This window comes from Stenotrophomonas sp. (genome assembly GCF_032103445.1).
Taxonomy (GTDB): domain Bacteria; phylum Pseudomonadota; class Gammaproteobacteria; order Xanthomonadales; family Xanthomonadaceae; genus Stenotrophomonas.
Window position 1 is genome coordinate 1 of record NZ_DAMDFR010000015.1, and the last position, 57,671, is coordinate 57,671.

46 protein-coding genes (1 of these 46 running past the window's edge) are annotated in these 57,671 nt (G+C 62.9%); 17 read left to right on the forward strand and 29 right to left on the reverse strand.

Features of this window, described 5'->3' with window-relative positions:
• Positions 1 to 288 precede the first annotated feature (288 nt).
• The 7 genes from RT551_RS07760 to RT551_RS07790 form a co-directional block, all read right to left on the reverse strand.
• Positions 289 to 606, reverse strand: a complete 318-nt coding sequence (locus RT551_RS07760) for a hypothetical protein (protein WP_313457126.1) — start codon at positions 604 to 606, stop codon at positions 289 to 291.
• Entirely contained in the window at positions 603 to 5,369 is a 4,767-nt protein-coding gene (locus RT551_RS07765; RefSeq protein WP_313457128.1) for an RHS repeat-associated core domain-containing protein, read from the reverse strand. The genes RT551_RS07760 and RT551_RS07765 overlap by 4 nt, the downstream gene beginning before the upstream one ends.
• Positions 5,370 to 5,845: 476 nt before the next feature.
• Positions 5,846 to 6,250 (reverse strand): hypothetical protein, encoded by a 405-nt coding sequence (locus tag RT551_RS07770; protein WP_313457131.1) that lies wholly within the window; start codon positions 6,248 to 6,250, stop codon positions 5,846 to 5,848.
• On the reverse strand, positions 6,250 to 6,621 hold the full coding sequence (locus RT551_RS07775; RefSeq protein WP_313457133.1) for a HigA family addiction module antitoxin: 372 nt from the start codon (positions 6,619 to 6,621) through the stop codon (positions 6,250 to 6,252). Before RT551_RS07775 ends, RT551_RS07770 begins: the two co-directional genes overlap by 1 nt.
• Positions 6,584 to 6,883, reverse strand: coding sequence for a hypothetical protein (locus RT551_RS07780; protein ID WP_313457135.1), 300 nt, complete (start codon positions 6,881 to 6,883; stop codon positions 6,584 to 6,586). The genes RT551_RS07775 and RT551_RS07780 overlap by 38 nt, the downstream gene beginning before the upstream one ends.
• Before the next feature lie 63 nt (positions 6,884 to 6,946).
• Positions 6,947 to 7,264: a hypothetical protein gene (locus tag RT551_RS07785; protein WP_313457137.1), complete on the reverse strand. Its 318-nt coding sequence runs from the start codon at positions 7,262 to 7,264 to the stop codon at positions 6,947 to 6,949.
• Positions 7,261 to 7,644 carry a hypothetical protein gene (locus tag RT551_RS07790; RefSeq protein WP_313457139.1) on the reverse strand — a complete coding sequence of 128 codons (384 nt, stop codon included), beginning with the start codon at positions 7,642 to 7,644 and terminating at the stop codon, positions 7,261 to 7,263. The genes RT551_RS07785 and RT551_RS07790 overlap by 4 nt, the downstream gene beginning before the upstream one ends.
• 624 nt (positions 7,645 to 8,268) lie before the next feature.
• On the opposite strand from RT551_RS07790, the gene RT551_RS07795 reads away from it, so the two are divergent.
• Complete coding sequence (locus tag RT551_RS07795) at positions 8,269 to 9,393, forward strand: DUF3578 domain-containing protein (protein WP_313457141.1); 1,125 nt, start codon at positions 8,269 to 8,271, stop codon at positions 9,391 to 9,393.
• A gap of 94 nt (positions 9,394 to 9,487) precedes the next feature.
• Here RT551_RS07795 and RT551_RS07800 read toward each other — a convergent pair whose 3' ends face one another.
• Both RT551_RS07800 and tmk read right to left on the reverse strand, forming a co-directional pair.
• Positions 9,488 to 12,214: a hypothetical protein gene (locus tag RT551_RS07800; protein WP_313457142.1), complete on the reverse strand. Its 2,727-nt coding sequence runs from the start codon at positions 12,212 to 12,214 to the stop codon at positions 9,488 to 9,490.
• Positions 12,215 to 12,267: 53 nt separating this feature from the next.
• The gene (tmk, locus tag RT551_RS07805) at positions 12,268 to 12,888 is read right to left on the reverse strand and encodes a dTMP kinase (protein WP_313457143.1); all 621 of its coding nucleotides are present in this window, start codon (positions 12,886 to 12,888) and stop codon (positions 12,268 to 12,270) included.
• A gap of 40 nt (positions 12,889 to 12,928) precedes the next feature.
• On the opposite strand from tmk, the gene RT551_RS07810 reads away from it, so the two are divergent.
• Positions 12,929 to 14,326 carry a radical SAM protein gene (locus RT551_RS07810; protein ID WP_313457144.1) on the forward strand — a complete coding sequence of 466 codons (1,398 nt, stop codon included), beginning with the start codon at positions 12,929 to 12,931 and terminating at the stop codon, positions 14,324 to 14,326.
• Between the two features lie 509 nt (positions 14,327 to 14,835).
• Here the strand turns inward: RT551_RS07810 and RT551_RS07815 are convergent.
• From RT551_RS07815 to aceE, 5 genes are all read right to left on the reverse strand, one after another.
• On the reverse strand, positions 14,836 to 15,825 hold the full coding sequence (locus RT551_RS07815) for a type II toxin-antitoxin system PemK/MazF family toxin (protein WP_313457145.1): 990 nt from the start codon (positions 15,823 to 15,825) through the stop codon (positions 14,836 to 14,838).
• A gap of 575 nt (positions 15,826 to 16,400) precedes the next feature.
• Positions 16,401 to 17,345: a hypothetical protein gene (locus RT551_RS07820; protein ID WP_313457147.1), complete on the reverse strand. Its 945-nt coding sequence runs from the start codon at positions 17,343 to 17,345 to the stop codon at positions 16,401 to 16,403.
• The gene (locus RT551_RS07825; protein WP_313457149.1) at positions 17,342 to 19,276 is read right to left on the reverse strand and encodes a hypothetical protein; all 1,935 of its coding nucleotides are present in this window, start codon (positions 19,274 to 19,276) and stop codon (positions 17,342 to 17,344) included. Before RT551_RS07825 ends, RT551_RS07820 begins: the two co-directional genes overlap by 4 nt.
• On the reverse strand, positions 19,273 to 20,541 hold the full coding sequence (locus RT551_RS07830) for a metallophosphoesterase (protein WP_313457151.1): 1,269 nt from the start codon (positions 20,539 to 20,541) through the stop codon (positions 19,273 to 19,275). Before RT551_RS07830 ends, RT551_RS07825 begins: the two co-directional genes overlap by 4 nt.
• Before the next feature lie 926 nt (positions 20,542 to 21,467).
• Positions 21,468 to 24,155 (reverse strand): pyruvate dehydrogenase (acetyl-transferring), homodimeric type, encoded by a 2,688-nt coding sequence (gene aceE, locus RT551_RS07835; protein WP_313457153.1) that lies wholly within the window; start codon positions 24,153 to 24,155, stop codon positions 21,468 to 21,470.
• Between the two features lie 278 nt (positions 24,156 to 24,433).
• On the opposite strand from aceE, the gene RT551_RS07840 reads away from it, so the two are divergent.
• The 3 genes from RT551_RS07840 (at position 24,434) to RT551_RS07850 (ending at position 26,498) form a co-directional block, all read left to right on the forward strand.
• Complete coding sequence (locus RT551_RS07840) at positions 24,434 to 24,934, forward strand: PadR family transcriptional regulator (RefSeq protein ID WP_313457156.1); 501 nt, start codon at positions 24,434 to 24,436, stop codon at positions 24,932 to 24,934.
• Positions 24,935 to 25,045: 111 nt separating this feature from the next.
• Complete coding sequence (locus RT551_RS07845; RefSeq protein WP_313457159.1) at positions 25,046 to 25,843, forward strand: siderophore-interacting protein; 798 nt, start codon at positions 25,046 to 25,048, stop codon at positions 25,841 to 25,843.
• Between the two features lie 241 nt (positions 25,844 to 26,084).
• On the forward strand, positions 26,085 to 26,498 hold the full coding sequence (locus RT551_RS07850) for a hypothetical protein (RefSeq protein WP_313457161.1): 414 nt from the start codon (positions 26,085 to 26,087) through the stop codon (positions 26,496 to 26,498).
• A 318-nt stretch (positions 26,499 to 26,816) separates the two neighbouring features.
• Here the strand turns inward: RT551_RS07850 and RT551_RS07855 are convergent, their stop codons facing one another.
• Both RT551_RS07855 and RT551_RS07860 read right to left on the reverse strand, forming a co-directional pair.
• The gene (locus RT551_RS07855; RefSeq protein ID WP_313457163.1) at positions 26,817 to 27,527 is read right to left on the reverse strand and encodes a YceI family protein; all 711 of its coding nucleotides are present in this window, start codon (positions 27,525 to 27,527) and stop codon (positions 26,817 to 26,819) included.
• Between the two features lie 85 nt (positions 27,528 to 27,612).
• Positions 27,613 to 28,203 carry a malonic semialdehyde reductase gene (locus RT551_RS07860; protein ID WP_311193572.1) on the reverse strand — a complete coding sequence of 197 codons (591 nt, stop codon included), beginning with the start codon at positions 28,201 to 28,203 and terminating at the stop codon, positions 27,613 to 27,615.
• A gap of 79 nt (positions 28,204 to 28,282) precedes the next feature.
• Between RT551_RS07860 and RT551_RS07865 the strand changes: the two genes are divergently transcribed.
• The 4 genes from RT551_RS07865 (at position 28,283) to RT551_RS07880 (ending at position 31,617) form a co-directional block, all read left to right on the forward strand.
• On the forward strand, positions 28,283 to 29,248 hold the full coding sequence (locus tag RT551_RS07865) for a mitochondrial fission ELM1 family protein (RefSeq protein ID WP_313457168.1): 966 nt from the start codon (positions 28,283 to 28,285) through the stop codon (positions 29,246 to 29,248).
• A 157-nt stretch (positions 29,249 to 29,405) separates the two neighbouring features.
• Entirely contained in the window at positions 29,406 to 30,197 is a 792-nt protein-coding gene (locus RT551_RS07870) for a DUF2145 domain-containing protein (RefSeq protein ID WP_313457275.1), read from the forward strand.
• 25 nt (positions 30,198 to 30,222) lie between these two features.
• Entirely contained in the window at positions 30,223 to 30,738 is a 516-nt protein-coding gene (locus RT551_RS07875) for a hypothetical protein (protein ID WP_313457170.1), read from the forward strand.
• Between the two features lie 324 nt (positions 30,739 to 31,062).
• Complete coding sequence (locus tag RT551_RS07880; RefSeq protein ID WP_313457277.1) at positions 31,063 to 31,617, forward strand: queuosine precursor transporter; 555 nt, start codon at positions 31,063 to 31,065, stop codon at positions 31,615 to 31,617.
• Between the two features lie 445 nt (positions 31,618 to 32,062).
• Here RT551_RS07880 and glnE read toward each other — a convergent pair whose 3' ends face one another.
• A complete protein-coding gene (glnE, locus tag RT551_RS07885) occupies positions 32,063 to 34,888 on the reverse strand; it encodes a bifunctional [glutamate--ammonia ligase]-adenylyl-L-tyrosine phosphorylase/[glutamate--ammonia-ligase] adenylyltransferase (protein ID WP_313457172.1) in 2,826 nt (941 codons plus the stop codon).
• A 466-nt stretch (positions 34,889 to 35,354) separates the two neighbouring features.
• Here glnE and RT551_RS07890 point away from each other — a divergent pair, with 466 nt between their 5' ends.
• Positions 35,355 to 36,869, forward strand: coding sequence for an acetyl-CoA hydrolase/transferase family protein (locus tag RT551_RS07890; RefSeq protein WP_313457175.1), 1,515 nt, complete (start codon positions 35,355 to 35,357; stop codon positions 36,867 to 36,869).
• A gap of 125 nt (positions 36,870 to 36,994) precedes the next feature.
• Here RT551_RS07890 and RT551_RS07895 read toward each other — a convergent pair whose 3' ends face one another.
• The 9 genes from RT551_RS07895 to RT551_RS07935 all read right to left on the reverse strand — a co-directional run bounded on the left by RT551_RS07895 (position 36,995) and on the right by RT551_RS07935 (position 47,916).
• Positions 36,995 to 38,359 carry a VOC family protein gene (locus RT551_RS07895; RefSeq protein ID WP_313457178.1) on the reverse strand — a complete coding sequence of 455 codons (1,365 nt, stop codon included), beginning with the start codon at positions 38,357 to 38,359 and terminating at the stop codon, positions 36,995 to 36,997.
• Positions 38,360 to 38,558: 199 nt separating this feature from the next.
• Entirely contained in the window at positions 38,559 to 39,098 is a 540-nt protein-coding gene (locus tag RT551_RS07900) for a hypothetical protein (protein ID WP_313457180.1), read from the reverse strand.
• 4 nt (positions 39,099 to 39,102) lie between these two features.
• Positions 39,103 to 39,852 (reverse strand): HAD family hydrolase, encoded by a 750-nt coding sequence (locus RT551_RS07905; RefSeq protein WP_313457182.1) that lies wholly within the window; start codon positions 39,850 to 39,852, stop codon positions 39,103 to 39,105.
• A 171-nt stretch (positions 39,853 to 40,023) separates the two neighbouring features.
• Positions 40,024 to 40,443, reverse strand: a complete 420-nt coding sequence (locus tag RT551_RS07910) for an EF-hand domain-containing protein (RefSeq protein WP_313457185.1) — start codon at positions 40,441 to 40,443, stop codon at positions 40,024 to 40,026.
• Positions 40,444 to 40,665: 222 nt separating this feature from the next.
• A complete protein-coding gene (locus RT551_RS07915) occupies positions 40,666 to 41,043 on the reverse strand; it encodes a hypothetical protein (RefSeq protein ID WP_313457188.1) in 378 nt (125 codons plus the stop codon).
• Between the two features lie 46 nt (positions 41,044 to 41,089).
• The gene (locus RT551_RS07920) at positions 41,090 to 41,722 is read right to left on the reverse strand and encodes a M15 family metallopeptidase (protein WP_313457280.1); all 633 of its coding nucleotides are present in this window, start codon (positions 41,720 to 41,722) and stop codon (positions 41,090 to 41,092) included.
• Between the two features lie 94 nt (positions 41,723 to 41,816).
• Positions 41,817 to 43,430, reverse strand: coding sequence for a serine hydrolase domain-containing protein (locus RT551_RS07925; protein ID WP_313457190.1), 1,614 nt, complete (start codon positions 43,428 to 43,430; stop codon positions 41,817 to 41,819).
• Complete coding sequence (locus RT551_RS07930; RefSeq protein ID WP_313457191.1) at positions 43,430 to 46,456, reverse strand: TonB-dependent receptor; 3,027 nt, start codon at positions 46,454 to 46,456, stop codon at positions 43,430 to 43,432. The genes RT551_RS07925 and RT551_RS07930 overlap by 1 nt, the downstream gene beginning before the upstream one ends.
• A gap of 41 nt (positions 46,457 to 46,497) precedes the next feature.
• Entirely contained in the window at positions 46,498 to 47,916 is a 1,419-nt protein-coding gene (locus tag RT551_RS07935; RefSeq protein WP_313457283.1) for a transglutaminase-like domain-containing protein, read from the reverse strand.
• A gap of 362 nt (positions 47,917 to 48,278) precedes the next feature.
• On the opposite strand from RT551_RS07935, the gene RT551_RS07940 reads away from it, so the two are divergent.
• The 6 genes from RT551_RS07940 (at position 48,279) to RT551_RS07965 (ending at position 54,427) form a co-directional block, all read left to right on the forward strand.
• Positions 48,279 to 49,700, forward strand: a complete 1,422-nt coding sequence (locus RT551_RS07940) for an SH3 domain-containing protein (protein ID WP_313457194.1) — start codon at positions 48,279 to 48,281, stop codon at positions 49,698 to 49,700.
• Complete coding sequence (locus RT551_RS07945) at positions 49,700 to 50,806, forward strand: dipeptide epimerase (protein ID WP_313457197.1); 1,107 nt, start codon at positions 49,700 to 49,702, stop codon at positions 50,804 to 50,806. Before RT551_RS07940 ends, RT551_RS07945 begins: the two co-directional genes overlap by 1 nt.
• 87 nt (positions 50,807 to 50,893) lie before the next feature.
• Positions 50,894 to 51,742 (forward strand): MurR/RpiR family transcriptional regulator, encoded by an 849-nt coding sequence (locus RT551_RS07950; protein ID WP_313457199.1) that lies wholly within the window; start codon positions 50,894 to 50,896, stop codon positions 51,740 to 51,742.
• A gap of 15 nt (positions 51,743 to 51,757) precedes the next feature.
• Positions 51,758 to 52,513, forward strand: a complete 756-nt coding sequence (locus tag RT551_RS07955; RefSeq protein ID WP_313457201.1) for a L,D-transpeptidase family protein — start codon at positions 51,758 to 51,760, stop codon at positions 52,511 to 52,513.
• A complete protein-coding gene (locus RT551_RS07960) occupies positions 52,510 to 53,802 on the forward strand; it encodes an amino acid permease (RefSeq protein WP_313457204.1) in 1,293 nt (430 codons plus the stop codon). Before RT551_RS07955 ends, RT551_RS07960 begins: the two co-directional genes overlap by 4 nt.
• A gap of 256 nt (positions 53,803 to 54,058) precedes the next feature.
• Entirely contained in the window at positions 54,059 to 54,427 is a 369-nt protein-coding gene (locus tag RT551_RS07965; RefSeq protein ID WP_313457207.1) for a hypothetical protein, read from the forward strand.
• Positions 54,428 to 54,431: 4 nt separating this feature from the next.
• On the opposite strand, the gene yiaA is transcribed toward RT551_RS07965, so the two are convergent.
• A complete protein-coding gene (gene yiaA, locus RT551_RS07970; RefSeq protein WP_313457209.1) occupies positions 54,432 to 54,878 on the reverse strand; it encodes an inner membrane protein YiaA in 447 nt (148 codons plus the stop codon).
• Positions 54,879 to 55,031: 153 nt separating this feature from the next.
• Between yiaA and RT551_RS07975 the strand changes: the two genes are divergently transcribed.
• A complete protein-coding gene (locus tag RT551_RS07975; protein ID WP_313457212.1) occupies positions 55,032 to 56,186 on the forward strand; it encodes a PQQ-dependent sugar dehydrogenase in 1,155 nt (384 codons plus the stop codon).
• A 289-nt stretch (positions 56,187 to 56,475) separates the two neighbouring features.
• Here RT551_RS07975 and RT551_RS07980 read toward each other — a convergent pair whose 3' ends face one another.
• Together RT551_RS07980 and RT551_RS07985 are read right to left on the reverse strand one after the other, a co-directional pair.
• The gene (locus RT551_RS07980) at positions 56,476 to 57,108 is read right to left on the reverse strand and encodes a hypothetical protein (RefSeq protein WP_313457214.1); all 633 of its coding nucleotides are present in this window, start codon (positions 57,106 to 57,108) and stop codon (positions 56,476 to 56,478) included.
• 212 nt (positions 57,109 to 57,320) lie between these two features.
• A protein-coding gene (locus tag RT551_RS07985; protein WP_313457217.1) for a glycoside hydrolase family 3 N-terminal domain-containing protein crosses the window boundary here: on the reverse strand, positions 57,321 to 57,671 show its end. Its footprint extends 1,821 nt past the window's final position; only the last 351 of its 2,172 coding nucleotides appear in the window; its start codon lies beyond the right edge, outside the window; it ends in the stop codon at positions 57,321 to 57,323.

Sequence of the window (57,671 nt, forward strand, 5' to 3'; positions counted from 1 at the left end):
GCATTGGCGGCCTAGTTCCACTTTTGGCGACAGCTAGAAGTGGGGGGATTACCGATGTAGTCCACGTCCGGCACATCCGCTACCGGTGCGTTGATCACCGCCACCCGGTAGTTGTCCAGCCAGATCGCCCACTGTAGAGCCTGCCCGGTGCTGCTGTAGTTTCCCAGCACCGGCCGGCTTCGACTTACACGGTGAGCTGATCGCTTACGCCGTTGTGCTCGCCCTGGACACGCTCGCAGCCGTGGTTGTAGCGCGAAGTTTTCGCGCCCACACGGCCCCGCATGTGAATCAACGCGCCTTCGACCGGAAGACGCGGTAGTACCAATATTTCTCCCGATTGCGAAACCACCCGGAAAATTCCGGACAGTCGAAGACCTTCAGTTGGGGCATTGAGATTCCATATCTGTAGAAGAACCCAATGAGATCCTCCAGATCCCCCTTGGTCATTGAACTCCTATCCACCGAAAGAAGAAGCGTATCTCCCTTGCCGTGAAACTCCTTCACGAAGCGCATCTTATTGAGCCAATCAAAGAAGCAGCTTTCGTCGTGCGGCGAGTAGTAGGTCACACGCGTCACCCGCAACTCAACCATATCCTTGCCGATCATCTTCTGCGTCCCCCTGGATAGACATTGATATAGCCGCCCTTCTTCCTCTGTACATCCCAATGCGGCCCACCATGAGCGCCACCACCCCAGCCGCTAGGAATCCAGACATCTCCGGCCGCGTCTTCCCATCCGTACCCCCGGCCGTTTGGGGACTGAACCCATTTCGGACCATCTTTTCCAGGCACGTAACCATCATCTTCGCATGGCAATCCAGGTGCCTTCGCTCCATTTGGATCGCGAGCATCTTTGGGTTCAGGCAATGCCTTGGCTAGAACAGCCAGGATCTCCCATGATTGCGTATTGGTCACCAAGAGTCCCAGCGCATCCAGCGCGGCTTGACCCGGATATATGACTGGCCCCATCGGCTCGCTACCAAGCCCGGGGTAATCAGGATTTACACCGCCAGATGGCACAGGAAGGTATGGCGAAGGCTTGACCCCCCGAAGTGCGGGATTCAATCCCAAGAAATCGTACTTCAAGAGCGGGCTTGCCTCGGCATACCAGTACGTGCTGATACCACCCGCCAACCCAATCGGATCACTCTGCGAGTACCTACCTACCGCCGGGTCATACTCTCGCTGGTAGTTATAGAACAACCCACTAGCATCCGTCGCCTGCTGCCCCGGGAACCGCAGCGCCAGCTCAAACGCCACACCATCCCCATCCGGATCACCATTCGGAGCCTGGTTCCCAAACACCTCGCTCTTACTGCTCCACTCCCAGATGCTCAGATTGCGCACCGGGTCGATCACCACTCGCGGGGTGCCCAGGTGGTCGGGCTGGATGTAGGCCACCTCCGGCACGCCCACTGCCGGCGCGTTGATCAATGCCACCGGATAGTTGTCCAGCCAGATCGCCTGCTGCAGCGCCTGCCCGGTGCTGCTGTAGTTACCCAGCCACTGACCCGCTTCGTCATACACGGTGAGCTGCGCACTGCCGCCGCTGGGTTCGCGCTGGATGCGCTCGCCACGGTGGTTGTACAGGTAGCTTTCCAGCACCGCCCCATCCTGCTTGGCCTGACGCAGGCGGTTGGCGTCGCTGTACACGTACTCGCGGCTGCCAATGCTGGTGGTGTTACCCGCCGCATCGTGGTCGCGAATTTCGCCATCCACACTGGTCAGGCGGTGGCTACCCGAGGCGTAGGTGTACACCTGGGTGCCGGCGTTGCTGGTCATCCCCATGCGATTACCGGTCGGGTCGTAGTCGTACGCCTCGATCACCGTCCCGCTGGGGCCGTCCTTGGTCTGGGTGAGCCGGCCCATGCCGTCGTAGCCGAACTGCGCCAGCGACTGGCTGCCGTCAGCGGTCTTGAGCTCGGTGATGGCTCCCACCGGGTCATAGGTGAACCCCAACGACAGGCCATCCTGGCCCACGTCCCAGATCCGCTCGGGACGGTAGTTATGGTCCACCGGACGAATCAACTGGCGGCCGTCACCGTAGCTCCAGCCGGTGGCCGGCCCAAACGGGGCATACATCAGGTTGTTCACCACCACCTGCCGGGATTGCCCCGGACGGGTCAGGCCGATCTCGCTGATCCGGCCCAGACTGTCGCGCACGTAGTCGGCCACGCTGCCGTCCGGATAGATCAGCTGCTGCAGGCGGCCGCCGATGGTGTAGGCGTAGCGCACGGCGCTGGCCACGCCGTTGACGGTCTGCACCTTGCGGGTCATCTGGCCGAAGCGGTCGTAACAATAGGTAGTGCTGCCGCCGGCATGCTGCACCTGGGCCACGCGGCCCTTGTGGAAGCGCTCGTTGGTGGTGCACACGGCCGGGGCGGTGTCGTAGGCGTAGCCGACGTTGAGGTTCGGGTCGGGGTAGCTGATGCCGATCAGGCGGTTGAGGGCGTCGTAGTGGTGCAGCACCTGCACGCCGCGCGCATCGGTGCGCACGGTGAGGTTGCCGGCCGCATCGCGGGCCATGGCGGTGTTGCCGCTGTCCGGGCTGTTCTGCGCGATGAGGTCGCCGAAGCCGTTGTAGGTGTAGGTGGTGTTCAGGCCCTTGGGGTCGGTGACCTGGGTGACCTGGTCCAGCGCGTTGTAGGTGTTCTTGATTTCCGCATTGATGCCGGTGGCGTCCTGCAGTGTGCGGGCCAACCGGTTGAGCCGGTCGTACCGGTGGGTGGTACTGCGCTGAAGCGCGTCCACCACGGCTTCCGGGTTGCCTTCGGGGTCGTAGGCAAAGCCGGTATCGTGGTTGTTGGCGTCGCGCAGGACCATCAGTTGGCCCAGCGTGTTGTAGATGCGACTGAGGGTGCGGCGCAGACTGCCGCCAGTGTCGGCGGTGTCCTCGCGCAGCCGGTTGCCGGCGTTGTCCAGGACGTAGTGGATGGAGTTGCCTGCGCTGTCCTCGATGTCGGTCAGGCGCTGCGCGGCATCGTAGATATAGGTGATGCTGCTGCCGTCGGGCTCGCGGATCTTTTGCACCTGGCCGGTGGGCCAGTAGTCGATCAGGGTGGTGCGGCCTTCGCCGGGCACCGCCGGATTGACCCGGATAGCAACAGGCCAGCCGCGCGGGTGGTACTCGTACTCGGTGGTCACCGCGTTGCTGTCGGCCACCTGGAGCGGACGGCCCAACGCGTCGTAGCGCAGCGTGAGGGTGGTGTGGCCCAGGCCGTTGGTGATGCTGTGCAGGTCGCCCTTGCGGAACTCGCAAACGCCGGTACTGGCCGGCCCGCAGTTCGCGCCGTCAACGGGGTAGTACGCGTAGGTCACGATGTCGTTCACATCGTTACGCGGGCCGTCCACCTGCTTGAGCAGGCCCAGCACCGGGCAGCTGCCGCCGGCCGCCACGTCGGCCGCCTCGCAGTAGCTGAAGGTGGTGGTGCGCACTTCATTACTGAGCAGATCGCGCAAGACCACGCTGGTGGGCTGCAGGCGCGCATTACGAACGGTCCGGGTTTCGAGATCGCCAATGCGGCTGTACACCACGCGGTTGCTGCCGGTAAGCGTGTGGATTTCGGTGACGCGCTGTTCCGGCTGGCCGACCGCTTCGGTAATGGTGGTGATCTCCACCGGCTGGCCGCTGTTAGGGTCGGCACCGGTGCTGTAGGCATAGGTGGTCTGGGTGCCACGGCGGTCGGTTTCACTCGCCAGCCGGCGGCGGAAGTCCTGCGCCTTGGGGTAGTAGGTGCGGCTGATCGGTCCCTGCGGGTCCGTCACGCCGGTGACCTTACGCGGGTAGCCTTCACCGGCGGTAGGGCTGAGGCTATGGGTGGCTACCTTGCCCAGCGCATCGGTGACGATGGTCGTGCCAGCGGCGGTGTACTCCAGACGCACACCGTCAACACCGACATCCGCTCCCGTGCAGTCCCCGGAGTGGCGGCTGCAGGTCACGCGGCCCTTGGTGTCGTAGTTGTACCAGCTGTAACGGCGTGCATCCTCGGTGGTGATGCCGGTGAGATAGCGCGGGAAGCTGGCGTTCTCGTAGTGATACACGCGCACCGTGTTGCCTGGGTACTGAACCGTGGCCACCTGGCCGTTAGTGTTGTAGGTGTAACTGGCCACCAGCTGGCCGCTGACGGACAACGCGCTGATCAGATCGTCGCCTGCCAGTGCTTCGTAGTGGAACAACAACGCGCGGCCACTGGAATGGGTGATCGAAAGCAATCGCCCCTGTGCGTCGTGCTGGTAACTGAGGGTGGTGCCGTTCTCGAAGGCGCGCTGCTGTAGTCGACCGTTGCTGCCAAAGGTGAGCACTTCGTCACTGCGGTACAGCAGCCAGTTGCCGCCCTGCTGCTGCAGCCGGTCGCCGCTGCCATTGGCGGCCTCGTAGGCCGCGCCCACCGCCGAGAACGCGACGTGCGTGCCATCGCTTTCAATCAGCCCCACCGTGAACACATTGCTGGGCGGGAAACCGCTGCTGTCCGTGCCCATGGCCAGGAACAGATTGTGCGAATGGGTCCAGTTGGGACCGAAGCCGCCGGCCGGGGCCGAGGTCATCGAATTGAAGTGGCGTACGAACTGGATCCAGCCCAGGTCCAGATCGGATTCGGGTTGGGATTTGTTGCCCGTGGTGGCATCGCAGGGGTTGCCCTTCTGGTGCAGCGGACCACCTTTGCCGTTCTGTGCGGCGCACTGGTTGGCCACCGGCGAGCTGGAGTACTTCATCAGCATGCTGCCGATCTGCTCCTGCGCCGGATGCATGCCGCACATGCCGATCTCCGGCTTCCACGCCATCAGCGCGGTGTTGGGGCACTTCACCGTGCGCGTGCGGCCCACGTTGACGCTGGCCTGCGACAGGATGCAGGTACCGGTGCGCGGGTTGATGACGTAATTCGGGGTGTCATACGTGGCGGACTCGCCGGTGTTGCTGCCATCGGCACCGTCGCCCAGGCCGGCACCGGGCACGCCTGCCCACGTACCGGGAATTACCTGCGTGGCCGGACACCCCGGCGAGGATGCCCGGGTGGTTTTGATGGCATCCACCATCGCCTGCTCGGTGCTGTAGTCCTGGTTGTCGAAGCGGTAGATCCAGTCTGTGACGATCAACTTGGCCGGCTTGATGCGGTAGTCGTAGGTGACCGTTTCGCCGCTGATCCGCATGCCGGTGACCTGCCAGCTGAGCGGGCCGGCGGCGAGGTACGCTGCGAAGTTGTTCTCGACGGCCTTCTGGGCCTGGCCCTCATTGAGGAGCGTTTGGCCTTGGGCAGCTGGGCTCTGCCAGGTTTTCGTCACTTCCTGCGCGTGCGCGATGGGAATTGCGGAGAGTGCGACGAGGAAGAACAGGGCGCTCGGGCGAGTGACAGCGGGGGTGGAACGGGACATTCCGGTACTCCTTCCTGGAGGTGGGACTGCTCGTAGGGCGATGCGGTACTGGGGTGCAGCCACGCAGGGCGTGGCTGTACGGCGGTCGCCCGAGGTTCCTGTGGGCGACTGGATGTGCGGCTGAGTTTCAACGCAGAGTGAACGTCCGGTCAAGACATCAAACTGTGCTGATGCTCACCATTTTTGAAGCACGCCGCGGTTTTTCGGAATGTTCCGAACAATTCTGCGGAGTTTTCCTACGGCGCAATCAGATATTTCCGCGGCCGACATACCCGCTTCGGTAGAGTCGCTCGACAGACGACTGCCGATAACGGTGATCGGCACGGTAGCGCATGACCATCAATCGAAAACGCGCGTCCCCGTTCGATGGTCATGCGTCACCGGGTGATGCGGATTTCACGGCAGTCGTCTATCGACCGACTCTACCGCACCACACAATACAGGCGCATCCGGCAGGTCCATCCCGCCCCACCCCATCACCGCAAATCCCGGAAATACCCCATAAATACCTCATCCCTTAACCACTGGTGCCGCAACCGCAACGTAAACATCACCTGCTCCATCTTCTGTGCCGCCGCAAACCGCTCCGCGTTCCCACTGCACCGCGCGGCATCCAGCTCCCGCCGTGCCTCCGCCAGAAACCGCCCTACCCGGTCTTCCAGCACCCACAGCGCCATCTCTATCCGCGGCAGCCGCGTGCCGCGCGCCATCGCCACGCCCTGCAACGCCAGCTGCAACTGCTCCACATGCAGCGGGTAGTCCTTCAGTTGCTCCGCCAACCGCGCGGGCAGCGGCGGCAGCACCAACCGCGCGCGGGCACCCGGCTGCGGAATCGGCCGCACGCGCCCGGCCATCACGCGTCGAAAGCGCCTGATCACCATCACTGCCCCTCCCCGACATCGTTGCCGGTCCACCACCCTATTTCCGGGTCGCTGGCGGCCGGGCAGATGCCGGCGGTGGGGTGCGGGCGTTCGCGCTCGGCCATTTCCAGATCGAACCGCACCTGCAGGTTCATCCAGAACCACGGCGAGGTGTTGAAGTAGTGCCCCAGGCGCAGCGCGGTATCGGCAGTGATGGCTGCGGTGCCACGCATGATGCTGGCAATGCGGGTGTGGGACACGTTCAGCGCGCACGCCAACGCGCGGCCGGAAAGCCGCATTGGCACCATGAAGTCTTCGGACAGTATGGTGCCGGGGTGCAGCGGCGGCACTTCCTCACTGCGCAGCATGGTGGTGCCTCCTGCGGTTGCCATGGGTGGGGTTGCGCCAGCCGTACTGGCGCTGCACCAGCGCGTCCAGGTCCTCCGGCGTGCGCCGGCGAGGGACCACGGGCTGCGGATGCGGCAGGAGCTTCAGCACGAAGGACGCGGTGATGCGCAGCGCGTCGTTCATCTGCAGATAGATAAGCGGCAGCCGCGGCATCCTGGCGGTCTTGCGCAGATACCAACCCAGCACGCCGCGCACGGCACGCAGGCACCCAGCCCGCGCAGAACGCAGGGGAATAATGATGTTCATGAAATCCTCCACAAGGTTGGTGCCACGCCCGGCGTGGCACGCACGGATCAACCAACCAACCGTTTACTCGCGCCCAAACCGGGAACTGGCCCACCCTTCCCGCCGCGCCCGCTGCACCTCATCTTCCTCGCCGAACTCCGTCTCTCTCGGCTCCACCGGCGGCATCTCCTTGCGCACCTTCAGCGCCGCCCGATCCACCGCATCACTGAAGCAGGTAAGGTCCACCGCATGCGGGTCGTATTCCAGCTCCACGAACCGCTCCATGAACAAGCGAATGGCCTCGGCCGGGTAGTAATGCGCCCGCATGGCCGAGCCCTTGAAGCGGCAGCGCAGGTCGTCTTCCACCTTGAACCGCATGTACGACGGCTTGGTCATGGTCATGGCGTGAACCCCTTCGGCGCGGGGTGGTGGGCGTAGGCCTGCACCTGGCTGTAGTGGACCTCGCGTTCCAGCGTGGTGGGCATGTGCAGGGTGCGGAAGCCCGGCGGGTAGCGCGGGGTGATGATGAGCTGTTCGCCGGTCCACTCGAACCGGAGCGTGGTGCCCTTGCCCAGCCCGATGTGGCGCAGCCAGCGGCCGCGGGTGAGGAAGAACGGGACGTAGTCGTCGTGTTCGTCGTCGTTGGCGGGCGGGGGATTGGGGGGCTCGGAGCCGCCGGCTGAGGCGGCGGCCTGGGGTGGTGGGGTTGGGGTTTCGGATTCCGGTGATATAGCGGCCGGATCGCGTTCGGGGTTGGGTGTTTCGGGCCAGATGTTTTGCATGATGGACAGCCTCATGGTGTAGGCCCCCCTCGCCGGAGGTGGCGAGGGGTGGTCGGGAGGTTGGAACCGTCAAGCGAGACTCGGCGTGGCGTATTTCCCCCGAGGAGAGGGTGTTGTATTAACCACCCTCCCGACCTCGGGCCTACATCCATCATTGTTCTCGCTTGGGAGTTTCCACGCTCCGTCCGACTACCTTGGCCGAATCCGATCTGGAAAAGTACCCCAGCAAAATCATTGACTTAGGGCGATATTTCGGAAACGACAAATGGCTGTCGCGGATGACCCGTTTCAGTCGCAGGATATGGGACGCAGTGCACAGATCATGCCCCTCCCTCGTAGGAGACGGACGAAAAATGCAGATTGACTCGGAGTGGCTGGCCGCTTTCGATGAGGCGCTTTTGGCCTTGTTTGCGATTGACCACGCGGATGCGGGGATGGATCGGGAGGAGTTGGGGTGGTATTGCGAGATGCCGGCTGGGGAGGCGGCGGTGGCGTATGGGGAGGACTTTGATCTTTGTCGGAGGGATCGGGTTTGGCCGGTTCATGGGATCGCATTAAATAGCTAGGGCGTTCCCGTGACGCGATCCTCACTTCTATTGCGGCCGATTGCGACACCGTGGTTAGATGATCGAGGAGACAACGTGGCTGGGGCACATGATGGGAATCAGGGAAGACTTACACGAAGTACTTCAGTTGCAGGAGAGCTATAGTCCCCTCGTCACCGAGCCAATGGCAAAGCGGGGGGCGATCATTCGACATTCCCTCCCCGATCAGATACAGCCACTGACAGAGCTTCTTCGGCTGGAAGCAGGAGTAGATGCCGCCGACTTCCTTATAGAAGGCAGCGATGGCCAGGGTCGTCGCGCTCTTGTCCCATGGGTTCGATTCGGCTCCCGCAGTCGTTCGCCCACTGCGACAAAAGGGTGGTACGTGGTCTTCCTGTTCAGATCAGATGGAACTGGCGCTTACCTCGCCCTTGCCCATGCTTCAAACAACAGCTCGGACGGAGGTTACACTTCACGCTCGACGTCTGAGACAACACGGCTGGTCCGATGGTCACGCGATGTCATTGCAAATGACGTGAGGGACGACACTCGACTCTCAGAGAGTATCCAACTCGGCACAGGAAAATTGGGCAGGTCTTATGAGGCAACGACGGCCATTAGTTACTTCTATCCACGCTCAAGTCTTCCCAACAATGAAACGCTCATAAGTGATTTACGCTTCATGGCTCGATTGCTGGGCTTGATCTATAGCGCTGCTGACGCTCAAGAAAGGACTCAAGAGACTTCTCTCGATGTCATCGACGCAGTCGAAGCAATCGAGGAGTCAACTACCGGAAGAAGACGAAGCGGCCAAGGCTTTGGCCTTACGCCGCAAGAGCGACGTGCGGTGGAGCTGCGAGCAATGGCAGCAACAATCGAATATCTGACCAGCAATGGCTTTTCTGTCGAGGATACAAGCTCTGTAGAGTCCTATGATCTTAAGGCCACGCAAAATTCTGTGTGCCTTCATGTTGAAGTCAAAGGTACTACAGGGACCCTTGGGGACGTCGTACTAACCCGCAATGAGGTCGACCATCACCTCGCTTGCTATCCGAACAATGCGCTTTTTGTACTCTCCGAGGTGAGACTGATCAGATCACCAGTTGGAGTTGTTGCTGAGGGAGGCACCCTCACAGTGAAAGCACCTTGGAACATTGAGAAAGATAGACTGCGCCCAATCGCCTTCCGGTATCGCGTTTCGTAAGCGCGCCAAACGCTCGCACCCGCGACCAGCACGCGCCCGAGCCACGTCAAGGCCATGAGGCTGCCTCCAAGAAGTGCCTCCAATGGCTAGAACGCTAGTGCAGTCGGGATTCACCGCTATCGAAAGTAGAGAACTCCTCGAGAAGTTTGACATTATTCGTGGAAGCCCGACCACGGGCAATGTCTGAAGACGCATCAATTTTGAGCCTTTTCTTAAGCTTAACCCGCTGGAGCAGAAAGCTACTTAGATACTTTTCGTTGACACCCACTGCCCCGTCAACGGACTCATCGACCAACGCTAGCGCTTCCTCCAGCTTTCCGAGCTCCATCTTCACCTGAGAGAGGCTGTGAGCAAGCCAAATGCGGCCTGATGGATCGCCGTCAATCTCTTCAAGAATCTGTTCCGCCTCCAAGTAACGCTTCAACTGATATAGCACCTCTCCCCACTTTCTCCGCTGATATGCGTCCGGATGCTTCAGTGACTCATATGCGTCGAGCGCAAGCCCAAGACAGCCGTCCTTTCCAGCCTTGCCCGCGATTAGCATAATCTCTGCGTAGCTACCTCGACTTTGGTCGTCATCTAACATAAGCGGCGTCGGCTCTGGAAGACGAGCAAGCAAGTCGAATACCCGCTCGGGAGCATGCCAAACTACCGCCCGCGCAAAGTTAGCAAGGGAATGGTAGCCCTGAGGTATACCCATGGCGGCACTGTACAGCGCTTCCGAGAGAAATAGCTCCTCGTGCTCCGCAATCAGCGCCCCGCCCCAGGTTAACCGAGCACCATTGAGACAATCTCCCATAGCCATCAGAAGTGAAGGGGAAACTCCGTGACCTGAGACTTTTTCACTAATTATCTCCGATGCGTAGCGCTTGGCCCGCATATGCTCATTGGGATCCGCGCCAATCAAACGAATCAACTGCAGCTTCGAATCATTGAGTGAGTACTGCGTCACCACCTCTTCAAAAAGCCTCATGGCCGAAGCTCGCCTACCCAGTGCCCGAAGTGTTTTCGCATGATGATGCTTTATCTCCGCAACTTGTCTGTCCGCCAGCCCCAAAGTACCGGCCAGAATTTCATATGCCGGCTCGACCCCTCCTAGCCATGTCCTCGCAGCCTCCGTTCCTGACGTATGACGGAGGTGCCGTTCCTTCGCCTCTATAGATTCGAGCACAACCAAGATTGCCACGTCTTGGCCAATCGCCCCGTGCGATGCGATTCGCCTGGCCTCTTGTAACGGATCCGGGAAGAGGTGCACTGGAACAGAAGCTCCAGACCAGATTGTGGATAGCGCGTACAAGAAGGCGGATCTACGATCTCCCCTCTCGACGTTCAGCGCAATCTTGGATCTGAGCTGCGATGCAATGAGCTGGAGACCATGACCGTCGTTTCGAATCTGTCGGGTTATGAACTCCTCCAGATGACCATCAATCTCATTCGACCTGGCCTCCGTCAGCCAGTTCAGAGATCGAAGAGAAGCAAAGGCGATATCGTGAATTCGAATCGAAGCATCACTCTCAGGCGCAGTAATGCCGTGCCTTTCGAATGCTCTCAATCGCAATGACCCAACAACATGCTTGAAGAACGCTCGATCACAGTGACTCTGGCCTGCCCACTGAAACAGACTTAGTTCATCCTCAAGGACCGGCCTGAGTCTGCCGAGAATTCTGTCCGCGAGCCTCCCGCCGCTCACAGGCAGCTTAGCCACGTTTGAGCAGTCTTCCGCAAGCTCCGACCAAGCAACGCCTTCGCGAGCAGCGGCATTGAGGAGCGCAAGACTCAAGGGATGACCGCCGACAGCCGCCCATATCCTCTCAAACTCGAAATGGGGAACTGAGCAAGAGACGCCTTGATTCAACAAGGACCTAGCCTGCTCCTTATGCATCGGCGGCATAGAATAGGCCTTTCCAGAGGGATTCTGCCTCGTGATGATGATTCGGGAATCTGGCCCGCACAAGTCCGACAAATGGGAAACATCCAAACCCGGAGCCGCATCATCAATAACGAGGAGGGTGCTGTTTCTTCGCAAGAGAGCGCTTATGTTTCGCTCTGCCCCGCCCCTTCTAACAGGGACGGAAGAGAGTCTCTCAATGCTATCAACATCGCGACCGCTCACCCAAAACCTGTAGTCAAACTTGCTTGCACATCTTTCAAGGCAGGCAGCGGCCGCTTGAGACTTGCCTATTCCACCAATTCCACTTATCTCGATGCAAGCCTCATGTCCCATAAGCTTGTCCAGCTCAGCATCTACCAGCTCGTTGCTGATATACGAATGACTCAATGGAGGCGCATTCAGTGATGCCGGATGGTCATCGCGAATCTCCGAAAGGACTGGAAGATACTCGGCAAGCTCGTCGATCGCGTCATCGGACAACATTAGTTGATCGACAAGTGCTTCCGCGATGGAACGACTATCCATCAGGTTTAGCCTCTTCCCCACTAGTCCATTCTGGATAGAAAGCTCACTAACCATTCTCTCGATCACCCCCGTTTCGGCACGCTGGGAGCACAGCAGAAAGATCTCCTCGGCCGCTGGGGCTAGAGTCAGCGAGTGAGCAAGGTCCCTCTTTGGCTTGAGCATGCTCCCGGAGAAGTAGCCCTTCTCGATGGACGCCTCAACGACAATACGACCATCAGAAGAGACTGCGTCGAGCACCCGACCTACAGGGCTTCCATTGATCGTAGAGCCCCGGTGAACGAGCTGCACGCCATGGAGCCGCTGAACTAGCACGACAGAGAACCGCTCAAAGGTCGACCCCGGTGCTAGCACGGCCAGCGAATCAACGATACGATGGATAAGAAGGCTGCGAGTTTGAGGGTTCATCGGCGGTCTATGCTTCGGTTGACTCTTCTGTTTCCTAGTGCATTAAGGGCGAATTACTCCAGTTCGCGCATCGCTTGCACCTCTCTCCAGATCGCCGCTGCGACATTGCATATGGGTTGGTCTGCGTCAATGACCCGACAACGGCGCACCTGCTCTGCCGCAACTGTCCTCAGCGACGTCCGTATGGCCTCGAAGTTTCTTAGCTTCTCCGCGGGGTCAACTGCTCCGTCGACCCTCTGGTCGCGTCGCTGACTTGCGATCTCTGGCGGAAGATCAAGAATGATGGTCAGGTCTGGAATGGTATTGCCCACAACGGCCCTATTAGCGGCAACGAACAGATCATGCAAATCACCGCCCGACGCGCCAACTTGGTATGCGAATGTCGAGTCAATGAAGCGATCTGATACCACCCAGTGGCCCAGCTCCAGCGCGGGACGGATGACACTTCGAACGTGGTCGCATCTTGCGGCGTAAACTAGGAGCATCTGCTCGATCGGCTGGAGCGCACGGTCAGGACGCGTCATCATCTGCCTCACTTCAGCCCCAAGTTGGCCCCCATCCGGCTCCTTGGTTTGTACAACATGAAGCCCAGCGTTTCTGAGGCGAGCCACAAGGTGACCAACCTGCTCTGTCTTTCCGCTACCGTCTATTCCCTCGATGCTGACAAATGGCACGTAAACCTTCCGCTCGAAATCTAAAAATATTGGCCATCTGATGAAGAAATCAGACGTTGTTGTGTTTGTGTCCGCAGGCATGCTATCACCGAAGAAGCGGGACCACGTACTGGCCCGACGTCAGCTTTACCTGAACTACGGCGCATTATCGCTGGCAACCATTCTCGACGCCACGGGGCTGAAGACCTTATTGTTCCATGGCGAGCATGAGCAGCCCTCTGTGGCCTTGAGAATGCTCATAGAGAGCGGAAGTCTGCCATCACGCTTCCCGGTCATGGTGTCGATCCCCAGCTTCTACGCCCTACCGTGGGCGAGCGCCTTTTGCCAGCTACTACGAACAGCATTCCCCTCATCAAAGATCATAGTTGGCGGACGCTGGGTCGTGGGCCCAGACCCAGAATGGCTACAGAAGAAGCTTCCCGCCGCGGATCTGCTAGTCCCCGGTCTAGGCGAGCCTCTGATCCAGCGCCTTGTGAATGGTGTGGACGACGTGCGTCGTCTCTCCGCCCCTACACCAGACCAGGTGCTCAATCATCGCCTCGTGTTTGACCATGAGCGGTACCAGCCAAGCGTTGAGGCATCGCGCGGGTGCGGAATGGGTTGCGCCTTCTGTGAGGAACGTGACATTCGGCTAGAGAAGCTTCGCTCGCCCGATCAGATTGCATGCGCGATCGCCGCCGTATCCTCCCAGTACAATGGCGGGCAGATCAGACCCTATCTTCAGTCTTCGATGTTTCTACCGAGTGAGAGATGGGCGTCGGCATTGGCCAACTCGGTCTCAGAGCTAGGGCTCAACGTACATTGGCGAACGGAGACTCGCGTGGACGCCCTGAGGCCGGAAACGATTCCTTACTTGGCGAAGGCGGGCATGAGGGTTCTTGACCTAGGCCTTGAGACGGCCTCGCCACAGCAGATCGTTAGCATGCACAAGTCCTCCGATCCCGAGCGCTACCTTCGTCGAGCATCACTTCTGTTGAGAGCGTGTCGTGAGAGCGGCGTCGCGACCAAGGTTAATGTTCTCCTTTACGCTGGCGAGACTTCTAAGACCCTGGATGAGACACGAACTTTCCTTGATGAGCATATAGACTCAATCGCCGGCGTTTCCGTTGGTCCCGTGGTTGCGTACGGGCCGCCCAAGATCGCAGATGCGCTGCTCGAAGAGTGGGCAAAGAGCGGCGCTACGCCCGTTGATTCCAACTCTGCAGCGGAGACTGGCATCTCCCAACTTCATCTCAGCCGGGAAATTGACCAAGCAGAAGCAGAGTCTGCAAGCCTTGAGCTGTCCAGGAGATACATGGACGCATCCTCTTACTTCCAACTCAAGAGCTTCTCTTACTACGCTCGAGACTATACTCGGAAAGACTTCGACAATGATGTCCGAGCTAGCCCCTCTAGCCGGCTTCCCTTTCGAACGGACATGGACCTCACTCGGGACTAGCTGCCCGGCTAACGCCAAGCTCATCCAGCTAGATGATCCTGGCTCCAGTTGCGTAATCGAGCAGACGCGCCCGAAAAAACAGAGCGAAGTAGAGCCGAAGGAGACCACAAGACTCTCTGCAGTCCAGCCGAAGTGAGCCTGCCCCGGAGATCCGCACCCAAGAGAGCTGGCATCCCTACTGGGAAGGACGAGAACTGATGACCTCGGTTCAGCGGAGCCCAAAGGAGGATAGCCCATCCAAGGTCAAACCTGAGCTTGCAGAACTAATCAGAGAAATGATTACGGCCCGTAGAGCACTCAAAGGAAGGAGTCCGCAGGGAGACCACCACAGCGACCAACAAAAAGACCGCCAACTGGCGGTCTTTTTGTTTACATTTTTTTCTGCAGCAAGGCAATTAAGCCGTCGCGGGGGTCCGGTGCTGCTCCAGCCTTCCCCGCCATTGGGGTGGATTATACATGGCCCGCGGGAGATGTCAAAACACCCTGAACGGGCGTTCATGTTTGATGTCCTATGCGAACTCCGACACTGACTGAGCTAGATCCAAACCGAGGTCACTAGCCCATTTCGCGGCCAGACGCTTGTATCGCTCGAGATCCATCGTCCGGCTCTCAAGTTCAGCTGCGTAGTGCCGTGTAGCCTCGAGCTCGTTGGGTATGGGGGCCAGGTCTGCGCATCTCCTCCTAAGCCTGGCTACGTCATCCTTAAGCTCCGCATAGTCCGTCACACCGATGGAGTGCAGCAACGCCGCTCTCAAGCGCTGGCTATCAGCAGTGCCCAGCGCCGCGGGATAGGACACGTTTCGCCCTTGCCGGCGGTTGCCCCTGACTGAGTAAAAAGACTCAGGCGGCAAGACGCGCCGGATTGACACCGTCTCAATCATGCTGCAGAGGGCGTAGCTGTCCTTGCCGCTTGTACCGTACCGCGTGAGATCAGACAGCGTAGCCGAGTCAATTTTGAATGAAGTTTTGTCGGTGGAGCTTGAAGGTTCAGAGGTGATGGGAACGACTTGAATTGTAGCCCCCCGCACCTTCACAACGATACAAAGTCGTCGTTTGTGCATCTCCCCCTTCTGAATGGTATCGCTGTATCGCTTGTTGCTCTTAAGCGATCCGTCATCTTTACCCACCGACTGAACGAAGCCGTAATCAACCTCAACCAGGCTACCTTGATGCAGCACTTTCTCCACGCTCGATCCAGACTTGCGGATAGTCTGGTTCAGATACTCCACGGGGCTTGTTACATAGGGCTCCTGCAAAACCACGTCAAAGCTAGTCGGCCCGTCAGCGCATGCGGGCTTGGCGTCTATCCTAGCGACGAACCAGTTGTACGTAGTGCTTCTTGAGAACTTCTTGTTGCAGAACACCATGAAACTTGGAGAAAAGCCCGGCAGGAGCGCTTCGGTCACGCCGTCAAGCGTCTCAGACCCCAGCAAGCTCAGTGTGGTTTGTCCGTTCGGACCAGTCGCTTCCTCGAAGTACCTTACGATCAAATCGGTCATAAAACTGCTCGTTCAGCGGGATAGTAGTAGCGGCTACTCCAAGCCTAATACACAGTGAAGGCTCGGCAGCTCGCAAAAGTTGTTTCACAGTCGTGCTGTGGTGACCCACCGATTCCTGCTCAGGTCATTTGGCTAATGTAGCGGCAAGTACCGCATCCGGGATCATCAACTTGAGTGCGTAACGAGGACTCTGTTGATTGCAGAACGAAATCCAGTCAGCAATCACCCGCGTAGCGTGCATCTAGATGTCAAAGCGATGCCGATGCACACATCGCTCCTCCATTGTTCAAATGACGCATTTCACCACCACGCACGTCCTGATGCGCGGCCCGCAGGGTGCCCTTAATCGCACGCTTCCTGTCATCAATCCGGCTCTCGATCTCAACCGGCGTCAGATCAATCTGCCGACGTGCAGCTGCCACCGTCGTGTTGGCCTTGATGATCTTAAGGAGCAGCGCCGACTTGCACCGGGCGACCCCCTACTTGATCACTCCCGCCCAACTCGCTCATCTGCATTTGCCTTGGAAAGAACCAACACCGGAACAGGAACACAACGGGTCGACACACAAGCATCATTAATGTCGCGATCTCGCGGAGAAGGTGACCTCCATCGTCACAAAGTGGTCCGAAGCCTCGTGATCGTCTGCGGGAAGATCGGTATCTCCCGTTGCGTGCCAGACACCAACACTAGGATTCGCTATAGCAACAAGCATTGCAATAGCCGCAAATATCTTGGGACCGAATGGCAGAATGAGCAGATTTGATCGCTCCGTCAGATCTTGAACTAGAGAGTTCAGATAGAAAAACGACTCCATTGGCTTGTCGACCGGGTAGTAAACCAATTTTGACTCACGGCTCGCACGATCCACCATCTGCTTGTTGTTCTTCAGCACCTCATCATCGAACTCTTTGATCGGCGAGCGAGGGAAGAACACCCATGTTTCCTGAGCGTCAAAATACTCATTTGCACCCTCGGCCTTTGCTGCCTCATAGCCCAACCCCATTACAACCGAAGTTGGGGCATAGGGATCGCTAGGCCAGCCCGCAAATCTCGGAGAGATAGGCCTTATATCTTCGTTATGGCATCCGAGAGACTCCGGGGGAACAAACTTTGATATTACATATCCAAGCGAAACCGTGATGCTCCTAACATCGTCTCTCTCCGTTGAGAAAATTTCATCGAAAGCCAACGCCATGTCCTTTCGAGTCATGCAACTCACGTCAATGAATATTCTTATGCTTTGAGGCGCGTTCGCCATAAACGCCGACAGAGTGCTAGCAAATGACTGCGCCAGAACAATCGCCGCCGATGGAATTCGCCGCTCAATCTCCATTTCCAGATTGATCGAGGTTAGATTTTCATTCCTCCTCGCCAATGCCCACACTTGAGCATTGGTGCCCCGAATCTTGTCGGAGACCAACCACCCTCTACTTTCTCCAGTGATCGATAGGATCACCAAGTCAAACTTTGAGAAGTCCACCTGGCCCTCGTCGTACACCGAATCAACCGAAACTCTCATAGTAGTCTCCCCTGATGAGGTGCGACAGAATCATCAGACTCGCCAGATGAACTTGGCAACTGGGGTCGATCCTTTTGAGCATCAGGCGATGCCTGGTCGAACTGTGCTTGCAGAAGATCCCCACCCTTAAGCACTCCACTCAGTGATCGCTCCTTCGTACTCCGCAGTGGCAACTGGTAGCGAGGAGCGAGTCGATAGCTGATTCTCACTCGCGCATTAACCAGGGAGGGGCTACCACCAGCCTCACCCAATGCTGCCGTTCCACCGCGAACAATTACTAGTGCACCAAGGTCAATGCAGAGTTTTATGTACCCCCCAAACTGAGATAGGGCCTTCTCGTCTAGCTTGAAAGATAGCGCAGGATCAGCCAGAAACTCGCCCTGATACAGGGAACGTCCAAGCTCCTCTCCTAGAACATCAACAAACTTCATTAGCGTCCAAGATCTGTTAGCTGGGGCCGCCCCAGTTGGATAGACAGTGAGCTTTGACACGAATTGCTTGGTATAGTCGCGCAACACAGACGCTTGAACGCCCTGACTCTTTATGCTCGACTCAGATGTAGCGCGATTCGCCTTCAGCAAGTCTGCCAAAGTCAGAATCCAGCGCGGATTCCCCTCGGCGAGATCCAAGAGATTTGGGTAGCCAAAGTACGCCTCTCCGCTTCGCCGGCCGCCACGCCGACTGGCAACCCCAGCCTTGAATTGCATTAATTCTTTATCGCGCAAAAAGACAAGCGGGGTGATTTTACGCACGTATGTCCCAGCCTTAGATGCGTCGGAAAGTGGAGGGTCCGACGGATCAATCTTCTTTCTGTCAAGTTCGCGCTTGAAGGATTCATCTTTTGAATAGAGACTGACGAACGACTCCACACGAGAGCGCTTCGCACTATCGTAGGGTTCGATACAGCCATCGTCGTCCTCTGGTTGGAACCTGCTCGTTCCCAGCACCTTCCCTAGATCGAGATCTGCAATATCCTGTCCAAACAGGGCACGAGAGAAGAGCTTCTCCGCAAAGGCTCGTGCGTCGACTCGCTTTTCGTACCATAGGGGAATTGCCCTATAGTCATTCTCTTGACTAGGAGCCGCACTTCCCCCGCCGAACATTAGATCAGTCCCTGTTGGACTGATAGCAAGCTTGAACTTGATCAACGGATCCGTTGACCGAAGCGCCTGAACAACGCTCTCCAGTATCTCAGGTGGGACAATTTCAAGTTCGTCCAATAGAACTGCCCAGCGCTGCTCACGTCGCTGCAGAATCTCGTTTATTGACTGGAGCCCGCTGACCAGGCTCTCCAACCATGAACTCGCCAGGTATCGGTTGGCCTCGACCACTTCCCCCCATGCCTTGCCGGACTGAATCAGTGCCACCAGAAAACCAATTTCATGCTGCCTCGCCCTGAGGGCGGCTTTGAGGCCTGCGAACGAAGGGACGCCAATGTCTAGCCTCCACAGTCCGGATAGCGCACGAACGATCTCGGCCTCTTGCGTGCGCTCCACGACGAGAAAGACCTTCGGAAGTTGCACACCATACTCAGAAGCTCCGCGAATACAGCTTTCGATCGCCTCAATGATGGCAAGTCCCGTTGCAACAGAGAACGCGGCTTCCATCATGTATCTCTTCACGGACTGATCCAGTCCAACCAGACGCGCTTCCAACTGCTTCGCCCAGCGGACATCTGCAGGCACGAAGACGCCTATGAAACCGATCTCATGCCCCTGCTCTCTCTTCGCCCAAGGAGCGTATGACTCCGGGGTGAGCATCCGCAGCAGCGTCGTCTTGCCACTCCCACGCGGCCCCTCGAGCACACAATGCGAGTCACTAAGCAGCATCTGAAATGCTGCGGGCGCAATGAATCCTCCAGCAATCTCATTGGACTTCAGGTCACGCGCATTGAATACACTCGCACCGCCAAAGTTTTGAACGGAAGTCACTTTCCCCCCTCAAACGAGACGTCATCCGGAAAGAACTGATTATCTGGCCAGGTAAAAGCACCTCCCAACCTGACTACCGCCCTTCGAAACTGATCAACTTGCTTTGGCATTAGGTAGCGAAGTTCAGGTACTACGCCCTGCATCTCACTAAGGGTCAAGAAATCAGCATTCTGTTCCGCCACCTTGTCCCTGAGAGACTCAGCCATTGCATTCACGTTCACCCCAGGGGAAGAGAACCCACAACCAGTCGGAATCCCATGATTGGTTGCAGTTGCGGGGACCCAGCTGTTGTCCACCCATGCGTATGCTGTGACACTGCCTTTCAGTGCAGGCAGCGCTTCATCCGAAACCTGCAAACTCAAGACATATCCTTGCAGTTTTGTATGGAGACCTACCTGATGCCCAACAAGGTCGGCACCGATGCTACCAGCCGCAAAGACGATCGGCTGATTGCCGGCCCCCTGAGCCATGATCAAGCGGCCCGCATGCTTGTGGCCATGCAGGATCAACCATGGGAATCCAGAGTTCTCCAGCACTTCGACGAGACGACTGCCGTTGAACATCTCGATGCGCCCCAGACTGTGTGTTAGAGACTCGTGACTTACCGGAGGATGGTGAAGCAGAGCGATGAAAATCTTGGCACCCGACTCTTCGATCTTCTGATCAATTTCATCTGACAGGAGCTTCAGGGCATAATCGCTAATGCGACCGCGCTCGAACTCGTTCATTCGCATCGTCGGATGAAAGTGGCTTGAATTCACTAACAGAAAAAGGACCGAACCATCACTGATGAACTCGTATCCTTTGCCCCAGTAAATCCACTTCCGCTCAACACCATTCCAGTGGGAGCTTGGATAGTCAGAAAGCGCTTGAAGCATGCCAAGGGGATCGACTGACGCTTCAGCATTGCCGGCAGCATCATGTGACGGGTTGTCATCCCTGGAGCAGACTTCGTGATTTCCGGTTGCAGCGATCAGATGCCTAGCGCCCACAACCTCCTTAATCTCATTCAGCTTTTCCCATCCAAGTTTCAGACCTTCTGGGGACGCTCGATCAGTAATGTCACCCGGGCATATCACGTAGTCCGCCCGGACATCATCCCTCCTCAAGGCGTCGACAAAGGCTGCAACAGGGTCGTAGCCTACCGCGCCTCGCGCGGCGGCAGCGGGCCGCACTTCGTTGTTTGCATGTTTTCGATAGTGTAGATCAGAGATCACCACAATCTTTACATCTGTAGCCATCACCCCCCCCGACAATTGATCCATCAATAGTTGCGTAGGAATACCTCACCAGCCTGGCCTCGTCCGTAAGCGAAGCCGCTCACGTTTCGGGGAACAACGAGTGACGAGACGTTCCAACCGTCGAATGCATCTCTGATAACAGGTACATCTGCGTAAGATATGAGAATTCTTGCGCCTTTTCGAGAAGCGCTACTGACGCACGCATGAAACCGCTGGATATCTTCAACGGAAAATGACCCGGGCCCATACTCACCCCGGTTCCGCACCGCCCTGCCTGCATAGGGGGGGTCTAGGTAGATGAAGTCTCCCTTCTTCGCCATCGATAGAGTTTCGGCAAAATCCGAGACGAGAAGAGTTGCTGGCCGAAGCCTCGCTCCCCATCTTGAAAGCTCAGTCACTTCGGGCATCGGAGGAACTCTTGTTCCGCGGGGAACATTGAACTGCCCACTCGCGTTTGTTCGGTAGACGCCATTGAAGCACAACCTATTCAAATACAGGAATCTAGCTGCCCTAGTTTCCGGCGTAAGCTCATGTGGCGAAAGAGACCTGACACCATAGTAGGTTTCCTCCTGAAGATCCCACTTAGACAAATGCTGCGCGAGGACTTTTGGACGCCAGCGCAGCATCTTATAGAAATGCATCAGCTCTGGATTTATGTCACTGACTACGGCTGGGACGCTCGGCAGTTTGAAATACAAGCAAAGGGAGCCACAGAATGGCTCCATGTATCGCGAATAGCGCTCTGGCATCTGGTTCAAAATTTCAGGCAGAAGCCTTCTTTTGCTGCCAGCCCAGCGAATGGGAGAGTTCATCGATTCATCTCTATTCGACTGTTCAACTCGATATCCCGTGTAGACGCCGTGACCCCAAGATCTCGGAATGAAAAAAGGCCCCCATTCAACCTTGAACGAGGGCCCTTAGTCTATCCAATTATTCCTGCGCTAATTCATTTAAACCCCAACAGGGTTCGACTTCTCCGGATCAATCTTGTACTGCTTGATCGCCCGAGCCACATCCTTCCCGGTCATCTTCCCGTCCTTCGCCAGCGCCGCAATCGCCGCGTGGGCAATGTAGTACCGGTCCACTTCAAAGAAGCGGCGCAGGTTGGCGCGGGTGTCCGAGCGGCCGAAGCCGTCGGTGCCCAGCACGGTGTAGGTGGCCGGCACAAAGGCGCGGATCTGGTCGGCGTAGGCGCGCACGTAGTCGGTGGCGGCAATCACCGGGCCCTGGCGGTCTTCCAGCAGCTCGGTCACGTAGGCCTTGCGCTGGGTGTCTTCCGGGTGCAGGCGGTTCCAACGCTCTGCGTCGAAGCCATCGCGGCGCAGTTCGTTGAAGCTCGGGCAGCTCCAGATGTCGGCGGTCACGCCGAAGTCCTTCTCCAGCAGCGCGGCCGCTTCAATGGCTTCGCGCAGAATGGTGCCCGAACCCAGCAGCTGCACGCGCAGCTCGTTCTTCTTCGGCTTGCCGGCGTCGGTCAGCAGGTACATACCCTTCACGATGCCTTCGGCTGCACCTTCCGGCATTTCCGGGTGGGTGTAGTTTTCGTTCATCAGGGTCAGGTAGTAGTACTCGTCTACCTGGTCTTCCATCATGGCCTTGGTGCCGTGCTGCAGAATCACCGTCACTTCGAAGCCGAAGGTCGGGTCGTAGCTGCGCACGTTCGGGATGCCGCCGGCAGCCAGGTGGCTGTGGCCGTCTTCGTGCTGCAGGCCTTCACCGTTCAGGGTGGTGCGGCCGGCGGTGCCGCCGAGCAGGAAGCCGCGGGTACGCATGTCCGCCGCCTGCCAGGCAATGTCGCCCACGCGCTGGAAGCCGAACATGCTGTAGTAGATGTAGAACGGCAGCATCGGCACGTTGCTGACCGAATAGCTGGTACCGGCGGCCATCCACGAGGCAATGGCACCCGGCTCGCTGATGCCCTGCTGCAGCACCTGCCCGCTCTGGTCTTCGCGGTAGAACATCAGCTGGTCGGCGTCGACCGGCTTGTACTTCTGGCCGAACGGCGCGTAGATGCCGATCTGGCGGAACAGGCCTTCCATACCGAAGGTACGGGCTTCGTCGGCCACGATCGGCACGATGTGCGGGCCCAGTTCCTTGTCGCGCAGGGTGATGTTCAGGCTCTGCACGAAGGCCATGGTGGTGCTGTAGCTGCGCTCGCCGCTGCTCTTCAGCAGGCGCTCGTAGGCTTCCAGCTTCGGTGCGTTGAAGCTCTTGCTGGCCTTGCGGCGGCGCTGCGGCAGGTAACCACCCAGGGCGGCACGGCGTTCCTGCAGGTACTTCACTTCCGGGCTGTCCGGGCCGGGGTGATAGAACGGCACCTGGCCGTCCTTCAGCTGCTCGTCGGTAACCGGAATGTTGAAGCGGTCGCGGAAGTGGCGAACGGCTTCGTCGTCCAGCTTCTTGGTCTGGTGGGTGGGGTTCAGCGCTTCACCGGCGCTGCCCATGCCGTAGCCCTTCACGGTCTTGGCCAGAATCACGGTGGGCATGCCCTTCGTGTTCACGGCTTCGTGGTAGGCGGCATACACCTTGTGCGGGTCGTGGCCGCCGCGGTTCAGGCGCCAGATGTCGTCGTCGGACAGACCGGCCACCATGGCGGCGGTTTCCGGGTACTTGCCGAAGAAATGCTCGCGGGTGTACGCGCCGCCGAAGGCCTTGCAGTTCTGGTATTCGCCGTCGACGGTTTCCATCATCAGCTTCTTCAGAACACCGTTGGTGTCCTTGGCCAGCAGGGCATCCCAGTAACCGCCCCACAGCAGCTTGATGACGTTCCAGCCGCCGCCACGGAACACGCCTTCCAGTTCCTGGATGATCTTGCCGTTGCCGCGCACCGGGCCGTCCAGGCGCTGCAGGTTGCAGTTCACCACGAAGATCAGGTTGTCCAGGCCTTCACGGCCGGCCAGGGCGATGGCACCGAGGGTTTCCGGCTCGTCGCTTTCGCCGTCGCCGATGAAGCACCACACCTTGCGGTCGCTCTTTTCGATCAGGCCACGGTTTTCCAGGTAACGCAGGAACTGCGCCTGGTAGATGGCGGCCAGCGGGCCCAGGCCCATCGACACGGTGGGGGTCTGCCAGTAGTCCGGCATCAGCCACGGGTGCGGGTAGCTGGAGAGACCGCCGCCGTCGACTTCCATGCGGAACTTGTCGAGCTGCTGTTCGTCAATGCGGCCTTCCAGGAAGGAACGCGCATAGATGCCCGGGGCGCTGTGGCCCTGGATGAACAGCAGGTCGCCGGGGTGGTTGTCGCTGGGGGCGCGCCAGAAGTGGTTGAAGCCCACGTCGTACAGGGTGGCACCGGAGGCGAAGCTGGCGATGTGGCCGCCCAGGTCGCCCGGCTTGCGGTTCGCGCGCACGACGGTGGCCATGGCGTTCCAGCGGATGATGGAACGAATGCGCCATTCCAGTTCGGCGTTGCCGGGGCTCTTGGCCTCCAGGTTCGGCGAAATGGTGTTCACGTACTCGGTGGTGGGAGAGAACGGCAGGTAGGCACCCGAGCGACGGGTGAGTTCCACCATGCCTTCCAACAGCTGATGCGCGCGCTCAGGGCCCTCGACATCAATAACGGCCTTCAGCGACTCGATCCACTCCTGGGTTTCCACCGGGTTCGGGTCGTTGCTCAGCACATCGTTCAACCAGTTCATTAGCGCTCCCATGACCGCACGCACGCGCGCGAGGTGTTTATAGATTTCTAGCCGCAAAGTGTAGCGCACCAATGGGTTTGCGATCTTCGCTACGGGGGCGTATGGAGGTGGAGCAGCCGGGCAAGCCCGGCTCTACGGGGGCGTGATGCGCGATTTTGCAGCGATGTCTTGGGACAGCGCGCGACATTGTGACGCAGTGTTCCATGGGGTTTGCCGCGATTGATTGAACCGCGCAGGTTTTCGATATATCGTTATCGCACTCGAATCGATATATCGAAATGACCTGTCCACGCGAACCTGATGCCCCTGCGCGCTCCAGCAGCGCGCGGCCGCTGAGCCGGGGTGACCTGCGCCTGCTGGTGCTGGCGCTGCTAGCCGAGCAGCCGCGGCATGGCTATGAGCTCATCCAATGCATCGCGGAGATGTTCGTGCGGGTGTACACGCCCAGTGCGGGCTCGATCTACCCGGTGCTGGCGCAGTTCGAGGCTTCGGGCTGGGTGGATGTGAGCAATGACGGTGGCCGCCGGCGGTTCCAGCTCAATGCGCTGGGCCAGGCGGAGCTGGAGACGCAGCGCGATGAGGTGAATGCGGCGATGCGCCGCGTTCGCGACAGCGCGCGCACGATTGCCAAGGCGAATCTGCCGATGCCGGTGCGGGAAGCGCTGCGCGAGGTGAAGCAGGCGCTTGGGTTGCATCACGCGCGGTGGTCGGATGAGAACACGGCGGTTGTGGCGCAGGCGTTGCGTGAGGCGGCTTTGAGGATTCGGGCCGGGCGGTGACGTACCGGGCGGCCCAGAACACCCCGGTAGGTCACGACCGTTGGTCGTGACCCGCCCAGGCAACACATTTCACATTTGCCGCGATTGCGGCCTTGATACAGGTATTCCCCCATGGCTTTGCACGAACATCAGTTGTTGCGTCATACCGTGAAGTTCCGCCCGCTGCAGGTACTGCGCACCGAAGAGCTGACCCCCAGCATGCGCCGGGTGGTGGTGGGTGGGCCGGCGTTGGAGGGCTTTGATTCGCCCGCTCCGGACGACCACGTGAAGTTGTTCTTCCCCAATGCAGCGGGGGAATTTGTGGTGCCCACGATGACCGAACACGGCCCGCGCTACCCGGAAGGCCAGGAGCCCTCCCCTGCGCGTGACTACACCCCGCGCTGGTGGGATCTGGAGGCCGGTGAGCTGGCGATCGACTTCGTGCTGCATGGCGATGGCGTGGCGTCACGCTGGGCTGAGAATGCGAAGCCGGGTGATGCGATTGCCGTCGGTGGGCCGCGTGGGTCGCATATCACCGCGGATGACTTTGATACGTATGTGCTGATTGGTGATGAGACCGCGCTGCCGGCGATTGCGCGGTGGTTGGAGCAGCTGCCGGAGGGCGCGCGGGCGCAGGTGTATGTGGAGGTGCCTTCGGCGGAGGACCGGCAGGAACTGCCGGAGGATGAGCGCATTGCGGTTTCGTGGTTGGAGCGGAATTGGTTTGATGCGGCCACCAGTACGTTGCTGGAGGACGTGTTTACTGATTTCGAGGAGCCGGAGGGGGATACGTTCTACTGGATTGCGACCGAGTCACGCCGGGCGCGGATGATGCGGAAGTATCTGGAGGGGCATCTGGGGGTGCCGAAGGAGTGGATCCGGTCGAAGGGGTATTGGAAGGCGCATGGGGATGAGCATGAAGGCGATTGATTGTTTGGGGGCCTGACTTGCCGCGATGACGCGCATGGCGCGTCACTACGCAACGTCGGACGTGGGAATGTAGAGCCGGGCTTGCCCGGCTGAACCACCGCGATGTCGGAAGCAAGCCGGGCAAGCCCGGCTCTACGGGATCGCGGGGTCCCGAACCCATCGCGGGGTCGGGTAGTGACGCGCCATGCGCGTCATGCGTGGTGCCCGAAGATGGACGACGCAGGCCATACAATGCGCCCCTATGCCTGCCCTCACCTCTTCGGCCCTTGCCGACCTCATCGCGCGCCTTCAACAAGGCGACCCTTCCCTTGATGCTGCCCTGGCAGCCGCAGCCCCCAACGCCGCCGTGCCGGTGCGCGAGGCCGCCCTGGCCCTGGCCCTCTCCCAACACGCCCTGCTGAAAGCCCAGGCCGATATGGACCTGGTGGCGGACGAACTGCGGAAGTACCAGAAGTTCGCCGCACCCGGGAAGCCGAACCTGCAGATCGTGCAGCTGCGCAAGCAGCAGGCGGCGGTGAAGCAGACGGCATTGGTGGCGCGTCAGGCGTTTGCGCAGGCCACGCATGTGTTTTTGCGGGGCACCGGGGTGGTGGTGCCGGCACGGCGCACGCCGACGGATTTCAGCGCGTTGTGGTTGGGGAAGTTGGTGGGGTGAGGTTGGTGGGTTGATGTAGGGTGGCACATACGGAATGTGTGAGACCGGTAGGGTCGCACGACAGTCGACCGCCGGTAACGGTGCAACGTTCGGTGGGGCATGACCGGGAAACGGAGGCGTTTGCCGGACGGTGATGCGTTTGCCCGGTGGGGTCCATGCGTTAAAGGGCCGATGGGTGTTATCGGCAGTCGTCTTGCGACCGACTCTACCCCCCAGACATTCCCCCCCCAAAACACCCCGAACACACCCCGAACACACCCCCAAACAAAAACGGCCCGCCAGACATGGCGGGCCGTTTTCATTTCAATCCATCAACCGTTACGCAGCCGGCTTTTCGCCGGTGGCTTCGGTGGTGATGCGGATCTTCACTTCATCGCTGACGTTCGGGGCATACGCACCCACGCCGAAATCGCTGCGCTTGATGGTGGTGGTGGCGTCGAAGCCAGCCGCCGGAACCTTGGCCATCGGGTGTTCGCCGCCGCCGTTGATGGTGACGTCCAGCACGACCGGCTTGGTGATGTCCTTGATGGTCAGGTCACCGGTGACGCTCAGCTTGTTCACGCCAGCGGCTTCCACCTTGGTGCTCTTGAAGGTGGCGGCCGGGAACTTGGCGGCGTCGAAGAAATCGGCGCTCTTCAGGTGTTCGTCGAACTTGGCAGTGAAGCTGTTCAGGCCGCTCAGCGGCAGCTTCACTTCGACGGTGCTCTTGGTCACGTCAGCAGCGTCCCACACCAGGGTGCCTTCGGCGTTGCCGAAGTGGGCGCTGGGGTTGGAGAAGCCGAAGTGGCTCCACTGGGCCAGCACGTCGGTGTGGCTCGGGTCGAGCTTGTAGGTGCCCGAAGCGATCTGGATGGCTTCAGCCGCCGGCGCAGCGGCAGCGGCATCAGCCGCCGGGGTGGTGGTTTCAGCAGCGGCCGGGGTGGCAGCGGCGTCGGCGGCCGGGGCAGCGGCTTCATCGGCCGGCTTCGAGCAGGCGGTGATGGCCAGGGTGAGGGCCAGCGGCAGCAGCAGTTTGCGGGTAACGGTCATGTGAGTCTCTCTCGCTAAGGGAAGGGGAAGAAAGCAACTACATACAGCCCGTCCGCACAGACGGGCCGCGGTCTGGCGGTGACGCTTATTCGATGCGGGCGGCTTCGTCGAACGACAGGCGAGGCAGCCGGGGGAACAGGCCCGAAGGATCACCGTACCCCAAGTTGACCAGGAAATTCGACTTGATGGCGGTGCCCTTGAAGAAGGCCTCGTCCACCTTGGCGTTGTCGAAGCCGCTCATGGGGCCGGCATCCAGGCCCAGCGCGCGGGCGGCGAGGATGAGGTAGCCACCCTGCAGGCTGCCGTTGCGGAACGCGCCTTCGGTGCGGCCTTCACGCGGGCCGTCGAACCACGCCTTGGCGTCGGTGTGCGGGAACAGGAACGGCAGCTTCTCGTGGAAATCTTCGTCAAAGCCGACGATCACGGTGACCGGGGCAGCCAGAGTCTTGTTGAGGTTGCCTTCGGACAGCGCCGGGGCCAGCTTGGCCTTGGCTTCCTTCGACTTCACGAACACGAAACGCGCCGGGCTGCCGTTGGCGGCGGTGGGGGCCCACTTCAGCAGGTCGTACAGGGCGCGCAGCTGGGCGTCTTCGACAGGCTTGTCCTGGAAGGCGTTCTGGGTGCGGGCAGTACGGAACAGCTGGTCTAGCGCGGTGTCGTTAAGCACGTTGGACATGAAGCCTCCGGGATCGGTGAAGGCTCGCAGTGTAGAGTGTCGCAACAGCTGCAACACCCAGCCTGACTGAAACGAATTAATGCCACACGTGAAACGATGGACCGCCCCCTGGACGATCACTGACGGCCGCGCGGGTAATGTGCGCCAGGCAGTGGCGCTGGCCAGCGCGCTGAAGCTGGGGGCCCACCGGCCGCTGGTGCTGCAGCCGCGCGCGCCGTGGAAGTGGGTGGCCCCGCGGTGGTTGCCGGGGATGGCTGACGGTTTTGGACCGGGGTTGTCTGCGTTGGCTGCGAGTCCGCCGGAACTGGTGGTGGGGTGTGGGCGGCAGGCGGCAGGGGCGCTGCGGTTGTTGCGCGAGCGTGGTTCGACCGTGGTGCAGATTCTGGACCCGCGTGTTTCGCCCCGGCATTGGGATCTGGTGGTGGTGCCGGAGCACGACCGCCTGCGTGGCGAGAACGTGCTGACCCTGCTGGGCAGCTTGAATCCGGTGAATGACGATTGGCTGGCGCTGGGGCGTGCGGCGTTTGCAGAGTTCGGTTCGCTGCCGGGGCCGCGGACGGCGCTGCTGGTGGGTGGGCCGACCGGGCATGCGCCTTGGGATGAGGCGGCTATGGCGCGGGTGTTTGAAGAGGTGGCCGCGCAGGTGCGGGCCGAGGGGGGCAGTGTGTTGGCGACGACCTCGCGGCGGACCCCGCCTGCGTTGGTGGGGGCGCTGCGTAGTGCGTTTGCTGGGTTGCCGCAGGTGATCTGGGGGGATGGTGGGGATGGGGTGAATCCGTATGCCGGGCTGTTGGGCTGGGCGCACCGCGTGGTGGTGTCGCCGGATTCGGTGAATCTGCTTTCGGAAGCGTGTGCGACGCGGGTGCCGGTGTGTGTGGCGCTGGGCGAGCAGGCGCAGGGGCGGATGGTGGCGTTCCAGCAGGCGCTGCGGGAACGCGGGCGGCTGCAGGAACGGTGGTTGGAGTGGGGGGGTGAGGGGGATGTGGTGCCGTTGCGGGAGACCGGGCGGGTGGCCGCGCAGGTGTTGGAGCGGTTGGCGGGTTGACCCAACGCGATCCCGGTCACAACCGACACGTAGAGCCGGGCTTGCCCGGCTGAACCACCGCGATGCCTGACACACAACCGCCCCACCCGCTTATAGGTAAGATGCTCAAACGTAAGGGGGTGACATGGAACGTTGGTTGATCTGCTTGCTGCTTTTAATGCCAGGCCCGGCCTTCGCCGCGCGCGAATGTCTGCCCCGCTACCCCACCCCAGCCTCAATGGCGTCGATGTTCGACGTGGCCCAGGCCACCGCCGAAACCCTGGACGCGCTGGACAACGTAGACGTAGCGCTGCTGGCACGCGGCGGTCAGGACCTGAGCAAGTACGGCCTGCGCCACAGCCACCTGGCGCTGGCACTGCGCGAAGACGACGGCCAGTGGCGGGTGGTGCATCTGCTGAACCACTGCAAATCCTCCACCTCGACCCTGTTCCGCGAAGGGTTGAGCAATTTCATCGGCGAAACCGGCACGCATACGAATATCCGCGTGGGCGTGCCCACACCGGAACTGCGCGCGGCGCTGAAGACCTTGCTTGCGGGCGACGGCGCTACCGCCAAGGCGCTGCACGAGCCGCGCTACAGCGTGGTGGCGTTCCCGTCCTCGCTGGAGTACCAGAACTCGAACCAATGGGTGCTGGAAGTGCTGGTGGCGGCGATGCAGGCCGAAGAAGGCAACACGATCAGCACGCGCAGGCAGGCGCAGTCGTACCTGCGTGCGTATCGCTACAAGCCCAGCATTCTGCACATTGGCGTGGGCAAGCGGCTGGGCGCGCGCTTCTTCGCGGCCAATGCAGCCACCACCGACCACCCGGGCAGCGAGCGCATTTCCGGCAACTACTCGGTGGTGACGGTGGAATCTGTTTTCGATTTCCTGCAGCAGCATGACCTGCTGGTGCAGGAGCTGAGCGTGGCGCACGTGCCGGTAGCCGGCATGGCGGCACCGCAACCATGAACCACACGAACAGGGAGACGCACTGATGCGCAGTTCTTTGATTTCCGCCGCACTGGCTACGTTGCTGGTGGCCGCACCGGCTCACGCGGGTGACCCGCCCGAAGGTTTCAGCGACAAGGTGACCAGCTACGGAATGGTGGGCTCGTCGGTCGCTGTGGCGATCGTGACCTCGCCGGTGTGGCTGACGCTGGGCGCTTCGCTCGCAGGGTCGGAAAAACTGAGCGAGTCCGGCAACGGGAAGGGCAAGGGTAAGACCGCGAAGGCGCATCCGCTGCCGCCGTTGACGGTGGAGACGGTGGAGACCAAGGCCGATGGCGCTGTCGAGGTGGCCCTGAGGAACCCGGAATCACCCGATGTGGCGGTGATTCAGTGGCCGGCGCGCGAGAACAACCCGGGCAAGACGTTGGAGGTGGGCGATGTGTTGGACTTGACCCCGACCGAAGCCGGTGCCGGGTGGATGGTCGCCAATGCGCAGGGGGAGACCCTGGCGTTCATGCCGACGGCGGATGCGGCGAAGAATCAGATGAGTGAGGCGTATTGAGGGGAGCCATCTCGGGGATCCCCTGAGGTGACGTAACCGCCGCGTCCCATGGGCCTCGCGAGCGAGGCCCGGTAGGGTCGGACGACAGTCGACCGCCGATAACGGTGCATCGCCCGGGGACGCATGACCGGGGATCGGAGAGGTTTGCCCGGTGGGGTCCATGCGTTAAAGCGCCGATCGGCGTTATCGGCAGGCGTCTGGCGACCGCCTCTACCAATGCCACAGCAGAGCCACAGCCAAAGCCGCATCCAGAGCCACATCCGGCCCCGCCGCGCGGGATGGGGGATAATGCGCACCCTTCCCCTCCCCTGCCCCCTGTTCGCCATGTCCGCGCGCCCCGATGTTGTGTTTGCCCCGTTGACCACCCGCAGCCTGCTGCTGGCGGTGTTGGCGATGGGCGCGGTGGTGTTGCTGTCGAATGTGCTGGTGCAGTTTCCGATCAATGACTGGCTGACCTGGGGGGCGTTCAGCTACCCGGTGGCCTTTCTGGTCAGCAACCTGATCAACCGGCGGTTCGGGCCGGCGGCGGCGCGGCGGGTGGCGTGGGCGGGGTTTGCGCTGGCGGTGGTGCTTTCGATGTGGATCGCCACGCCGCGTATTGCGGTGGCGTCGTGCGTGGCGTTCATTGCGGCGCAATTGTTGGATATCACCGTGTTTGACCGGTTGCGCCGGGGGAACTGGTGGCGCGCGCCGATGGTGGCGACGACGTGCAGTGCGACGTTGGATACGTGCATTTTCTGGAGCATCGCGTTTGCCGGGTCCAGTTTGCCGTGGGTGAGTTGGGCGGCGGGGGATCTGGCGGTGAAGCTGGGGATCGGGGTGTTTTTGTTGGCTCCGTTCCGGGCGTTGTTGTGGAAGATGGCGCCGCGGGTGGGGTGATGTTGGCGGTGAGGCCCGGGCGCGTGGCAACGCGTTCGTCGTAATGGAGATGAGACCTGCCCGGTAGGGTCGGACGACAGTCGACCGCCGATAAAGGTGCATCGCCCGGGGACGCATGACCGGGGAACGGAGGCGTTTGCCCGGTTGGGTCCATGCGTTAATGCACCGATCGGGCGTTATCGGCGGGCGTCTGTCGACCGCCCCCACCAAGGCAGCATTACGCGCGGCCGCCGTGGGAGGCGTTTGCCCGGTGGGGTCCATGCGTTAATGCACCGATTGGGCGTTATCGGCAGGCGTCTGTCGACCGCCCCCACCAGTGCAGCAAGACGCGCGGCCGCCGTTGAAAGCGTTTGCCCGGCGGGGTCCATGCGTTAAAGCGCCGATCGGGCGTTATCGGCGATCATCTGTCGACCGATCCCACCAAAGCAGTCATGCAGTCATGCAGTCATGCGGCCGTGGAGCTGGTGAACGGGAGGTCCGCAGCATCACACGCTGCGGTGATCACCCGCTGCGCTTCTTCCAATGCAGGCGTCGGTATGGCCATGCGGGGCCGGCGGTCCAACGTGCACGCGAGGCCGACATCCAGCAGCGCGGCATGCGCTTCATGCAATCCATCACGCGTGCCACCCGGCAGCCATGCAATCTCCGCCAGCGCATCAATCAGGCTGGGCGTATCGCGAGGCTCCAGCACCTGCGGGTGTTCGGCGGCGCTGTCCAGCACGCCGGTCTGCAGCAGGAACTCGAGGTCCACTACCCCGCCCGGCCCCTGCTTCAGATCCAGCCGTCCGGCATCGCTGCGGTCCAGCTCGGTACGCATGCGGGCGCGCATCTTCAGCACGTCGGCGAACAACACCTCGCGATCGCGCACGCGACCCAGCGTCTGCGCGCGCACGCGCTCGAAATCAGCCAGCAGGCTTTCATCGCCGGCGATGCCGCGCGCGCGCACGAGGGCCTGGTGTTCCCAGGTCCAGGCGCGCTCGCGCTGGTATTCGGTGTAACTGGCCAGCGAGGAGACGAGCGAGCCCTTGCCGCCATCGGGGCGCAGGCGCACGTCGATGTCGTACAGGCGGCCGGCGGCGGTGACGGCACCAAGCAGGGCCATCACCTTCTGGGCAAGGCGTGCGTACCAGCGGCCGGGGTCGAGCGGGCGCTTGCCGTCGCTGCTGTCCTGGTCGCTGGGGTGGTCGTGCAGAAATACGAGGTCGAGGTCGGAACCGAAGCCGAGCTCCAGGCCACCCAGGCTGCCGTAGCCGATGATGGCGAAGCGGCCGCCGGGAATGATGCCGTGGGCCTGCTGCATGTCGGCCTCGGCCATCTGCAGCGCGGTGACGACCACGGCCTGGGCAAGCTGGGCGAGCTGGCGGGTGCTGTCGACGGCGCGCTGGCGGCCGTCGAGGGCGGCCAGGGCCATGCGGAAGCTGAGGGCGAGGCGGATTTCGTTGAGCAGGCGCAGCGCGGCTTCGGGGTCGTCAACGTTGAGCGCGGCGTTGCACTCGGCCTGCATGGCGGCTTCGTCCGGCATCGGGCCGGAGACGCGGATGTCCAGCAGTTCGTCCAGCAGCAGCGGATACGCGGCGAGGCGCTCGGCGAGCAAGGCACTGCGGGCGAGCACGTCCACGAGGCGGGCGAGCGCGCTGGGCTGTTCGTCCAGCAGGGCGAGGTAGCTGGTGCGGCGCAGGATGGCCTGCAGCAGGCCGAGCACACGCTTGAGCGCGGCATCCGGCTGCGGTGAGCGGGTGGCGGCGTGCAGCAGTGCGGGCAGCACGCGGTCCAGGCGCGCACGTGCGGCGTCGGAAAGCGACTTCACGCCGAGCGACTGGGCGAAGTCGCGCAGCGACTGGTCGGCCCCGTGTGCGTCGCTGAAGCTGGCCTCGGCCAGCACCTCGGCACTGCCGCCTTCGGGCAGGCCACGCCAGTAGTTCGAAAGCGCATCGGGTGCGGCCTGACCGGCGCGCGGGGCGAGCAGTGCGGCGAACTCGGTGCTGACGCGGTTGCGCTGCACGTCGAGCGCAGCGACCAGCGCGTCCCAGTCGGCGTAACCGAGCGTGCAGGCCAGGCGCAGGCGGTCGATGGGGTCGCTGGGCAGGGCGTGGGTCTGGGCGTCGCGCAGCATCTGCAGGCGGTTTTCCAGCCGGCGCAGGAAGTCGTAGGCGTGCAGCAGTTCGGCTCCGTCCTGCGGGTCCATCTGCCCGCAGGCGACGAGGGCGGGCAGCGCGTACAGCAGACGGCGCTCGCGCAGGGTGGCCTCGCGGCCGCCGCGGATGAGCTGCAGGGCCTGGGTGAGGAATTCGATTTCGCGGATGCCGCCGGGGCCGCGCTTGATGTCGTCGAACATGTCCTTGCGCGCGACTTCGGCGGTAATGGCGGCCTTCATTTCACGCAGGCCGTCCAGCGCGGTGAAATCGAGATAGCGGCGGTACACGAACGGGCGCAGGGTCTGCAGCCAGGCTTCGCCGGCGGGGATGTCACCGGCCACGGCGCGCGCCTTGAGCCAGGCGTAGCGTTCCCAGTCGCGGCCTTCGCGCTGGAAGTAGTTGTCCATGCCGGCGAACGACAGCGCGACGCGGCCGGCGTTGCCGAAGGGGCGCAGGCGCAGGTCCACGCGGTGGCTGAAGCCGTCCACCGTGGTTTCGTCGAGCAGCTTGGCCAGGCGCTGGCCGAGGCGGGCGAAGTACTCCTCGGCGGCCAGCGGGCGCGGGCCGTCGGATTCGCCGCCCTGCGGGTAGGCGTAGACCAGGTCGACGTCGGAGCTGAAGTTGAGTTCGCCGCCGCCGAGCTTGCCGAGGCCGAACACGACCAGGCGCTGTTCGCTGCCGTCGGTGCTGGCGCGCACGACGCCGTGGCGGGTGGCGAATTCCTTTTCCAGCGCGGCCAGGGCGAGGCCGAGGCAGTCTTCGGCCAGGGCGGTGGCTCCGCGCAGGGTGGCGGGGACGTCGTCCAGCCCATTCAGGTCACGCCAGATGAGACGGGTGGAGGCAGCGGCGCGGTAGCGGCGCAGACGGACCGGCCAGTCGCTGGGGTGCTCGGGATCGAGTTCCGGAAGCGGGATCGGCGGGCAGTCATTTTGGGTCAATTGCGACAGAAGTGCGGGCTGGCGGCACAGGGTGTCGATGGCGAAGTCGCTGGCGAGGGCGAGTTCGCGGAGCTGATCGAGCACCGGTTTGGTGGGGGGCCAGTGGGGCGTGTCGGCCAGGCTGAGGGCCAGGCGCGCCAGGGCGCGGTCTACCAGGGGGACGAGGGCGGCGGGGACGGCGTTGGCGGGGATTGGCATGGGGGGATTATGACCGCGGGCCGCGTGGGCGGGGCGGGGCGGGATGGGGTTTGACGTGCGGGGGCGTTTGCGGGGGATTGCGGTGCGGTGGGTGTGCCGAGCGGTGAGGCGGTGCGTGGGACGCGCATGGCGCGTCGCTACGGGATCCCGGTGTAGGGACACGCCATGCGTGTCCGCGCGATGCCGGCCGACGCCGCCATTCCCGAATTTCAGACATAAAAAAGCCCGCTTGCAGCGAACTGCCAGCGGGCTCTGCTCCCTCCCCCACGTCGGGATGCAGGGCGATCATCTAGGCTCCGGAAACAAGTTGCACGCTGCACTGCAAAACAATACTGGTGGGTACAGAAGCTTTCTGGAAGCTGAATACGGCCGGTTATTTCCTGTATTCGGTCTAGCACCTTGGTCGAACGTCAGGGGGTGTCGGGTATGGCCGATAATGAAGGTCCCCTACACAGCTGCTGTTGCCATGTCTGTTGATCGCATTGCCAACGCGCGTCTGCGCGACCGGGTGGTTTCTGCCGAAGCTGCCGCTGCACTGATTCAGCCAGGTGAAACCGTTGCCATGAGTGGCTTTACCGGTTCGGGTTATCCGAAAGCGGTGCCGGTGGCGCTGGCCGAGCGCATTGAAGCCTTCCACGCGCAGAACCAGCCCTTCCAGATCAGCCTGATGACCGGCGCGTCCACCGCCCCGGAACTGGACGGCGCGCTGGCCAAGGCCGATGGCATCGCGATGCGCATGCCGTTCCAGAGCGACCCGGATGCGCGCAACCGCATCAACGAGGGCAAGCTGGATTACATCGACATCCACCTCAGCCACGTCGCCCAGCATGTGTGGTTCGGCTTCTATGGCGATATCGACACGGCGGTGGTGGAGGTTTCGGCCATTCGCGAAGACGGCTCGCTGGTGCCCTCCACATCGGTGGGCAACAACAAGACCTGGCTGGACCTGGCCAAGAAGGTGATTGTCGAGGTCAACGAGTGGCAGCCGGCCGGTGTGGACGGCATGCACGACATCTACTACGGCACGGCGCTGCCGCCGTACCGCAAGCCGATTCCGCTGGTGCACGCGAACGACCGCATTGGCGACACCGCGCTGCGCTGCGACCCGGACAAGATTGTGGCGGTGGTGCGCACCAACGGCCCGGACCGCAACAGCCCGTTCAGCCCGATTGATGCGACCAGCGAGCTGATTGCCGGGCACCTGATCGAATTCCTGAAGCACGAAGTGGCGCGCGGCCGCCTGCCGGCGAACCTGCTGCCGCTGCAGAGCGGCGTGGGCAATATTCCGAACGCGGTGCTGGCCGGGCTGGGCAAGAGCGGCTTCCGCGACCTGAGCGCCTTCACCGAGGTGATCCAGGACGGCATGCTCGATCTGCTGCGCGATGGCGTGCTGAGCTATGCGTCGTGCACCGGGTTTGCGCTGAGCCCGCAGGCGAATGAGACGTTCAAGGAGAACATCGACTTCTACCGCGAGCGCATCATCATGCGCACGCAGGAGATCTCGAACCATCCGGAACTGGTGCGCCGCCTGGGCTGCATCGGCATGAACGGGATGATCGAGGCGGACATCTACGGCAACGTGAATTCCACCCATGTGATGGGCACGCGGATCATGAACGGCATTGGCGGTTCGGGTGATTTCGCGCGTAACGGGTTCCTGTCGGCGTTCCTGAGCCCGTCTACGGCGAAGAACGGCACCATCTCGGCGATTGTGCCGATGGTGAGCCATGTGGATCACACCGAGCACGATGTGTCAGTGATCGTGACCGAGCAGGGGTTGGCGGACCTGCGTGGGTTGACCCCGCGCAAGCGTGCGCGCGTGGTGATTGATAACTGCGTGCACCCGGAGTTCCGGGATCAGATCAATGATTATTTCGAACGGGCGAGCCGTGAGAGTTATGGCAAGCACACGCCGCATCTGTTGCCGGAGGCGTTGTCGTGGCACCAGCGGTGGTTGGATACCGGGACGATGAAGGCATAAGCCATCGCGGATTGGTGGAAGCTCGGTAGTGCCGGCCGCTGGCCGGCAACCACGCAGGCCCGGACGAAGGTTCATGAGGTCGCCGGCCAGCGGCCGGCACCACCGGGATTCCGCGAACGGATAAATTACGCGCGTAGCGTCGCCAGCGATTCGCTCTGCAGGCGTTCGTAAATCCCGAACTCGTCTTCGACCTTCAACCCCAACGCCTGCTCAAACGCCTCACGGTTGGCATGCGCCGCATACGCGCGCTGCTCTTCCCCGCCGAGATTGGACTGGAAAATCCCCGCCGCACTCACCGGCAGGAAATCCTCATACACAATCGGGTCGGCCGTCGCCAGACCGGCGGCGATCAACGCCTCGGCCGGCAGATCGCCCACAGCGGCCCTGTCCGCACGCCCAGCTTCGGTCAGCGCATACCGGTAATACCCCAGGCCCTCACGGCGCAGGGTGTCGTGATCATCCGGGAACGCCGCAAACGCATCCGCCAACCGCGTGGTGTAGTCACCGCAGGTGCTGCCCGCCCCACCTGCATCACGCGCCTGGTTCAACAGCTGGTCGTACAGCGCGCGCCCCTTGGGGGTGAGCGCCAGACCGCGCTGCTCGATCTCGCCGAAACGCGCGGTGTGGGTACCCACATCGCTGCGGCCGTCTTCCGGGAAGTTCACCTCTTCCTCCAGCGCCTTGAAGCTGGTCTGGCGCAGCAGGATCGGGCAGCGGCGCGGCGGCGGGCCTTCGACCACGGCCTTGGCATCGATGCCGCGCGCGAGCATGCCGGCTTGGGCAGCGTCGATGTCCAGCGTACGCGGGGTGAGGTGGTTGATATGCGGGCCACGGAAGCTGACCACGTCGGCAATCAGCCGGTGCGCCTTGCTCAGGGCGTGGTAGGTGTCCAGCGACACGGTGGCGTCGCTGTGCCAGCGGAAGGTTTCCAGCGCGGCCAGCACGAAACGGCGCGCTTCGGTTTCTTCCAGGCCGCCATCACGCTCGGCCTGGGCGATGAGGTGCAGGCATTCGTCGGTGAAGATGTGGCGGCGCGCGAGGATCTGCGCGGCCTGCTCGCGTAAGGCGGGGTCTTCGATCAGCTCCAGCCGCAGCAGCGAGGTGAACACGCGGAACGGGTTCTGCGCGAGCGCGGCGGCAGTGCGCGGGCGGAACGCGGTGGAGTGCACCGGCACGCCGGCCACGGACAGGTCGTAGTACCCCACCGGGTGCATGCCCATCACCGCGAACAGGCAGCCGAGGGTGGCCAGTTCGGCGGCGGTGCCGACGCGGATCGCGCCGTGGCGTTCCTGGGCGAGGCGGGCACGCTCGTCGTTGCGGTCAAGCTGGTCGGCCAGGGCCGGGTTGTCGGTGAGGACGGCGTCGTTGATTTCAGCGACCAGATCCACCAGCGTGCCGTACAGCGGCACCTCGGTGCGGTACATGCTGGACATGGCCTGCGCGAACAGGGTGCGGATGTCGTCGGGCGAAACGAAGGCAGTGGTGCTCATTGCGTACTCGGAGACAGGGCGCGGGGGGATTTGCGCCATTGTCGCGCACCGCGTAGTGACGCGCCATGCGCGTCATCGGGATGATTGGCGGAGCCATGAATGGGGCGTCGCGCGAGGCCGGCACCGCGATGACACGCATGGCGTGTCACTACAGGGCCAACCATCCGTGTAGTGACGGGCCATGCCCGTCACCGGGGAATCAACGGTCGGCACGCGCCCGCTTATCCCGCTGCGCACGATCCCCCAACTGCCGCTTCAACGTGGCATCCAGCTCCACCGGGCGGTCCCAGTGATCGTGGCTGGCCACGATGGCGTGGCGCAGCGCGCGCCAGTGCAGGTTGGTGGGCTCGGTGCCAAGGTCGTCGTTCACCACATCGGACCACTGCACGAACCCGCCCTCTTCCGGCACATGGCGGCTGAAAGCGCGCACGCTGTCGCGGCAGGAATGCTCGGTGACCTTGCCCCAGAAGCACGCGAAATAGATGTCACCGGCGTGCCAGCCGTGGGTATACATCAGCGCGGCGATGTAACCGCGCGACACACCGGCATAGCGCACCACTTCGTCGAGGAAGCTGTCGGGGAAGCGCTCGGCGTAATGGTTGATGTCCTGCAGCTGCGCGTCAACCCAGGCATCGCCAGTGTGCACCTGGTAGGTGTCGGACTTCTCGGCAGTCTGCTGGGCCAGGGCGGCCAATGGCAGCCCCAGCCACAACACCAGCAGCAGGCACAGGCGCTTCACCGGGTCAGCCCTGTACGGCCTTGGCTTCGATGGCGCGCAATGCCTGCGGCCAATCGAAGGCGGTGGGGGCTTCCACCATGCGCGGTTCGTCCACGGCCACGCCGTGCTGGGTTTCATGCGCCCAGGTGACGGCGTACGGGGTGTGGATGCCCCAGCCGCCGAGGGTGACGACCGGCTCGATGTCCGAGCGCAGCGAATTGCCGACCATGACAAAACGGTCCATCGGCAGGTCGAATTCTTCCAGCACGCGGGCGTAGGTTTCCGGATCCTTCTCGGACACGATTTCGATGCGCGGGAACAGGTCGCGCAGGTTGGCGACCTTGATCTTGGCTTCCTGGTGGAACAGGTCGCCCTTGGTGATCAGCACCACGGGGTAGTCGTTGGCGATGGCGGCGACCGATTCGCGCACGCCGTCGATCAGTTCGACCGGGTGGCGCAGGGTGTCGTGGCCGATGTCGAGGATCTGCTGCAGGTCACGCGCGGTGATCATCTGCTGGCTGATGTCGATGGCGGCTTCGAGCATGGACAGGGTCATGCCCTTTACGCCGTAGCCGAACACGGCGAGGTTGCGCTGCTGCACTTCGAGCAGGTGCCGGGCGGTGGCGGTGTCGTGCACGTCGATGTAGCGCGACAGGATGTCGAGGTAGTCCTGTTCGGCCTTCTGGTAGTAGTCCTCGCTCTTCCAGAGCGTGTCGTCACCGTCGAAGCCGACCAGGCCGATGTGGCCGGTGGGCGTGGGTTGTGAGGTCATCATGGGGGAAGGATACCGCGACCGCGCAAAAGGAAGGGCGGCCGAAGCCGCCCTTCCCCCCTCACTGCCTTTCACCGTTGTCCAGCGGTGTTGGGCCCTTCTGCGCTTGGTGTTGCACGGGTGTTGCGGGTAAAAGCAGCCGGGCAAGCCCGGCTCTACGACCGGCGTGGCCGGTTATTTGCCCGGGGCGTTGCCGCCGTTGGCGGCACCGGTCTGCTGGGCGGCGACGTAGGCCTTGTATTCATCCGGGGTGAGCTCGCCGTCCTTGTTGGTGTCGGCCTGGTCGAAGACCTGGGCGAGGCCGGCGTTGACCTGGGCTTCGGACTTGCTGATGGTGCCGTTGCCGTCGGTGTCGACGCTGGCCCAGGTCTGACCGCCACCACCACCGCCGGCCTGTGCCGAGGCGGCTGCGGCTGCACCGCTGGCATTGTCAGCGGCCTGACCGGCGGCACCGGCGGCCTGCTGCGCCTGGGCGGCCTGCTGCTGGGCCTGCGCGGCGCTCTGCTGCGCGGTCTGTGCCATTGCCGGAATGGCCATCACACTGCCGGCGGCGATCAACAGGGCGATCAGGGGCTTGCGGTTGCGATTCGTCATTGGGGTGGTCTCCGTCAAAGGGGTATTGCACGGGTCGTTGTTTCCGTACGGCCCCTACCCTGCCACCGCGTTTGTGAATCGATCTTGGGCTGCAACCGGCGTGCAGACGCGGTCTTAACCACCTACGCAGATGCGTGCATTACCGGCTCGGTTACGCGCAGGTGACAGGTCGGTAATGTGCGCATTCAGCGCGGCTTCGTTTAACGCGCACCGAACGGAAAATCAGTTCGAGGTCTCAGTTTTTTCGGCTGACCGGGAACTGAATATCACCCAGCCGAGTGCCACACCGGCGAGTGCACCGGCCACTTCAATGACCACGCGCGAGCCCAGTTCGTTGGGATCGTGGATGGTGGCCAGGTACATGCGCGCGTAGAACGGCGACTCCAGCCGCACGATGCCCATGTAGAACAGCTTCCAGGCGTCGATGCCGGCGCTGATGATGACGGCGATGAAGCAGGCCCAGCCGATGGCGTGGCCCATCGACCAGCCGGCCCAGCGGCACAGGCGCTGCCACAGGCTGTAGACCAGCAGACCAACGAGCAAAGCGATAAGGCCGGCTTCCAGGGTTCCCAGCAGTCCAAAGTGCAGCGGCAGATTCATTACGTTCCGGGCGAATGGCGTCCGCCGCCATTGTACGGGGCGGCGATCAGCGCACGGGGACGTCGTAGGCGGTTTTGGGGTCGGGCTCGGGGTCCAGGGTGTAATGCCACCATTCCAGCGGATAGTTCTTGAAGCCCTGCGCCTGCATGGCGCGCACCAGCCGCTGGCGGTTGTTGTACTGGTCGGGGGTGATCTGCGCGGTGTCGGTGTGGGCTTCGGGGCCGAAGTAGTCGAAGTCGGTGCCCATGTCCACATCGGTGCAGGTGCCGCTGCGGCAGTCCACCAGGCCGAGGTCGACCGTGGCCCCGCGGCTGTGGCCGGAGGTTTCGGCGATGTAGCCGCCCAGCAGCTGCGGTTTGTCGATGCCGGGGTACTGGATGGCTTTGCGTGAGAGCTCGGTGGGGTCGTTGGCCCAGTCGACGAAGGCCTGAACGGATTGCGCGGGGCGGTAGCAGTCGAAGAGCTTCAGGCCCAGGCCTTCGCTGCGCAGATCGGCTTCGACCTGGGCCAGTGCGCTGGCGGCGGGGGCCAGCAGCAGGCACTTGGGCGCTTCGTAGCCGGGCACGCTGCGGCCGGTGAAGTTGTTGCTGCCGGCGTAGCGCATGTCGAGCTGGATGTTGGGGGACAGCGTGGTGATGTCGACCAGGCCGGCTTGTTCGGCGGTGCGGACGAGGGCGATCTGAACGGGTTGGGCGTGGGCGGTGGTGGCGATCAGTGCAAGCAGAAGCACAGATGAAATGAAGGCCGCCGTAGGCGCGACCCCTGGTCGCGCATCACGTACACGGGCCGGTGCGGGTGAACTCGAGATCCTGATAGTCATAGCTGAAGTCGATATCCGGGTCGATGGCGCGCAGGCTGAGAGTCTGCGGGGTGGCCCCCAGCCGGGCAAGACCCGGCTCTACATGAGCGGGCGATACCTGCAGCCAGGGCTCGGCGTCCGCTTCGAGGGTATCCCACTGCACCAGCCAACGGGAATCGAGCTGCATCACGGTTCCGTGCAGGCGTGGGGCTTTTTCGACGGTGAAGCGGAGTTTTCCGTTTTCCGGGCAGAGGTGGGCGGTGCCCAGCCAGGGGTCCTGGTAGATGCCCTGCCAGGGGACGGTGGTGGGGGCTGGGGTGCGGGCGGTGGTGTCGGGGCGGGGTTTGCGGGTGGTGTGTTCGGATTCGATTTCGGTGATGTAGGTGGCGATGGTGGGCGCTTGGGAGCAACCGTAGAGCCACGCCCTGCGTGGCTGCGCGGTGTCTGACGCGGCCGATGTTGCCGGCGCAGGCGGTGGGTTGGTCGAAGCCACGCAGGGCGTGGCTCTACGGAGTGTGGCCTGCATCAGGACAGTTCTGGCGTTTTCGCCTTCGCCGTTTATGAGAATGACGACGCCGGTCTTGCTGTCCGGCAGCAACGCCAGCGAGGAATACGCGCCGCTCAACGTACCGGTGTGGGCCACCTTGAACTCACCGTCGAAATCCGACAGCCGCCAGCCATAGCCGTAGGCGGAGAAATGCGCGTTCTCCCAGCGCCGCTGGCGTTCGCCGAGGGGCATGGGCATGTGCGCGGTCCACAGCTGCCGGCGCTGTTCCGCATTGAGCCAGTCGGGCACAAGCGACGGGTCCAGCAGCACATGCATCCAACGGGTCATGTCGCGCAGGCTGCAGCGCACGCCGCCGGCGGCGAGCGAGGTCTGGGTGGGGTCGGTCTGGCAGCCGGTCATGCCGAGGGGTGTGAACAGTTCTTCCTGCAGGAGTACGTCGATGGGCTTGCCGGTTGCGGCGGCGGCGACTTCACCTGCCACCACGTACATCAGGTTGTCGTAGGCGTAGCCGCTGCGGAAGCTGGTGACGGGCTTGAGGTGGGCCAGGCCGGCGATGATGTCGGCGCGGGTGTAGGCGTTGGGCTCGGGCCACAGCATCAGGTCGCCCGCGCCGAGGCCGAGGCCGCTGTTGTGGATGAGCAGGTCGCGTACCTGCATGTGTTCGGTGACCCAGGGGTCGTGCATGCGGAACTGCGGCAGGTGCTTGATGACCGGGTCGTTCCAGTGCAACACGCCGCGCTGGACCAGGCGGGCCAGGACGGCGGCGGTCATGGCTTTGGTGTTGGAGGCGATCTTGAAGCGGGTTTGATCGGTGATGCCTTCACCGCGGGTGGCGGTGAAGGTGGTTTGGCCGTCTTCGATGACGGCCATGGCGATGCCTTCAACCGGGTAGTGCTGGACCGTTTGGTCCAGCAGTGGGGTGAAGGGGGTAGCAGACGCAATGGATGGGGTGAGAAGCAGGGCGTAGAGCCGGGCCATGCCCGGCTTGGTGGGATACCGCGGAAAAGCAGCCGGGCAAGGCCCGGCTCTACGGAAGATCGCCAACATCAATGCGGTCAGCCATTGATGGAAGATCGCCATCAGAAATTCCACGTCGCCTGCAACTGCGTATACCGCGGGGCCTGCCAACGGGTGCCGGTGTTGAACGTGCTCTCGCGGTACTGGCCCGGCTGGGCTTCATAGCGCTGGTGCACGTTGATGACGGTCTGGTTGTTGAACAGGTTGAACACCGACAGCCGCACGCTCAGGTCCACGCCTTCCACCGGCAGACGCCAGGTGACGTTCGCCCCCATGGTCCAGGTCCACGGCAGACGGCCGTACGCGCCGCGCGGGCTGTACTCGAACTGGCGCTGGGCGTAGTTGCCGGTGCAGTTGGCCACGCACAGCCAGCCGGTACCGCCGCCGCTGCTTTCGCTGCTGGTGCTGCCGCCGGCGGTGCTGTCGTTGGGCCACATCACGCCGAACGCGGTGACCGGGCCACCGGACTGCACCTGCAAGGTGGTGCCGAAGCTCCACTGCTCGCTCAGCGCATACGCGGCGCGGAACTTGAACTGATGGCGGAAGTCGTTGAACAGCACGCCATAACGTTCGTTGTTGGCCGGATGATCCCAGTGCTGGACCATGCCGGTGTCGCCGTAGCCGGTGTCCGAATTGACCGGGCCTTCGAAGTTGCCGTCGCTGCGCGACCACAGGTATGAGGCGTTGAACAGCCACTTCTCGTCCCACGCGCGGTCGATCTGGAATTCCAGCGCCTTGTAGGTGCGCTTGGGCTTGGAGTAGCCGACCACTTCGCCACTGCCGCCCTTGCGGTAACCGCTGTTGGCGGTGTCGATGGTGATCCAGCCTTCCTCGGCGCAGCCGATGCTGGAATCGCCCCAGATGGTCAGGCTTTCACCCGGGTTGGCGATCGGCCACAGGGTGGTGCCGGTCGGACCGCACGGGGTGTAGTTGAGACGCATGTCGTCCAGCGCGCGGGTCATGCGCCGATAGGTGGCGTTGACGCCCCACGACCAGGCCTGGTTGAGCATGCTCTGGAAGCCGAGGATGTATTCGTCCTGGTACACGGCCTTGAGGTCACGATCCACGCTCTGGCGCAGGTCGGCGGCACCGGTGTTCATGCGGGTGTCGCCCGGGCCGATCTGCTGGCCGATGATCGGCGCGGCATACGGGGCACCGGTGACCGGGTTGGCCTGGGTTTGCCAGCCATTGAGCACGTAGTAGCTGTACTCGTCGGTGAGGCCGCCGGCGAAGTTGACGTTGATGTTGTTGGTGACCGGCAGGTAATAGCGGCCGGCGTTACCGAACAGCTTGGTGGTGCCATCACCCTTCATGTCCCAGCTGAAGCCGAAGCGCGGGGCGATCAGGTCGTCCATTTTGATGAAGGCGTCGCCATCGGCGGTGCGGTTTTCGAAGCGGTCCCAGCGCACGCCCAGGTTGAGCATCAGGTTGGGGGTGATGTTCCAGATGTCTTCGAGGTAGAAGGCATTGGCTTCGGTTTCAAAGGTGCCACCGGACACGCGGTTGCGCGCGCGCAGCATCTCGGTCACGCCGGGCGGTACAAAGGCGTTGGCACCGTCCCATACCTCATCGCCCGGGCGCGCCACATAAGCGGTGTAGCTGAGCTGGGTGGGACCGGGGTAACGCGTGCTCTGCTCGGTGGTCATCATCTCGCGGTCGACACCGAAGCGCAGCAGGTGCGTGCCAAGCTGCCATTCGAAATCGAGGCGGGCCACATCGCGGGTGTCGTCACGTTCGGCGACGGCGGCACCGGTGGGGTGGCAGCCGGGGCGCAGGCCGTTGAGCTGGCCCAGGCGCGGGGCGTAGCTGGGGTCGGTGAACACCGGGCTGCACAGCTCGTCCAGCGAGGAACGGGTGAACGCACGCTGGTTGTTCTGGCCCACCATGGCGCGGGCGGTGAAGGTTTCACCGAAATGGCCGGTGTAGGTGGCCGACCAGTTCTTGCCGCCGGCTTCGGTGACCGAATCGCCGCCCCAGGCACCGATGACATTGTCGTCCCAGTCGTAGTTGTACGCGCCGGCGGTGGTTTCGGTTTCGTCGCTGAAGGCCAACAGGGCCAGGCTGTGGTTGTCGTTGATGTTCCAGTCGAGCTTGGTGCCCCAGAAGCCGTTGTCGGCTTCGTTCTTGAACCAGGTCAAGGCGTCGTTGGAGGTGTTGTGGCCGTTCTCGTCGCGCTTTTCATACATGGCGAACAGGAACAGCTTGTCCTTCACCACCGGGCCGCTGGCCCACACGTTGGTCTTGAAGAAGCTGCTGTCGTCCCGGCTGGCGTAGGAATGCGCGCTGCCGTCGCGATGGAAGTGGTCGCGGCCACTGGAACGCCACGCGGACGGTTCGGCGGTGACTTCAATACCGCCTTCAAAGTCGTTGCTGCCGGAGCGGGTCACCGCATTGATGACACCACCGGTGGAACGGCCGAATTCGACCGAGTAGCCGCCGGTCTTGACCTGAAACTCGTTGAAGAAGGCGAACGGTGCGCTGGAGAAGCCACGCCGGGTGTACATGTCGGTGACGTTGAGGCCGTTGATGAACACCGCGTTCTCGGCCACCGAGGAACCGGCGAACGACAGCCCGCCGAAGGTGGAGTTGCCGCCGACCACGCCCGGTGCAAGCAGCGCGACGGCGGAAAGATCCTGCGCCACCGGCAGGCGCGAGACTTCCTGGCGGTTGACGTTGAACGAGGTCTCGGTGGAGAACACGTCCACGCGGTTCACCACGCGGGTGCCGACGACCTGCAGCGCATCCAGGTTGACCACGTCGCCGCTGCTGGCCAGGTTGACGTTGGTGGTGCCGCCGACGGCCACGCTGACCGCCACGCTGTCGCCCAGGTTCTCGCCGTTGCGGCTGACCTGCAGGCGGTAATCACCCACCGGCAGCTGGCCCAGGCGGTAGGTGCCGTCGCTGCCGACGGTGACGCTGCGGCTGGCCCCGGTGCTGGTGCTGACCACGGTGACCTGGTCGCCGGCGGTGGCACGGCCGGCAACCGCACCGCTGACCGCCTGGGCCCAGGCGATGCCGGGAGCCACAACGCCAAGACATGCCCCGAGCGCGACGCACAGCGCCGCCCGCTTCAAACTGTTCGCTTTCATCCCCTGCTCTCTCCTGCAGATTGTGAAATGGTGGTGGTGGGTTATTTCATGTGCGACTGGAAGTCGTAGGTCCACTGGTCGTAGTACAGGTTGCCGCCGGACCACTCCACTTCACCGCGCTGGTTGTCGACCGTGTCCGAGCGCGGGTATTGCTTTGCCGGCGTCAACGGCCGGTCGTAATCGTCGTTGAAGGCAATGCGGTAGGCGTCCAGGCCGCCCATGTAGAAGTCGCGCAGCGCGGGCGTGCTGCTGTGCAGGCGGCCGGTGGTGACATCCATCGGCACCCAGCCGTACGGCGCGAGATACACCGCGCCCCAGTCGTGCAGGTTGTTGTAGCCCACCGCGTCGTCGGAATAGACCATGCCGGACTGCCAGCGCGCGGGAATGCCGTTCAGGCGCAGCAGCGTGATCAGCAGCAGGGTCTGCTGCCCGCAGTCGGCGTGGCCGGCATGCAGGGCGTAATCGCTGATGTTGGACAGGGTGGAGTATTCGCGTGCGCCGGCCCAGGGGATGCGGTCGACGGCGTCGAACAGTTTTTCGAAGATGCGGTAGGGGTTGGTTTCGTTGCCGACGACGCGCTGGGAGAACGCGCGCAGGGCCGGAGTGAACACCACGTGCGGGGCGCGTTCGGCGAGGTACGGCTGCAACGCCGGGTCGTTGGGCGTGGGCTGCACCTTGGCCGGGTCGATGTTGGTGTGGCGCGCGTAGACAGTGAGTTCGTAGCGGACTTCGAACTGTGTGGGCTGGCCGGCGACGGCCGGGGCCTGCAGGTAGGCGGTGCGCTGCTGGGTGTCTTCCGGGGCGATCTGCGCCTGCGCGGTGCCGCCGCTGCTGCCGAGGAAGCGGATGTTTTCCTGCTGGCCGGGGATGTGGCGTGGATATGGGATCCAGGCGCGCACGGTTTCGCCGGCGGGAACCGCGTCGGGTTTGACGGTGAGCGATTGGGTGACGGTGACTTTGCGCGGGGTGAGGGATAGCGGGCCCACGACCGTTGGTCGATACGAACGCGCGGCCGCCACGACTTCTTCATGGTGCGGCCCAAGCACTTCATACGGCCCGTCCTTCGGCACCGGCACACCCGGCGCGCGTCGGGCACGGGCTTCGGCACTCACCCGGAACAAATTCGACGGCGCGCGCTTGAACCAGCGGCGCTGGCCGTCGATATCCAGATGTTCCAGATGCCCCTGTGCATCCCAGCGGGCGAACTCGGCGTCGGTGAGATCGGGAATCTGCTTGCGCACCTGGGCCTGCGCGGCGGCAGCATCCAGCGTGAAGTCGAGGCGGATGCGACGCATGCGTTCGCGCTGGAAGCTGTAGGCGTCGCGCTGGTCCTGGCTGAGGTTGGCATCCGCCAGGGCGCGGCTGATTTTGGCTTCGGCCTGGGCGAAGTGGCCGGTGTCGATCTGGGTGATGAGATCCGGCAGCGCAGGCAGCGGCTGCGCGCACAGCGCCGGCGACACCAGCAGCAGGCAGGCTGCGGTGTGCCAGGCGAAGCGACGGAGCGGGTGCGGTTTGCGAACTGCGGATTCCACGGCGACACTTCCACAGGTGCGGGTGGTAATCGCTGTGTAACACGCGGCGGGTAGGTGGTCAATAATTTATTCTTGCTTTCAATCCGGAAAGGAATAAATATTCCATTGAGTTCTCTGGAGGGCGGGCGCTGATGGGTGGTGATGCTGGGTCGATGACACGCATGGCGTGTCACTACGGGGATCAGGCCGGGTCGCGAGTACGCAAGATGACGACGCGCGGGAATCAGGCCGGGTCGCGAGTGCGCGCGATGGCGGCGCGCGGGGGCCAGGCCGGGTTTCGGTTGCGGGCCATGGCGATGGTGCTGTTGCTGGCGGTGGCCGGTGCGGCTGGGGCACAGGACGCGGACCGGCCGCTTTCGGGGTATGGCGATGTCATTGAGCTGACCGACTCGTTCCTGTACCCGCAGTTCTGGTCCGGCCAGCAGGACCAAGGCGCGGGCGAGCCAGCGCTCGACCTTACCGAGGCGGACCGGATCCTGCTGAGCCGGACCGACATCGACGCGCAGAACGCGCGCATGCGGGCTGAAGATCCCTCCATCCACAACCTGGCGGGGCTGCCGGCTTCGCTGACGCGGGCCAAGGTGAAAGCCGACCTTGGGGCGCTTTCGCGCTGGCCGGACAAGCCGCTGTATGGCGAAGACGGTCAGCTCATCAGCGCCGAACAGCGCGCGTCCATCATTGCCAATGCCGGTGGCGACGCCATCGCGGCCACGCGCCCGCTGCAGTACGGGCTGGTAGTGCACCGCGCGGCGCTGCGGACCTTCCCGACCATGCTGCGGGTGTTCAGCCGCCCGGGTGATACCGATATCGATCGTTTCCAGGAATCGGCGCTGTTCCCGGGCGACGCGGTGGCGGTGCTGCATGAAAGCGCGGATGGCCAGTGGCTGTTCGTCACCAGCGAACGCTACACGGCGTGGATCGAAAAGCGCTTCGTCGGCGTGGGCGACAAGGCCACGGTGCTGGGCTACGGCGCAACGGAACACTACCGCGTGGTGACCGGGGCCACCGTATTCACCACGTTTACCCCGGAAGAGCCGCGGGTTTCGCGCCTGCAGCTGGACATGGGCGTTCGCCTGCCTGCGCTGGTCGACTGGCCGCTGCAGCAGCCGGTGAACGGCCAGCAGGCGCATGCCAGCTACGTGGTGCAGCTGCCGGTGCGCAACGACGATGGTTCGCTTGCCTTGGTGCCGGCGCTGATCGCGCGCTCACAGGACACCAGCGAAACCTATCTGGAACTGACCCCGCGCGACCTGTACGCGCAGGCGTTCAAGTTCCTGGGCGAACGCTACGGCTGGGGCCATTCGTATGACACCCGCGACTGCAGCGGCTTCGTCTCGGAGGTGTACCGCAGCTTCGGCATCCTGATGCCGCGCAATACCAGCGCGCAGGCAGTGAGCCCGGCGCTGGACCGCATTGCCTTCACCGCCAAGGACAGCAAAGCCAAGCGCATGGAGGCAGTGAAAAATCTGCAGCCCGGCGACCTGGTCTACATTCCGGGCCACGTGATGCTGACCCTGGGTCACTTCGGCGGCAACACCTGGATGATTCACGACACCGCCGGTGGCAGCTGGTTCGCACCGGACGGCACCCGCGTGCAGGCACACCTCAACGGCGTGTCGGTGACCCCGCTGGAGCCGATGATGGCCAGCGACACCGTGAGCTACATCGACCGCATCACCAACATCCAACGCATGCGCGCCAAGACCCCTTGATGAAAATCACCGATATCGAACTGGGCATGCTGCGCGTGCCGCTGAAAACGCCCTTCAAAACCGCGCTGCGCACGGTGGATACCGTGGAAGACGTGGTGGTGCTGATCCGCACCGACAGCGGCCACACCGGCTATGGCGAAGCGCCGGCGACGGCGGTGATCACCGGCGATACGCACGGGTCGATCATTGAAGCGATTGACCGCTTCATCAAGCCGCGCCTGCTGGGCCAGGACGTGGCCAACCTCAACCGCAACTGCGCGCTGGTGCAGTCGTCCATGGAACGCAACACCAGCGCCAAGGCGGCGGTGGAGATCGCCCTTTACGATTTATGGGCACAGCTGCACAACGCGCCGCTGTACCAGATGCTGGGCGGTGGCGACCCGGTGATCACCACCGACATCACCATCAGCGTGGACTACATCGACAAGATGGTGGCGGACTCGCTGTCCGCGATTGATCGTGGCTTCGAGTCGCTGAAGATCAAGGTGGGCAAGGACATCGGCCTGGACGTGGAGCGGGTGAAGGCGATTCACGCCGCGGTGCAGGGCCGCGCCCTGCTGCGCCTGGACGCCAACCAGGGCTGGACCGCCAAGCAGGCGGTGCAGGCGATGCGCACGCTGGAGGAAGCCGGCGTGGTACTGGAACTGCTGGAGCAGCCGGTGAAGGCGGCCGACATCAGCGGGCTGAAGTACGTCACCGACCGGGTGAACACGCCGGTGATGGCCGACGAGAGCGTGTTCAACCCGGGCCAGGTGTTCGACCTGATCCAGCAGCGCGCGGCGGACATCATCAACATCAAGCTGATGAAGACCGGCGGGCTGTCGAATGCGATCCGGATTGCGGATATTGCCGCCATCTACGGGGTGCCATGCATGATCGGCTGCATGATCGAGTCCAGCATCAGCGTGGCCGCGGCGGTGCACCTGGCGGTGGCCAAGAGCGATGTGATCACCAAGGTGGACCTGGACGGGCCGTCGCTGGGCCGGTTCAATCCGGTCACCGGGGGCGTGCATTTCAACGAATCCGAGATCACCATCAGTGATGCGCCGGGGTTGGGGATTACGGACGTTCAAGGACTGGAGATGATCAACCCGCCCCGCTGGTGACACCGTAGAGCCACGCCCTGCGTGGCTGCTTTCGGGCGATCATTGAACCGAAGCCACGCAGGGCGTGGCTCTACGTCGGATATTGAAATGCCCCCACTCCTCAAAATCCGTTCCGAGCGTGACCAGATGTCGGCGATCGAACGCCGCATTGGGGATTTCATTCTCGACAACGCACATCTGCTGCGCGACTACTCGTCGCAGCAGTTGGCCAGCGCGCTGGGGATCAGCCAGTCCAGCGTGGTCAAGTTCAGCCAGAAGCTGGGCTTCAAGGGCTACCCGGACCTGAAGTACTCGGTGGGCCAGGCGGTGGCGCGCGCGGGCAGCGACCCGCAGGCCGCGCCGCCAACGGGCGAGCCGGGCAATGGCTATGCGCAGCTGGGCGAGCGCCTGCGGCACAGCCGGCAGGCAGCCGATGACGAAACCCGGGTGGCCAATGCACAGGCCGATGTGGAGCGGATTGTGTCGATGCTGGACAGCGCGCCGAAGGTGTTCGTGTACGGGCTGGGCGACGATGGCCTGTATGCGCGCGAGTTCGCGATGCGGCTGTCGCTGCTGGGCATGCTGACGGTGCACCACGCCGACCCGATTCTGATGATGGCCAATCTGTCCGCGGTGCGGCCGGGCGACGTGCTGCTGGTGTTCTCGGAGTTCGGCAAGCTGCCGCAGCTGTACCAGCTGTCGCGCCAGTTCCAGGACATGGGCGGCAAGGTGGTGTCGATCACGCGCCACAGCGCCAACCCGCTGCGCGCGCACGCCGATGCGGCGCTGGTGGTGTGCGCGCACGACCCGGCCCCTTCGATGGCACAACTGTTGTACCGTTCAGCCTTGCAGTCGCTGCTGGACTTTCTGTTTGTTCTGCTCTGCCACGCCAACCCGGACCGGCATCGCCAGCTGGGGGTGAACCTGGAGCGGATTGAACACCTGATCGACACCTGATTTCTGGAGTTGACGATGCTGCCGTACCTGCGAACCGCTGTTGCCACCGTTGTGCTGGCCTGTGCCCTGCCCGCCTGGGCCGCCGATCCTCTGGAAGGCACCACCCAGCTGGTGGTGGTGACCACGGCTGACTGGGATGCCACCTCCGGCACGCTGCAGGCGTATGCGCGCACCGAAACCGGCTGGCGGCCGCAGGGTGACGCCTTCACGGTGGCGGTGGGTCGCAGCGGCAGCGCCTGGGGCACGGGCCTGCACCCGGCGCAGAAGGGCGGGCCGCAGAAGCAGGAAGGCGACGGCCGCAGCCCGGCCGGGATCTTCGCGATTGGCGAGGCGTTCGGCTATGCGGACAAGGTGACCACCTCCCTGCCCTACCAGCCGATGCTGGAAAGCAGCTACTGCATGGATGTGCCGGATTCGAAGTATTACAACCGCATCGTCGATGCGGACGTGGTGGGGGCCGAGGCGGTGGAGGGTTCCACCGAGCCGATGCGGCTGGACCTGCACAACAAGGGCGACGTGCGGTATCGCGAGGGCTTCGTGATCGAGCACAACCCGAAGGCGGTGCCGCGCGGCGGCAGCTGCATCTTTGCCCACCTGTGGCGCACCCCGGGTGAGGCCACCGCTGGCTGCACGGCGATGGAGCCGGCGCACATGACCACCCTGCTGGGCTGGCTGACGCCGGCGGCGCGGCCGCGTTTCGTGCTGCTGCCGAAGGCGCAGTACGCGCAGCTGCAGACGCAGTGGCAGCTGCCGGCATTGGGCGCACCATGAGCACACCTTCCGAACCGCAGCTGGAGCGTGCAGTCAGCCGCTGGCAGATTGTCGGGCTGTCGATCAACGACGTGATTGGCAGCGGGATCTACCTGCTGCCGGCGGCCACCGTGCTGTTGCTGGGGCCGTTCAGCCTGTGGGGCGTGGTGGCGGCGGGCATCGTGGTGGCGCTGCTGGTGCTGTGCTACGCGCAGGCGGCGAGCTACTTCGATGAGCCGGGCGGCAGCTATCTGTATGCGCGCGAGGCGTTCGGGCGCTTTGCCGGGTTCGAGATCGGCTGGATGATCTGGCTGACCCGGATCAGCTCGGCGGCGGCGTTGAGCAATGCGCTGGCCGATGCAGTGGCGCGGTTCTGGCCGTGGGCCGGGCATGACCTGGGCCGGGTGCTGGTGATCGTGGTGTCGCTGGGGTTTTTGACCGCGGTGAACGTGATGGGCGTGCGCTCGGCGGCGCGCACCGGCATCGTGCTGGTGATCGGCAAGCTGCTGCCGCTGCTGCTGTTCGTGCTGATTGGCGCGTTCTACGTGGACATGGACCTGGCGTTCTCGGGCCAGCGCCCCGACCCGCATGACCTGCAGCGCATGGGCGAGGCGGCGCTGTTGCTGCTGTACGCGTATGCGGGCTTCGAGAACATTCCAGCGGCGGCGGGCGAGTACCGCAACCCGAAGCGCGACATTCCGTTCGCGCTGATCACCATGATTGTGACGGTGACGGTGATCTACGGCGCGGTGCAGTTCATTGCGCAGGGCACGCTGCCCGGGCTGGCGGATTCGGCGACGCCGCTGGCGGATGCGGCGGCAGGGTTTGGCGGTGAGGCGCTGGCGCTGATTCTGACCGTGGGTGCGACGATTTCGATTCTGGGCACCAACAGCAACACGATGATGATGGGGCCGCGCTTCCTGTTTGCGCTGGCGCGCGATGGTTATGGGCCGAAGCTGCTGGCGCAGGTGCATCCGCGCTTCCGCACGCCGGCGGCGGCGATTGTGACCCAGGGCTTGATTGCGCTGGTGCTGGCGCTTTCAGGGTCGTTTGTGCAGCTGGCGTTGTTGTCGATGACGACGCGGTTGTTTGCGTATATCGGAACGGCGGCGGCGGTGATCGTGCTGGCGCGGCGTTTCCGAGATCGGCCGGGGGCGTTGAAGCTGCCGGGTGGGCCGTTGATTCCGATCCTGGCGCTGGTGCTGTGTCTGGCGTTGTTTGCCAGTGCGAGCTGGCAGAACATTGCGGCGGCGTTGATTGCGTTTGCGGTGGGCGGGGTGATTTATCTGTTGCCGCGGAAGGGCGAGTGATTTCGGCACCACAGTGGACGCGCATGGCGGGTTCTTGACTTCGTTCGGCATGGCATTGACACGCATGGCGTGTCACTACGCTACGTCGGTCGAATGATGATGGGGTCGAACGTTGACGGGTGTAGGGACGCGCCATGCGCGTCCATGGCGGTGTTGGCGATCGCATGAATGGCGTTTGATCCACCATTCACCCGCTGCGCCCATGGCGTTAACCTGCATACGGCTACGGTGAACCCTTACCCCACCGGAGCCAGACATGAGCCCTGACTATCAGATTCCCGGCCGGGTGCCGGAAGACGGCGTGCCGCGCCAGGCAGTTGCCGATTATTGGCGCGAACGCTTCAGCGCGGAGCCGTATTACGACAGCAACAGCGAGCTGATATTTGATGACTACGAACCTGCGTATTACCTCGGCTACAGCGCGCGTCACCAGCGTACGCGGGCAGATGAGGTGATTGAGGCGTATGAGCAGGTTGAAGCGGAGCTGCAGTCGCGCTGGGCAAGTGAACATGCGAAGAGCAAGTTGACCTGGGAACAGGCGCGGAGCGCGGTGCAGCGTGGGTGGGATGAGTCCACCGCGTTGCGGCAGGCCCATTTGGACAAGGGCGTGCCGCGCGGGACGTGAGCCCTTATTCGCCCGGGAGCGGCGGCAGCTTGGCTGCGCGCTTCGGTTCATCAGCACCTGCGGCCATCAGGTCGCGGGTGTTCTTCTGTACGGCGACTGCGCCGAACAGGCTGAGCGCGAAGGCCATGCCGTAGAAGCCCTTTTCGCTGAGCAGCAGGGTGGCGTTCCACAGGCCGACCAGCAACAGCAGCAGCGAGGCCAGCAGGGCGAACCAGCACAGCGCGTAGTACAGGCCGCTGACCGGAATGCCTTCCACACGGTCGCGTACGCTCTTCTGCAGCGACACGGCGGCGAACAGGCCGAACAGCAGCAGGGTCAGGTAGTAACCCTTCTCGTTGAGGGCCATTTCGGCGTTGAACAGGCCGATCAGGTAGGCCGCCGCGCCCAGCAGCAGGGCGGTCCAGGAGGCCGCGATGAAGGCGGGGGAAGGCTTCTGTACGCTGATGCTCATGCTGCAAACTCCGTTTTGAGGCGTCCGTGTTGCCGCGTACGTTAGCTGAATCCGGCCCGCGCGCCTATCCGGGGTGACCTATGGTCCACGCGGCGTTGATGGCCATGCTGTACAACCATCGCTTCACATTGCACCCCTGACGGAGACACCCTCATGCCCCGCCATCTGCTGCTCACCCTGGCTCTTGCGGCCACCCCTGCCCTGTTCACCACCGCCTGCGTGGCCGCCGGCCCCACCGCCGCTGCCGCGCCGGTGATCCAGAAGGCCGACTGGCCGTTCAACGCCACCGAGGTCGCCAGGTTCGACCAGCCGTGGGCGATGGCCTTCCTGCCCGATGGCAGCCTGCTGGTGACCGAGAAGGAAGGCACGCTGCAGCACTTCAACGTGCAGACCGGCAAGCGCGCCGAGATCACCGGCCTGCCGAAGGTAGCCTACGGCGGCCAGGGCGGCCTGGGCGATGTGCTGCCGCACCCGGACTTCGCAAAGAACGGCTTTGTGTACGTGAGCTACGCCGAAGAGGGTGAAAACGACACCCGCGGCGCGGCGGTGGCGCGCGCCAAGCTGGTGCTGGCTGCGGACGGCAGCGGCGCGCTGCAGGACTTCAAGGTGATCTGGCGGCAGACCCCGAAGGTCAGCGGCAAGGGCCATTACGGCCACCGCCTGGCGTTCGGCCCGGACGGCAAGCTGTGGATCACCTCCAGCGAACGGCAGAAGTTCGACCCGGCGCAGGACATGACCGGCAACCTGGGCAAGATCATCCGTCTGAATGACGACGGCACCGTGCCGGGTGACAACCCGTTCGCCTCGCAGGGCGGCGTGGCGGCCCAGGCGTGGTCGATCGGCCATCGCAATGCGCTGGGTATTGCCTTCGACGCGAAGGGCAAGCTGTGGGTGCACGAGATGGGCCCGGCCGGCGGCGATGAGTTGAATCTGATCGTGCGCGGCAAGAACTATGGCTACCCGATTGTCTCCAACGGCAACCATTACGATGGCCGTGAGATTCCGGACCACAACACGCGTCCTGAGTTTGAAGCGCCGAAGATCACCTGGACGCCGGTGATTTCGCCGGCCGGTTTCATCATCTACAACGGTTCGCAGTTCCCGCAATGGAAGGGCAGCGGTTTCATTGGTGGGTTGTCGTCGACCTCGCTGGTGCGGGTTGCGTTTGATGGTGACAACGCGCGCGAGGCGGAACGGTTTGCGATGGGCGAGCGGATTCGTGAGGTGGAGCAAGGCCCGGATGGGGCGATCTGGGTGTTGGAGGATGGGAGCAACGGGCGGTTGTTGAAGTTGACGCCGAAGAAGTGATGAGGCGGTTCGCTTCGATTGGGGTCATTGCCCTAAAGGGGTGATCACCGTTATCGGCAGTCGACTCACGGTCGACTCTACCGAAGCATGCATCCCGGCGGTTCGTGCGATTCCGCCGGGCACGCATCCCGGCGGTTCGTGTAACGCCGCCGGGCATCCATGTTGGTGGGTTGCACACCGACAATGATGCGAGCAGCGGTAGGGTCGGTCGACAGACGACCGCCGATACGCGACCCGCGTTCTTTAACGCATGAACCCGTATCGACGACGCCGCCGGAACCGCCCGTAATCAACTACCGATGTTGTTGACCTTCACGTCGGACTTCGCACACGCCTTGTCCACGCACGTGCCGGTGATCCACACCTCGCCCTGCCCCAGCATCACGCCCTGCTGGTTGACGAACAGGGTGTCGAAACGCTGTTCTGCGATCAGCGCCTTCAACGCCGGCGTGACGATCTTCGCGTAATCACGCTGGAACGCAGCGGCATCGGCGAGCTTCACGGTCTTGCCGTCCACGCTCACGCGCACCGGGTAACGCAGCAGCCCTGCAACCGCAGCGGCATCATCAGCAGCAACACCACGCTGCAGTTCGGTGAACACCTTTTCGTACTGATCCACGTCGCCGAGCAGGCGTTCGATGCGCTGGCGTGCGTCGCCTTCCGCAGCGGCCGCGTGGTCATCGCCGGAAGCGGCGGCTTCACCGGCGGCTACTTCGGTGGTGGCGGGCGCGGGCGTGGTGGCCGGGGCCGGTTCGCTGGTTGCGGGGACCGCGTCGGGGGAATTGCCGGCGACCGGGGCGTCTTCCGCGGGGGCGGTGGCGGTGGGCGCTTCGGTGGTGCCGGAGGATTCGGGTTTGCTGCAGGCGGCCAGCCACAGGGGGGTGGTGAGGGCGAGCAGGAGGGGGAGGCGGTTCACGGTCATGGGGAGTCCTCGAACGAGACAAGGAGCCACCCTACCCCGTACGACGTCACGGCAAGGTAGTGCCGGCCGCTGGCCGGCAACCGCAGTTGCCCGTCCGAAGATCGCGTGGTTGCCGGCCAGCGGCCGGCGGTGTACGTGGTCTCACGCATTTGCCTGGTTGCCGGCCAGCGGCCGGCACTACCGGGATTCGCCCGGAACCCGACGTTATCGGTTTACGCGAGCAGCTCGAACTGCACGGCATCGCCGCTGATCGAACTCGCGCACACCCACACATCAAACAACCCGGGCTCGGCGCGATACACGCCATCGCGCCCGGTGAAACCCAGCGCATGGCGATCCAGGGTGAACACCACCTCGGCACTTTCGCCCGGCTGCAGCGCGATCTTGCGGAAGTCCTTCAGCTCACGCACCGGCCGCACGCGGCTGGCGACACGGTCGTGGATGTACAGCTGCACCACTTCCTCGCCGGCCACGGCACCGGTGTTGGTGACGGTGGTGGTGAGGGTGAGGGTGTCGTCCCAGCCGAGCTTGGCCTGGCTGAGCTTCGGCACGCCGTAACCGTA

Excerpts from the sequence above, each read along its gene's own strand:
- RT551_RS07775 (WP_313457133.1), bottom strand. The coding sequence starts at position 6,621 with ATGGCAACCGCAGGAGGCACCACCATGCTGCGCAGTGAGGAAGTGCCG.
- RT551_RS07790 (WP_313457139.1), bottom strand. The coding sequence starts at position 7,644 with ATGCAAAACATCTGGCCCGAAACACCCAACCCCGAACGCGATCCGGCC.
- RT551_RS07955 (WP_313457201.1), top strand. The coding sequence starts at position 51,758 with ATGCTGCCGTACCTGCGAACCGCTGTTGCCACCGTTGTGCTGGCCTGT.
- RT551_RS07855 (WP_313457163.1), bottom strand. The coding sequence starts at position 27,527 with ATGACCGTTACCCGCAAACTGCTGCTGCCGCTGGCCCTCACCCTGGCC.
- RT551_RS07785 (WP_313457137.1), bottom strand. The coding sequence starts at position 7,264 with ATGACCATGACCAAGCCGTCGTACATGCGGTTCAAGGTGGAAGACGAC.
- RT551_RS07795 (WP_313457141.1), top strand. The coding sequence starts at position 8,269 with ATGATCGAGGAGACAACGTGGCTGGGGCACATGATGGGAATCAGGGAA.
- RT551_RS07945 (WP_313457197.1), top strand. The coding sequence starts at position 49,700 with ATGAAAATCACCGATATCGAACTGGGCATGCTGCGCGTGCCGCTGAAA.
- aceE (WP_313457153.1), bottom strand. The coding sequence starts at position 24,155 with ATGAACTGGTTGAACGATGTGCTGAGCAACGACCCGAACCCGGTGGAA.
- RT551_RS07930 (WP_313457191.1), bottom strand. The coding sequence starts at position 46,456 with ATGAAAGCGAACAGTTTGAAGCGGGCGGCGCTGTGCGTCGCGCTCGGG.
- RT551_RS07780 (WP_313457135.1), bottom strand. The coding sequence starts at position 6,883 with ATGAACATCATTATTCCCCTGCGTTCTGCGCGGGCTGGGTGCCTGCGT.
- RT551_RS07940 (WP_313457194.1), top strand. The coding sequence starts at position 48,279 with ATGGCGATGGTGCTGTTGCTGGCGGTGGCCGGTGCGGCTGGGGCACAG.
- RT551_RS07865 (WP_313457168.1), top strand. The coding sequence starts at position 28,283 with ATGCCACACGTGAAACGATGGACCGCCCCCTGGACGATCACTGACGGC.
- RT551_RS07860 (WP_311193572.1), bottom strand. The coding sequence starts at position 28,203 with ATGTCCAACGTGCTTAACGACACCGCGCTAGACCAGCTGTTCCGTACT.
- RT551_RS07870 (WP_313457275.1), top strand. The coding sequence starts at position 29,406 with ATGCCAGGCCCGGCCTTCGCCGCGCGCGAATGTCTGCCCCGCTACCCC.
- RT551_RS07880 (WP_313457277.1), top strand. The coding sequence starts at position 31,063 with ATGTCCGCGCGCCCCGATGTTGTGTTTGCCCCGTTGACCACCCGCAGC.
- glnE (WP_313457172.1), bottom strand. The coding sequence starts at position 34,888 with ATGCCAATCCCCGCCAACGCCGTCCCCGCCGCCCTCGTCCCCCTGGTA.
- RT551_RS07950 (WP_313457199.1), top strand. The coding sequence starts at position 50,894 with ATGCCCCCACTCCTCAAAATCCGTTCCGAGCGTGACCAGATGTCGGCG.
- RT551_RS07815 (WP_313457145.1), bottom strand. The coding sequence starts at position 15,825 with ATGACCGATTTGATCGTAAGGTACTTCGAGGAAGCGACTGGTCCGAAC.
- RT551_RS07765 (WP_313457128.1), bottom strand. The coding sequence starts at position 5,369 with ATGTCCCGTTCCACCCCCGCTGTCACTCGCCCGAGCGCCCTGTTCTTC.
- RT551_RS07965 (WP_313457207.1), top strand. The coding sequence starts at position 54,059 with ATGAGCCCTGACTATCAGATTCCCGGCCGGGTGCCGGAAGACGGCGTG.
- RT551_RS07820 (WP_313457147.1), bottom strand. The coding sequence starts at position 17,345 with ATGAGAGTTTCGGTTGATTCGGTGTACGACGAGGGCCAGGTGGACTTC.
- RT551_RS07770 (WP_313457131.1), bottom strand. The coding sequence starts at position 6,250 with ATGGTGATCAGGCGCTTTCGACGCGTGATGGCCGGGCGCGTGCGGCCG.
- RT551_RS07830 (WP_313457151.1), bottom strand. The coding sequence starts at position 20,541 with ATGGATCAATTGTCGGGGGGGGTGATGGCTACAGATGTAAAGATTGTG.
- RT551_RS07800 (WP_313457142.1), bottom strand. The coding sequence starts at position 12,214 with ATGAACCCTCAAACTCGCAGCCTTCTTATCCATCGTATCGTTGATTCG.
- RT551_RS07925 (WP_313457190.1), bottom strand. The coding sequence starts at position 43,430 with ATGGCGATCTTCCATCAATGGCTGACCGCATTGATGTTGGCGATCTTC.
- RT551_RS07975 (WP_313457212.1), top strand. The coding sequence starts at position 55,032 with ATGCCCCGCCATCTGCTGCTCACCCTGGCTCTTGCGGCCACCCCTGCC.
- yiaA (WP_313457209.1), bottom strand. The coding sequence starts at position 54,878 with ATGAGCATCAGCGTACAGAAGCCTTCCCCCGCCTTCATCGCGGCCTCC.
- RT551_RS07760 (WP_313457126.1), bottom strand. The coding sequence starts at position 606 with ATGATCGGCAAGGATATGGTTGAGTTGCGGGTGACGCGTGTGACCTAC.
- RT551_RS07895 (WP_313457178.1), bottom strand. The coding sequence starts at position 38,359 with ATGAGCACCACTGCCTTCGTTTCGCCCGACGACATCCGCACCCTGTTC.
- RT551_RS07875 (WP_313457170.1), top strand. The coding sequence starts at position 30,223 with ATGCGCAGTTCTTTGATTTCCGCCGCACTGGCTACGTTGCTGGTGGCC.
- RT551_RS07980 (WP_313457214.1), bottom strand. The coding sequence starts at position 57,108 with ATGACCGTGAACCGCCTCCCCCTCCTGCTCGCCCTCACCACCCCCCTG.
- RT551_RS07840 (WP_313457156.1), top strand. The coding sequence starts at position 24,434 with ATGACCTGTCCACGCGAACCTGATGCCCCTGCGCGCTCCAGCAGCGCG.
- RT551_RS07845 (WP_313457159.1), top strand. The coding sequence starts at position 25,046 with ATGGCTTTGCACGAACATCAGTTGTTGCGTCATACCGTGAAGTTCCGC.
- RT551_RS07810 (WP_313457144.1), top strand. The coding sequence starts at position 12,929 with ATGAAGAAATCAGACGTTGTTGTGTTTGTGTCCGCAGGCATGCTATCA.
- RT551_RS07960 (WP_313457204.1), top strand. The coding sequence starts at position 52,510 with ATGAGCACACCTTCCGAACCGCAGCTGGAGCGTGCAGTCAGCCGCTGG.
- RT551_RS07915 (WP_313457188.1), bottom strand. The coding sequence starts at position 41,043 with ATGAATCTGCCGCTGCACTTTGGACTGCTGGGAACCCTGGAAGCCGGC.
- RT551_RS07890 (WP_313457175.1), top strand. The coding sequence starts at position 35,355 with ATGTCTGTTGATCGCATTGCCAACGCGCGTCTGCGCGACCGGGTGGTT.
- RT551_RS07905 (WP_313457182.1), bottom strand. The coding sequence starts at position 39,852 with ATGATGACCTCACAACCCACGCCCACCGGCCACATCGGCCTGGTCGGC.
- RT551_RS07910 (WP_313457185.1), bottom strand. The coding sequence starts at position 40,443 with ATGACGAATCGCAACCGCAAGCCCCTGATCGCCCTGTTGATCGCCGCC.
- RT551_RS07850 (WP_313457161.1), top strand. The coding sequence starts at position 26,085 with ATGCCTGCCCTCACCTCTTCGGCCCTTGCCGACCTCATCGCGCGCCTT.